Below are 56,223 nucleotides of genomic sequence, written 5' to 3'. Positions count from 1 at the left end.
TAGGCGCCGAACAGCGAAAACAGCACAAGATGCGTCCGTTTCGGCCGGTAGATGTAAAAGGTCGCCGACACCAGCACGAGGCCGATCAGTGCCGGTCCCCAGAACAGGCCCGAGAAGCGGCTGGTCGAGGCCGCCTCGCGGAGCTGGCGATACCGCGCGACGGCGATGATGCGATCCCGCATCCGGTTGCTGAGATAATGCTCGCGATCGGTCGCCGGCATCAGGCCGAGAAGCTGGTCGTAGACGCTTTCCCATATCTGCCAGGCCTTCGGCGAAAGACCTTGATGCTGGGCCAGACTATCCCATTCCTCGTCGACCACGACCTTCAGATAGGTCGCAAGCTGCCCCTGTACCGGCACGGTGATCGGCCCGCCATAACGGCGAGCGTCGTTATAGACATCGGATATCGCAATCGCCTCGTCTGTCAGCGTCGAGCGAACGCCTTTATAGTCGTCGAGCTCCTGCGCGTAGACGAGGCCGAGGATCAGGCCGTGCAAGGTCGCCACCCGCACCGCCACGTTTCCCGCGACATCCCATGTCCGATCACCTTCGACACCCGGATGGAGTAGTTTTCGCGCGATGAAATAACTGACGAGCACCAGCGCGACCGTCGCCAGCACGAAGCCGATGCCGGTCGCCAGGGAAGACAGGAAATCGCCGATATCGTCCATCAGCGCAACATCGGCCACAGGCTCGCGACAAGCAAGAGCGCCATGGTGATGTTGAACCATTTCAGCCGCGCCGGCACCGACAGCCATTCGCGCAGCGCCGAACCGAATCCGGCCCAGGTCGAAACGCTCGGCAAGTTGACGGCAGCGAACGCCAGGCCCACCATCATCACGGTCGGCAGGTAATAATCCGGATTCGTGTAGGTCGCCATGGCGGTGACCGCCATCACCCAGGCCTTCGGATTGACCCATTGGAAGGCCGCCGCGCCGATGAATGTCATCGGCCGAGCACCGGTCTCGCCGTCCGACAGGCTCCGCGACATGCCGATCTTCCAGGCGACCCAGAGCAGATATGCGCCGCCGGCGAATTTCAAAGCTGTGTAGACGACCGGCACCGAATGCAGAAGCGCGCCGAGGCCAAGGCCGACCGCAATCAGCAGCGACAGAAAACCGGCACCGATGCCGAGCATATGGGGAATGGTCCGCGTAAAGCCGAAGTTCACACCCGACGCAAAGAGCATCATATTGTTCGGTCCCGGCGTGATCGAAGTGGTGAAGGCGAACAGGACGAGGGCCAGAAAGGTTTCCAGCGACATATTTTCTCCTAGCGCCAATCCGCCCCGGTTTCCTTGACCATCTCGTTTCGCGGACGGCCTGTTGTTCCGGTGATAAGGTCGTTGGGCATGATCTTCAAGCGGAACTTGGCAGCTTCAATCGACGCCATATGTGAGTAGGATGGAGTTTTCCAGAAGCGACAGATCGAGGCACGCCATGTTCGATATCCCGACAGTCACCCTGCCCTCCGGCATTTCCGTCCCGGCCCTCGGCCTCGGCACCTGGATGATGGGCGAGGATACCCGCAAGGCCGGCATCGAGATCGAAAGCCTGAAGCGCGGCCTCGATCTTGGCCTGACGCTGATCGACACGGCGGAAATGTATGGCGAGGGCGGCGCCGAAAAGATCACGGCGCAAGCGATTGCCGGCCGCCGGGACGAGGTGTTCCTGGTCAGCAAGGTCTATCCCTGGAATGCCAGCCGCAAGGGTGTCATCGAAGCCTGCGAACGCAGCCTGAACCGGCTGAAAACCGACCGCCTCGACCTCTATCTTCTCCATTGGCGCGGCGAACATCCGCTGACCGAAACCGTCGCCGGCTTCGAGGAACTGCGCCGCGCCGGCAAGATCGGCGCCTGGGGCGTCTCCAATTTCGATCTCGACGACATGCTGGAACTGATGGACGTGCCGGACGGAGAGAACTGTGCCGCCAACCAGGTGCTCTACAATCTCTCCCGCCGCGGCATCGAATACGATCTCCTGCCCTGGTGCCAGGAGCGCGGCATCCCGGTCATGGCCTATTCGCCGATCGAACAGGGCCGGCTTTCCAGAAGCGGCGAACTGATCCGCATCGCCAAGGCCTATCAGGCGACGCCGGCACAGGTGGCGCTCGCCTTCCTGCTGGAACGCGACGGCGTCATCGCCATCCCGAAATCCGCCAATCCGGACCGGATTGCGGAAAACGCCGAGGCAGTCGAGTTGGAACTGAGCGAGGAGGACTGGACGGCGCTCGACGCCGCCTTCCCGCCGCCGTCCCGCAAGCAGCCGCTGGAAATGATCTAGCGGAGATCGAGCGTCCGACGCGGCGTGTCGAACGCCCGCGAGACATCGACCTTCGCCCGACCCGTCACATCCCCTGCGGGCCGCGGTTCATCGCCGCGATCCCGGTGCGGCATACTTCCACCAGGCCAAGCGGCTTCATGATCGCCACGAACTGGTCGATCTTGGAGGATTTTCCGGTGATCTCCAGGATGAAATGCTCGACCGTCGCATCGACGACCTTGGCATGGAATGCATCCGCGAGCCGCAGCGTCTCGGCGCGGCGGTCGCCCTGGCCGACCACCTTGACCAGCGCCACTTCGCGCTCGATCGGCCGCTCCTGGCCGAGTGCGTGGGCGCGCACCGTCAGATCGACGACCCTGTGCACCGGTACGATGCGTTCGAGCTGCGCCTTGATCTGTTCGAGCACCGTCGGCGTGCCGCGCGTGACGATCGTGATGCGGGATAGGTGAGCTTCGTGTTCCGTTTCCGAGACCGTCAGGCTCTCGATATTGTAGCCGCGGCCGGAAAACAGCCCGATCACCCGAGCGAGCACGCCCGGTTCGTTGGAGACGAGAACCGAAAGCGTATGGCTTTCGGCTTTCGCCGTCTCAGGGGCGATGAAGTAAGCGGAACCGGTCGGTTGCTGATGCGCATTCATGGTCTTAGGTCCATTTCCTCAGAATTTCGTTGAAGGATGTGCAGCTCGTCTCAGACGAGCTGGCGACCCTTGGCATCGATGGCATTGGCAACCGCTTCGTCGGTGGCTTCGTCCGGCAGCAGCATCTCGTTATGCGCCTTGCCCGAGGGGATCATCGGGAAGCAGTTGGCGAGATTGGCGACGCGGCAATCGAAGATCACCGGCTTCTTGACCGCGATCATCTCCTCGATCTTTCCGTCGAGTTCCTTCGGGTCGTCGCAATACATGCCGACGGCGCCATAGGCTTCCGCGAGCTTCACGAAATCCGGCATCGCTTCCGTATAGGAATTCGACAGGCGGTTGCCGTGCAGCAGCTGCTGCCACTGGCGGACCATGCCCATATACTGGTTGTTCAGGATGAAGATCTTGACCGGCAGGTTATGCTGGATGGCGCAGGACATTTCCTGGATGCACATCTGGATCGAGGCGTCGCCGGCGACGTCGATGACGAGGGCGTCCGGATGGGCCACCTGGACGCCGATCGCCGCCGGCAGGCCATAGCCCATCGTGCCGAGACCACCCGAGGTCATCCAGCGGTTCGGCTCTTCGAATTCGATGAACTGTGCCGCCCACATCTGGTGCTGGCCCACTTCCGTCGTGATGTAGGTGTCGTGCCCCCTGGTCGCCTCGAACAGACGCTGCAGCGCATATTGCGGCATGATGACGTCGTTGGAGTGCTTGTAGGAAAAACTCTTGCGAGCACGCCAGCGGTTGATCTGGCTCCACCATTCCTCGGTCTGCGCCTTTGCCGGCTTTTTCGGCAGAGCCCGCCACAGGCGGACCATGTCTTCGAGAACGCTGCCGACATCGCCCAGGATCGGGATATCGACATGCACGTTCTTGTTGATCGAGGACGGATCGATATCGATATGGACCTTGCGCGAATTCGGTGAGAACGCGTTGAGGCGGCCGGTAATGCGGTCGTCGAAACGGGCGCCGATGCAAACCATGACGTCGCAGTCGTGCATCGCCATGTTCGCCTCGTAGGAACCGTGCATGCCGAGCATGCCGAGCCAGTTCTTGCCGGACGCCGGATACGCGCCGAGGCCCATCAGCGTCGAGGTGATCGGGAAATCGCTGAGCTCGACCAACTCGCGCAGCAGCCGCGAGGCGCCCGGGCCGGAATTGACGACGCCGCCGCCGGTATAGAGGATCGGCCGGCGCGCCGAGGCCATCAGCTCAATGGCCGCCTGAATGGCGTTGATGTCGCCCTGGATGCGCGGCTGATAGCTGGTGTTCTGGGCGATCTCCGGCTTCGGCGTATAGGTGCCGGTCGCAAACTGGATGTCCTTCGGAATATCGACGACGACCGGACCCGGCCTGCCGGTCTGGGCGATGCGGAAGGCCTCGTGGATGATTCCGGCCAGTTCGTTGACGTCCTTGACCAGCCAGTTGTGCTTGGTGCAGGGCCGGGTGATGCCGACGGTATCGCATTCCTGGAAGGCGTCCGAGCCGATCAGCGTCGTCGGGACCTGGCCCGACAGGCAGACCAGCGGCACCGAATCCATCAGCGCATCCTGGAGCGGGGTGACGGCATTGGTGGCACCTGGACCGGAGGTCACCAGCATGACCCCGACCTTGCCGGTGGAGCGGGCATAACCTTCGGCAGCATGGCCGGCGCCCTGCTCGTGGCGCACCAGAATGTGCTTGATGTCGTCCTGCTGGAAGATCTCGTCATAGATCGGCAGGACGGCGCCGCCCGGATATCCGAAGATATGCTCGACGCCATTGTCCTTCAGAGCCTTCAGGACGATTTCCGCACCGGTCATCCGGTTATCTGGCGTCTGGTTATCTGGCCCCTGGTTGTTCGTATCCGTCATTGTCTTGGTCCATTCGCTGCTGGATTTTTACCGGCGGCTCCTCCGAGCCGGATTGAAGGCATAAAAAAAGGCCCCTTGGAGGAGCCTGTCTTTCCGCGCATGGGTGGCTGTCGCCGGACGGTTACACCGTCCTGCCCATGCGCGTTCCCACCACAATAAGAGCGATCGAGATCTTCATGGCGCGAAGTGTTAGCCAGATAAATGTCGCTCGTCAACGTGGGCATGCACCAAAAATCCTCATTGGACTGATTTTGCTGCTCCGTTTCCATGCATTCAGCCGCGCGCCTTCCTACACGAGTTGTTAAGGCCGGCACAATATAGTCCTCCTGTTTGGAGAGGAGCGACCCGACGGACGAGCCGCAACCTGATCCGCCACCCCCAATGATAGGGGCCCGAGTTTGTTGAACAACGATCTGCACCGTTCCGCGTCTGCAGGAGAGCAGGATCGTCGCGACGTCCAGAAGCCCGGCAACCGCATGCTTGGGCGCGTCGTCGCATGCAACGGCTCGCACGCTACCATTTCCGCCGTTGCCGAACACGGAGAGACCGATCTTACCGAGCTCTGGTCCGTCGGCCGTCTGATCTCCATCAGCGTCGGCGAAAACCGTGTCGTGGCGCTTGCCTATGCGATGCAGACCGGCGGCAGGGAATGGAGTGAAAACGGCAATACCGGTTTCCACATCGAGGCCGAACTGCTCGGCGAGGTGCGCAAGGGACCCGATGGTCGCGACGAGTTCACAGGCGGCATCTCCTGTTATCCCTATCTCGGCGCCGTGGCGCACCGCATTCGTGCCGCCGACCTTTCCCGCATTTATGATACCGGCAAGAACGAGACCTGCGTAATCGGCAAGCTGACCCAGGACGACACAATCGACGCGACGATCCATATCCCGTCGATGCTGTCGAAACACTTCGCCATCGTCGGCTCGACAGGCGTCGGCAAGTCGACCGCCGTCTCCCTGCTCCTCCACAAGGCGATCGAGACCGACCCGAAGCTGCGTGTCCTCATTCTCGATCCGCACAACGAATTTGCCGCAGCCTTTCCCGATCACGCGGTCGTCATCGATACCGAAACGCTCGACCTGCCCTTCTGGCTGATGCGGCTCGAAGAGTTTTCCGAAGTCGTTTTCCGCGGCCGCCCGGCCGTGGCGGAAGAACTCGACATCCTGCGCGACCTGATCCCGGAGGCGAAACGCGCCTTCCGCGGCAACGAAACGTCGCTGATGCGCCGCTCGACGGAAAAAAGCTCGGTCACCGCCGATACGCCGGTACCCTACCGCATGGCGGACCTCCTGGCGCTGATAGACGAACGGATCGGCCGCCTGGAAGGCCGCGGCGAAAAACCGTTCCTGCGGTCGCTCAAGATGCGCATCCTGTCGGCGATCAACGACCCGCGCTACCATTTCATGTTCTCCAACAATACGATCAACGACACGATCATGGAGACGATCGCCTATATCTTCCGCATTCCGGGCGGAGACCGGCCGATCTCCACCTTCCAGCTCGCCGGCATTCCGTCGGAGGTCGTCAATTCCGTCGCCTCGATCCTCTGCCGCATGGCGTTTGAACTGGCGCTCTGGAGCAATGGCGCCATCCACATGCTCGTCGTCTGCGAAGAAGCGCACCGTTATGTGCCCGCCGACCGGGAACTCGGTTTCTTCCCGACAAGGCAGGCCATCTCGCGGATCGCCAAGGAGGGCCGCAAATACGGCGTCTCGCTCGGCGTCATCACCCAGCGCCCCGGCGAACTCGACCAGACGATCCTCTCGCAGTGCTCGACCGTGTTCGCCATGCGGCTGTCCAACGACCGCGACCAGGAAATCATCAAATCGGCGATCCCGAATTCGTCGATCTCGACGACCAGCTTTCTGTCGTCGATCGGCAACGGCGAGGCGATCGCCTTCGGCGAGGCGATTTCCGTGCCGATGCGCATGCGGTTTGCCCGCGTCGAGGAAAAATACCTGCCCAAGGCCAATGGCGTCGCCGACAAAGGCACGGAGGATACGCCGGATACGGTCGATCTGCGCACGGTGATCGCACGCATGCGCGCCGTCAGCGGCCCGGATATTTCCGCCTTCCAGCAAAGCTACGCCACGGCGACTCCGTCTTTCGCTGAAGGCACTTCCGGTGCCCCGGAGGATACGGACGACGATTTCCCGCCGGCAGGTGATGCCGAACTCGATCGCTGGAACCGGGAGATCCGTGCCACGGGCCATGTGACGATCAATCCGACACCACCCATGGCAGGCAGCCCGCAGCTTGAACCCTACCGGCCGGAAATGCTGCCGCGCGCCACTGCACCCGAACAATCCGCAGTGCCTCGCCCCGACCGTTTCGCGGAACTGCGCCGCGAACGTCCGCCTGAGCCGCCGCCCTACCAGCCCGCGCCTCCGACGTTCCAGCGCCCCCCGGCGCCCGAAGGCGCACCGCGCCCGAACCCGCTGCTCCGGCGCGAAGGATCGCTGCGCGAAAGCCTGCTGAAGAAACCGCTGAGCAGTCTCTACGACAAGGATTGAGCCGGCCTTAGGCCAGCCGCTCCCAGCTTTCGTCCATCTGGTTGCGAAACCAGGTCATCTGCCGCTTGGCATATTGGCGCGTCAATGCCGAGCCGCGTTCGATCACGTCTTCCCGGCTCATGCGGCCCTCCAGCATCTCGGCGATCTGGGTGACGCCGATCGCCTTCATGACGGGCAGGTCGGGTGCAGGATCGAGCGCCAGCAGCGCCCTCACCTCATCCACGGCACCGGTCTCCAGCATCGTCTCGAAGCGGCGGTCGATCCGTTCGTGGAGGAGCTTTCTGTCCGGCAGCACGACGAGCTTCTTCGCCCGCGAAGGATCGATTACCATCGGCCCCTGCCTGCCCTGGAATTCGGCGATGGAGCGACCGGTCTCCGCCAGAACTTCGAGCGCTCTCACGATCCGCTGCCCGTCCTTCGGCTCGAGGCCCGCCGCTACTGGCGCGTCGCGTGCCGAAAGCTCCGCATGCAGCGCCTCCGGCCCTTCCTGTTTCAGGCGCAGGCGCACCTCGCAGCGGATATCCTGCGAGATTTCCGGCATGTCGGAAAGGCCACCCGTCAGCGCCTTGAAATAAAGCCCCGTGCCGCCGACGAAGACCGGAAGCCGGCCCTCGCGCGCAAGTTCCGGCAGAAGCGCCGTCACGTCGCGCAGCCATTCGCCGGTCGAATAGGCGCGCGTCGCCGGCACATGCCCGTAGAGCAGGTGCGGCACGCAGTCCATCTCGTCCTCGGCCGGTCGCGCCGTCAGGACCCGCAGCGTGTCGTAGACCTGCATGCTGTCGGCATTGATGACAACGCCGTTTTTCTCGCGGGCCAGGCGCAATGCAAGCGCCGACTTGCCGCTGGCCGTCGGCCCGGTTATCAGGATCGCATCAAAATTGTCGATAAGGTCGCTCATATGGCTTTCGTTGCCACGCTCATTGCCCATCCGTCAAACCCCGTTCTCAGTTCCAGGCTCGGAGAACAAGCGGCAGAGGCGATGAAAGCCTCGGGTCTCTACTGGCTGGCAGATGGTATCGCCTGCGATATCGCGCTGCGCGACGGTTCCGATATCGAAGCGGCAGAGGCCGCGCTGAGGGCCATCATCGGCAACGCGCCGATCGATCTCGTCATCCAAGACGCGGATACCCGCCGCAAGAAATTCCTGATCGCCGACATGGATTCGACCATGATCGGCCAGGAATGCATCGACGAGCTTGCCGATGTCGTCGGGCTGAAGGACAAGGTCGCGACGATCACTGCCCGCGCCATGAACGGCGAGATCGCCTTCGAACCCGCGCTTCGCGAACGCGTGGCACTCTTGAAAGGCCTGCCGATCAGCGTCGTTGATGATGTGATCGCCCAGCGCATCACACTGACCTCGGGCGGACCGGAACTGATCGCCACCATGAAGGCCAGGGGGCATTACGCCGCCCTCGTATCCGGCGGCTTCACCGTCTTCACCAGCCGCATCGCCGCGACGCTTGGCTTCGACGAGAACCGCGCCAACATCCTCCTCGAAAAGGACGGCATCCTCACCGGCGAAGTCGCCGAACCCATCCTCGGCAAACAGGCCAAGGTGGACGCGCTCCTTGCCATCGCGGAAAAGCTCGGCATCTCCCCGCAAGACACGATCGCCGTCGGTGACGGCGCCAACGATCTCGGCATGCTCGACATCGCCGGTTCCGGCGTCGCGCTGCACGCCAAGCCTACCGTCGCCGCCCAGGCCAAGATGCGCATCGACCACGGCGACCTGACAGCCCTTCTCTATATCCAGGGTTATCGCAAGACGGATTTCGTTGCGGCCTGATTGCAACCCTTGCGATTGACGGATTGAAATATACATCGCATCATTTGCATTGAAAATCATTGCAAAAATGGTATATTTCATGTCTTGGAAGATGGAGTTTCTAAACGATCGCGTCAGAATCGAACTTGAGGCGTTTCCCACCGATATTGTCGCCAGCTTTCTCCGCATCGTAAGGCTGATCGAGCTGGAAGGACCCGCCAAGGTACACGAACCCTATGTGAAGCACCTTGAGGGGCCGATCTGGGAAATGCGAATGCGCGGACGCGACGGTATAGCCCGAGCGGCCTATGTAACGGCTTCCGGACATCGGATCGTGGTTCTGCATGTCTTTCGGAAGAAGACGCAAAAGACGCCCAGACGCGAAATTGAGATTGCGCTCAGACGGGCAAAGGATGTGAGATGACCAAGAAGAGTCTTCTTGTAAGCGAAGCAGCGAAGGAATGGTTCAAGGACCTCGAATTCGTTGCGGCCTACGATGCCCTCGAAGAGGAGTTCGCCCTCGCGGAGGCCCTGATCAAGGCACGTGCTCAGGCTTCCATGACGCAGGAGGACGTCGCCAAGGCCATGGGTACGACGCAGGCGGCCATCGCGCGGCTGGAGAGCGGCCGGTCCATGCCCTCCACCCGCACCCTGCAACGTTTCGCCGATGCGACCGGCACCAAACTGCGCATCAGCTTTCAAAAACCGAAATCCTCTTCGTCGGCGTCGTAGGGCGATGCTCGAGACCATGCCCCCACGGATCATCCTCGAAACCGAACGCCTGCGCCTCAGAAGCTGGATCGACAGCGACCGCGATCTTTTTCGCGAGATCAACTCCGATCCGAAGGTGATGGAATTTTTCCCGTTCCGCCGCACTTACGAAGAGGCCGATGCCTTTCTGGGAAAACTCAACGACGCGATCACCGAAACCGGTCTCGGCTTTTACGCGCTGGAACTGAAGGAAACGCAGGAGCCCATGGGTTTCTGCGGCCTGTCGCTCGCCAACATGCCGGATATCTTTCCGGTCGAAACGGTAGAGATCGGCTGGCGGCTGGCGACCCGGTTCTGGGGCAACGGGTATGTCACGGAAGCAGCCCGCGCCCTGCTGGACTTCGCCTTCGGCGAAAAGCACCTCGATGCGGTCGTCTCCTTCGCGGTCGGCGAAAACCGGCGATCGACCGCCGTCATGAAGCGCCTTGGCCTGCATCGCATCACCGGCATGGATTTCGAACACCCGCGGGTGCCGGATACGCACCCGCATCTGAAACCGCATGTGGTCTATGCGATCACGCGCGATGAGTGGCAGCGCCAGAGAGCGGCCGCGGGACGCATCCGCTGACCGTTCGCTAAGCCTACTCCAGCGGCAACGCTACGAAGCGCAGGTTTCCGGAAGGATCGGAGACCATCACATGCGCGTTGCGACGGCCTTCGGACTTCAGGACGGCAATTCGCTTGACGACGTCGGCCGGGCTTTCGACGAAATCCTGAGCCACCTCGACCACGACCTCACCGACCTTCAACCCCTTCTGGGCCGCAGGCGAGTTCGGCGCGACGGCGGTGATCAGTACACCTTCGACGCTTTCGACGATGCTGAAACTCTTGCGGCGGTCCTCGTCGAGAACGGCGAGAGTCATGCCGAAGGCTGCGGCCGGATCCTGGCTGAGTTCGCCCTTCTGGTCTCCGGGCGCATTGTTGTTCGGCGTCTTGTTTTCGCCCTGGCCTTCCGGCAGGGCCGGCTGGTCGTCTTCCTCCTCCGGATCGGCGCTATCCTCCAGGCGACCGAGCGTCACCTTGACGGTCTGCTGCTTGCCGTCGCGCAGGATCACCACGTCGACTTCCTTGCTGACCGGGCTCTCCGCAACGATGCGCGGCAGGTCGCGCATCTCGTTGACGGACTGGCCGTCGAAGGTGAGAATCACGTCACCGGCCTTGATCTCGCCGTTCTTGATCGGCCCGCCGTTGACCACGCCGGATACCAGCGCGCCGCGCGCCTTGTCGAGGCCGAGGCTTGCCGCCACGTCGTCGGTGACCGGCTGGATGCGCACGCCGAGCCAGCCGCGGCGCGTCTCACCGAATTCGGTCAGCTGGTGCACGACATTTTCGGCGAGTTCCGTCGGCACGGCGAAACCGATGCCGATCGAACCGCCGGACGGTGAAATGATCGCGGTATTGATGCCGATCACCTCGCCGCGCATGTTGAACAGCGGGCCGCCGGAATTGCCCTTGTTGATGGCCGCATCCGTCTGGATGAAGTTGTCATAGGGACCGGCATTGATGTTGCGGCCGCGGGCCGAGATGATGCCCAACGTCACGGATCCGCCGAGGCCGAACGGGTTGCCGATCGCCATCACCCAGTCGCCGATCCGCATGCGGCGGGAATCGCCGAAACGCACGGCCTTGAGCGGCGCCTTGGGTTCGACCTTCAGGACCGACAGGTCGGTCTTGGTGTCGGTGCCGACCAGCCTGGCCTTGAGCTTCGAGCCGTTCGGGAAAATCACCTCGATGTCGTCGGCGCCCTCGATGACGTGGTTGTTGGTGACCACGTAGCCGGAGGGATCGATCACGAAGCCGGAGCCGAGCGAAGAAACCTTCTGGTTGCCGTTCTGACCGCCCTGGCCATCGAAGAAATCCTCGAAAAACTCCTGGAATGGTGAACCTTCCTGGATCTGAGGCTGCGGGCCGGCTCCCTGGTCCTTGACACTCTGAGAGGTGGAGATGTTGACGACGGCATCGAGCAGGCCCTCGACGAGGTCGGCGATCGAACCCGGGCCGGCGCCCGCGATGGGTCCGGGAGCCGGGGGCGGATTGATGGTCGGAGACGGCGTCGGCGGAGCGGGCAGCATGGCGCCCGGAGAGCCGGCAGCCGGCGGATTGGCATTCTGCCCCGGAGCGGCAGGGACCGGGGTCTGGGCAACCGCCTGCAAGGGTGCCGCCAGCAGGGCAAAAGTTGCCGCAAGCGTGACGCTGCGCTTGAAGGTCGATCGAACCGAATGGGCCATCTGGCGTCCTCGCTGTTGGATTGTCCGCGTCACCCCGGAAGAGCGGTCTCCATCCGGGCAGGCTATAGGAACCTTTGAATCGGGCGGAGTTTCGGCAGAGCATAAGGCGGAATGACGACTGTGGAAATTACCTTTTCGTGAGGATCGCGCCCTCTACCGTTACGCCTGTGGATGGTCTTGTCACGAAAGGGGCGGCTTTGCGCCGCCCCAAGCTTGTCGGATCAGTTCGCCGGCGCTGCGGGCGCGGCAGGCGGCGCCGGCCGGCCCGGAGGCTGGATCGGCGCAAGTGCCTGACCTGCGGACGAGTTGAAGAACCGGAAGAATTCCGAATCCGGCGACAGCACCAGCGTCGTGCCGTTGTCGGCAAGTGCAGCCACGTAGGCACGCATGGTACGGTAGAACTCGAAGAAGGCCGGATCACGCTGGAAGGCCTCGCCGAAGATCTTGTTGCGCTCGGCGTCGCCCTGACCGCGCATGATTTCCGCATCCCGCTGCGCTTCCGAGACGAACTCGACGACCTGGCGGTCGGCGATGGCGCGCGGCGGCGCTGGCCCTGCTCGTTACCACGAGCGCGGATCAGTTCAGCTTCTGCAAGACGTTCCGCCTTCATGCGCTGGAAGGTCTGCTGCGACACTTCCTGGGTGAGGTCGGTCCGGCGGATACGAACGTCGCGGATCGCGAGCCCGAGGGTTTCCGCCGCAGCACTCAGGTCGGCACGGACCTCCTGCATCATCGAAGAGCGCTCGTTGGAAAGCGCCGCGTCGAAATTGCGCAGACCGTAGACCCGGCGCAAAGCCGCGTCGAGTCGGGTGCGAAGGCGCGATTCGGCCGATTCGCGGTCGCCCGACACCGTTTCCCGGAAAAGGCGCGGATCGGTGATCGAGTAGACGACGAAAGCGTCAACTTCATAGAAAGCACCGCCGCGGACCTGGACGCGGATATTGTCGAGATCGAAGCGCAATGCCCGGTCCTCGACATACTGGACGCGGTCGGCATCCATGAATGCGAAGGGCAGCTTGAAATAGATGCCCGGCTCGCGCTTGACGTCCTGGATTTCGCCGAAGCGCACGACGATCGCCTGTTCGCGCTCGTTGACCACGAAGACCGACGAATAGATGAGCATGAGCAGGACGGCGAGGCCGATCAGGAATGCGGGGAGTCGATTGGAGTTCATCGGGTGCCTCCCTGTGTCGGCTGCTTCATCATCTCGTTGAGCGGCAGATAGGGAACGACGCCGTCCTTGCTGTCCAGAATGATCTTGTTGGAGTTCTTCAGGACCGCTTCCATGGTTTCGAGGAAGATTCGCCGGCGCGTGACTTCAGGCGCATTGGCATATTCGTTGTAGATCGAGACGAAGCGCTGCGCCTCGCCCTGCGCTTCGTTGACGACCCTGTCCTTGTAGGCGGATGCCTCTTCGCGGACCTGGGCTGACTGACCGCGAGCCTGGCCGAGCTTCTGGTTGGCGTACTGGTTCGCCTCTTCGACGAAACGGTCCTCGTCCTGTTCGGCGCGCTGCACTTCTTCGAAGGCGTCGGCCACTTCACGCGGCGGCGCTGCATCCTCGATCGGCACGGCATTGATGGAAAGGCCCGAGCCATAGGTGTCCATCGTGCCCTGGATGATGTTGCGCACCTCGGTCGAGATGCCCTCGCGGTTGTCGCGGAAAATGTCCTGCGCCGGCCGGCGGCCGACGACTTCGCGCATGGCGCTCTCGGAAACCTGCTGCAGCGTCGAAGCCGGGCCCTCCAGGTTGAAGAGATAGGCCTTCGGATCGGTCACGGTGAACAGAACCGAGAACTGGACGTTGACGATGTTCTGGTCGCCGGTCAGCATCCAGCCCGCATTGGAACTGGAGCCCCGAGCCGCGCCGATATTCTGCTGCTGTTCGGTAACCTTGACGATCTCGACGGATTCGAAGGGCCAGAAATGGAAATGCAGGCCCGGCATGGAGATTTCGTCCTTCGGGCGGCCGAAACGCAGTTCGACCCCGCGCTCGTCCGGCTGAACCGTATAGACGGATTGGAAGGCGAGGAAGGCAATGATCACGACGAGCACGATCGCGAAGGCGCCGCCGTTGAAGCCGCCGGGCATCACGCTGCGAAGCCGGTCCTGACTGCGCCTTATGATGTCTTCGAGGTCGGGCGGACCGCCGCTGCCCCCGCCGCCGCGTGGGCGGTTCGGTCCCTGTCCCCAGGGCCCTTGATTATTACCGCCACCGCCGCCCCAAGGGCCGCCGCCGCCACCATTCTGATTGCTCCAGGGCATCAAAACCTCTTTGTTCGTATTCGCTCCCAAACCGCGACCCTGCCGTGCGGCAGCCGTCTGGCTATAGCCCGTTATAGGGATGCACCGACCTGCTTTCAACGCAGGTTCAATAACTTCCCGTTCAACGGTAACGAAATGTTTCAGTTTGTCGCGGTTCGGCGGGCATAAGTGGTAAAACGGGTCGGATAACTGTCCTTCTCGCCCACCGGAACGGCAATCTCCTCGACCTTCTCGAACACCGCCGGATCGATGGCAGGAAAGAACGTATCGCCATCCGAAATATCGGTTTCGACATGGGTAACGCGCAGCATGTCTGCGATCTGGATCGCCTGGGCATAGATCTCGCCGCCGCCGAGCACATAAATCTCGTCGGCTCCCGCCTCCTCGGCCCTGCGGCCGGCAATCTTCAGTGCCTCGTCCACCGACGCCGCCACATCGACGCCCTCGTAGTGGAAATCCGGATTACGCGTGACGACCACATGCGGCCGACCAGGGAGAGGCCTGCCGCCGAAACTGTCGAAGGTCTTGCGCCCGACGATAACCGGCTTGCCCAAGGTCAGTGCCTTGAACCGCTTGAGATCGGTCGAAAGCCTCCAGGGCATGTCGCCATCCCGGCCGATGACGCCGTTCTGCGAGACCGCGGCAATGACGACGAGGCGAGGCCTGCTCACACCGCCACCGCCGCCTTGATATGCGGATCGGCCTCATATCCTTCGAGCTCGAAATCCTCGAATCGGAAGGAGAAGATATCCCTGACCGCAGGATTGATGCGCATGGTGGGCAGTGCCTTCGGGGTGCGGGTCAGCTGCAGCTTGGCCTGTTCGAAATGATCCGAATAGATATGCGTGTCGCCGAGCGTATGGACGAAGTCGCCCGGTTTCAGCCCCGTCACCTGGGCGACCATCATCGTCAGCAGCGCGTAGGAGGCGATGTTGAACGGCACGCCGAGAAAGACGTCGGCGGAACGCTGGTAGAGTTGGCAGGAGAGCTTGCCGTCGGCGACGTAGAACTGGAACAGGCAATGGCAGGCGGGCAGCGCCATGTCGTCGAGCTGGCCGACATTCCAGGCCGACACGATGTGCCGGCGCGAGTTGGGGTTGACCTTGAGGCCCTCGATCAGTTGCGAGATCTGGTCGATATGGCGGCCGTCGGGGGCAGGCCAGGAGCGCCACTGATAACCGTAGACGGGGCCGAGCTCGCCCTTTTCGTCCGCCCATTCATCCCAGATCGAAACGCCGTTTTCCTTGAGGTAGGCGATATTGGTGTCGCCCTTCAGGAACCACAGCAGTTCGTGGATGATCGATCTCAGGTGCAGCTTCTTGGTCGTGAGGACCGGAAAACCTTCTGCGAGGTCGAAGCGCATCTGGTGGCCGAACACCGAGCGTGTCCCCTTGCCGGTGCGGTCGCCCCGGTCGGTTCCGGTTTCCATCACATGCCGAAGAAGATCGAGATATTGTTTCATGGGTCAGGCCGCCGATTCCATCGTCATGGAATCATATAGTAGCACAGGACGGCCCGACCAATCTCGTTTGACGGCTTTCCCCCGTTTTAGCGGTGCGGATCAGTCGGAGACGTATTTCCGCCAGTTGTGGTTTTCGGAAAAGCCCAGCACGTCGCGGATCTTGCGGTTGCTGATCGGAGCCTCGAATTCGCCGATCTCGCCGACGATGGGCGTGCCGGGCGCCCAGCGTTCCAGGAACGGCCGGGTCGGCTCGCGAGACGTGATCGTGTCGTTGACCGCGTTGAAGACCTGGAACCCAAGCCCATCCTTTTCGATGCAGAGATGCACGATCTGGCCGAGATCGCGCGCATCGATATAGCTCCAGGCATTGCGTTTGCGCGACGGCGGGTCCGCGAGAAAGGCGGGGAAGCGGCTGTAGTCTTCCGGCGATATCACGTTGCCGATCCGAAGCGCGTAGATATCCGCGCCGAAACGCATGGAAAAGGCACGCGCCGTCTTCTCGTTGACCACTTTCGACAGGCCGTAGCTGTCCATCGGATCGACATCGTAGTCTTCGGTGAGCGGAAACGAATGATAGTCCTTGTCGCCCTCGGCAAAGCAGACCCCGTAGGTCGTCTCGCTGGATGCGATGACCACCTTGGAGATGCCGAGCTTCATCGCCGCCTCGATGACATTGTAGGTGGAGATCGTGTTGGCCGAGAATGTCGCGTTGTCGGGGCGCATCAGGATGCGCGGCACGGCGGCGAAATGCACCACCGCATCGACCGGTGCCGGTCCCTTGCCGCTGTCCAGTCCCTTGAAGCCGAAATGCATCGAGAGCGCGTTAAAGGTCTCGCCGCCGTCCCTCAGATCGGTGATCAGCGTGTTGACGCCGGGGCAATCGAGCGGCACCAGGTCGAGGTTGAAGACCTCATGCCCCTGCCCCAGAAGATACGGCACCACATGCCGTCCTGCCTTGCCGCTGCCGCCGGTGAATACGATCCGCTTGCCCATGACGCCGTCTCAATCCCATCCGGGCCCTGCCCTGCCTTTTCGAGACCGGCATCGCCGGCCGAAAATGACACTCCCGATCGATGATGAAGCACGGCACCGCCTGCCCGTCAACGTCGATCCACGCAAAAGCAGAATGCCTGAAACGCGGCTTTAAGCGCTTGACCTTCCAAGGCCGAAAACTTGTAGCGTCCGCCCCACCTCGTGACTTCGCGTGGAGATGGAGAATAGGCGGTTGCGAAGTTCGAATTGTCGCCGCACCGCAAAAAATCGCTTGACCTTCCCAGTATGGGAAGCTGCAAGCCATCGCCAAGCGGGCGATTGCCTCAATGTTCCGATTGCGGCGGGTTCATCCTTGCTGCCGCCGCGGCGTTGTTGCGATGCCACACAAACGACGTGAAGCGGTGGTTTGAGAAGGCGTCGATTGACAAGCTCGAAGGCACTGGCAATCCTCATAGGCATGAGCGGGATGTATCGAATCACATCTAAGGCAACGGCACTGATGTTCAGACTGGTGATGATCTTGTCACTGGCTGGCTACAGCTTTTCTGCCGTCAGCGCTGCGATGCATCCCGAGAGCGCCGCCCAGGTTTCCCAGATCGAAGATGGTCACGCCTCTCACCATGGCGACGACCGAGTCGCGATGGCCGACGCCGATCATCACGGCAACCAGCATGACCACGGCAGCCCGGAAAAATCCAAGAACTCCTGCTGCACGGATTATTGCGGTGTTACGGCCATCACCTGCCCAGGCTCTTCGTTGAGCCATCCGCGCGTGGTCTCCATTCGCGAATTCATCGACGACACCGATACTGCCGGTCAAAAGCCGAGCCTCCATCGTCCACCTAATATCTGAGAAATAGCACCCGCAGGGCGGGTCTTGCTGTGCCTGTGCGCGAGCGAGCGCCATGGCGCAATTGCGATCATATTCTCGGATTTTCACCATGAAACATTTGTTCCTGGTGGTTGCTCTTCCGCTTTTTGCCAGCGGATGTGCATCCACATTGCCTGAAGTCGTGGCTTCGACAGACCACCCTGACACCGTGCCCGACGTCAGCCCCCCTCGGTACCGGAGCCCGATTGACGGCTACACCCATCGCATGCCCGTCGACCCGAAGCCCTGGCGCAGTCTCAACGACGCCCAGGCTCCGAAAAAAGGATGAGCGGGATGATTGCACGTCACATCAAGCTCGTGTCCGTCATCGTGCTTCCCCTCGTCGCCGGCGGCTGCGTTGCGACGGATTACGCCGCCAAAGATGCCGGTTTCATGAATGCCTCGTCGAAAAGCAGCGAGGCCATCGGCAAGCAAACCGTGTGGGTCCAGAACCGACAGCAGGCCCAGGCAGTCCGGGACCGCGGAAAGGCGCTGATGGCCAGGAAGACCGTCGACGTCGAGACCGCGGTCCAGGTCGCCCTCCTGAACAACAAGGGCCTGCAGGCCTCCTATGCCGATCTCGGAGATAGTGCCGCGGACGCATGGCAGACCCAGCTTTCGGTTTTTCCGACCTTCTCCGTCGGCCTGACCGGGATAGCTACTCCCGGACTTGAGGCCTATCGTGTTCTCGAAGGGGCCGTCGCTGCCAATATTCTGGCGCTGGCGACATACGACAAGAACATCAAGCTGGCCGATACACGCTTCCGGCAGGCTCAGCTCAACGCGGCCATCGCCACGATCTCTCTCGCCGCCGAAACGCGACGAGCCTGGATCAACGCCGTGGCGGCCTGGGAAAACGTCGCCTACCTCAATCAGGCCAAGGTAGCCGCCGACGCTGCGTCCGAACTCGCCAAGAAGATCGGCGAAGCCGGATCGATGCCGAAGGCCGACCAGGCACGTGAACACGTCTTCTATGCGGAGCTGACCGGCGAGACTGCCAAGGCAAGGCTCGAAGCAAAGCTTGCCAAGGAAGAGCTGGTCAGGCTGATGGGCCTTTCCGGCTCCGACATCGACTTCCAGATTCCGAACCGCCTCCCCTCATTGCCGAAGACCCTGATCGGGCGCAGCGACATCGAGGCCGAGTCGATTCACAAGCGCATGGATCTGCAGGTCGCCCGCCTGGAGCTTCAGGCGACCGCCCAGTCCTACAAGCTCGAGGATGTCACCCGCATCGTCACCGACATCGAACTGGTCGGCAATTACGAAAAGGAACGCGAGCGCGAGGACGGCAAGATCCTCTCGGACGTGTCGAAGACCGCGTCGCTGGAGTTCAAGATCCCGATCTTCGATTCCGGACAGGCGCGTCTGCGCAAGGGTGAACTCGCCTACATGCGGGCAGCCAACCAGCTGGCGGAACTTGCGGTCAACGCCCGTTCGCAGGCGCGCTCTGCCTATCTGGCCTACAAGTCGAACTACGATATCGCACGCCATTACCGAAACAGCGTCCTGCCGTTGCGCAATGCCATCGAGGAGCAGTCCCTCCTCTCCTACAACGGCATGATCACCAGCACCTTCGAACTGATCGCCGACACCCGCGAAAAGATCGACTCCACCATCCTCGCCGTCAACGCCAAACGCGACTTCTGGCTCGCCGAAGCGAACCTTGCCCCCGTCATTTATGGCGGCAGCACCGGTTCCGCCTCGGCAGAGACCGAGGTCGCTTCGGCTGAAGAAGCCGAAAATGGCGGACATTGAGAAAGGAAAACGAAAATGTTCAGTAGAAGACAATTGCTGGGAGCTGGTGCCGCCGGAGCCGCCCTCGTCTCCTCCCAGTCGTGGAGTCAGACCTCCAACATGGGTCTGCCGGAAGCTGCCGTCATGGATTCCGCAGCAACCCAGACGCCAGTCCGGCCGTCTGTCGGCCCCGACTACAACCCGGTCGTGACGCTCAACGGATGGACGCTGCCCTTCCGGATGAACAACGGCGTCAAGGAGTTCCATCTCGTCGCCGAGCCTGTCGAGCGCGAGATGGCGGAAGGCATGACCGCCTATCTCTGGGGCTACAACGGCCAGTCGCCGGGCCCGACGATCGAGGCGGTCGAAGGCGACCGCGTCCGTATCTTCGTGACCAACAAGCTGCCCGAGCACACCACCGTCCACTGGCACGGCATGATCCTGCCGTCAGGCATGGACGGCGTCGGCGGGCTGTCGCAGCCGCACATTCCGGTCGGCAAGACCTTCGTCTACGAGTTCGACCTCGTGAAGTCCGGCACCTTCATGTACCACCCGCATTCGGACGAGATGGTCCAGATGGCGATGGGCATGATGGGGTTCTTCGTCGTCCATCCCAAGGATCCGAAGTTCATGCCGGTGGACCGCGACTTCGTTTTCCTGCTCAGCGCCTATGACATCGATCCCGGCACCTATGTGCCGCGCGTCATGGAGATGACTGACTTCAATCTCTGGACCTGGAACAGCCGCATCTTCCCGGGCATCGATCCGCTGGTGGTCTCGAAGAACGACAAGGTCCGCGTCCGCGTCGGTAACCTGACGATGACCAACCACCCGATCCACATGCACGGCTACGATTTCGAAGTGACCTGCACCGACGGCGGCTGGGTCAGGCCAGAGGCACGCTGGCCGGAGGTCAGCATCGACATTCCCGTCGGCGCGATGCGGGCCTACGAGTTCGACGCAAAGCATGTCGGCGACTGGGCGATCCATTGCCACAAGTCGCATCACACGATGAACGCGATGGGCCACGACATCCCGACCTTCATCGGCGTCGACAAGAAGGAGGTCACCAAAAAGATCAGGCAGATCCGCCCCGAATACATGCCGATGGGTACCGCCGGCATGGCCGACATGGGCGAAATGTCGATGGAAATCCCGGAGAACACCGTCCCCATGATGACTGGCTGGGGTCCGCACGGCCCCATCGAGATGGGCGGCATGTTCTCCGTGGTGAAAGTCCGCGAGGGCATCTCGGCGGGCGATTACACCGATCCGGGCTGGTACGAGAACCCGCCCGGCACGCAGGCCTGGGAGTGGACGGGAAGCCTCCCCGACGCCCCCAAGGCCAAAGACGCAAAGACGCAGCCACCCTCGAAACATTCGAACCACGGCTGATCGAGCACTCCAAAAACAATCAAAGGACATGACTATGAAAACTGCAATCCTCGGCCTCCTCCTCGCCACCCTCGCAACGCCGGTTCTGGCATCGGGCAGTCACGCGGGCGGCCACGGTGAAGCCATGGCCGTCGGCGAACCCGGCGACAAGTCGAAGGTCAGCCAGACCATCCGCGTCAGCATGAAGGAAACCCCCGACGGCAAGATGATCTTCACCCCGAACGACTTCAAAGTCCGCAAGGGCCAGACCATCCGCTTCACCATCAAGAACGAAGGCGAACTCGACCACGAGTTCGTCCTCGACCAGGAGGCGAAGGTGATGGAGCACAAGGCGGTCATGGAGAAGTTTCCGGACATGGAGCATGACGATCCGAACGCGATCCGCCTGAAGCCGGGCAAGTCCGGCGATATCGTCTGGAAATTCACCAATGACGGCATCTTCAAGATCGCCTGCCTCGTTCCCGGCCACTACGACGCCGGAATGCACGGCGACGTCACCGTCGCCAACAAGTAAGGTCAGAAGGAGACCGGAAATGCGAACCATCATCAAACTCGCGGTAGTAGCAACGCTCACCCTTACCTCTGCAGCTGGTGCATTCGCCCAGGAATTCACCAAGGCCACCGTCAAGAAGGTCGATGCCAAGGCCAAGAAGGTCACGCTCATCCACGAGGAGCTGAAGGGTCTCGAAATGCCCGCCATGACCATGGTCTTTCAGGTCGGCGACGACGCGTTGCTGGCCAAGCTGAAGGAGGGGGCGAACGTGCAGTTCGTCGCAGAACGGGTCAACGGCAAGCTGACGGTCACGCAGGTAAAGTGACCCTGCTAAAGTGACCCTGCGGCCGCGCTTCGTCAGGAGCGCGGCCTGCTCCCTGGAAGACCGGCTCGACGGCGCGATGTACGCCGTAATGCCGCTAGGGAGTGCGGGCTGCCCCGCCTGAACGGCCAGGAACAGCCGACCGGAGCCCCATTCTTCCGAGCCGAGGTAAAATTCATCGTGACGGAGAGGTAATCGGGGCCTTTCACGCTTGCCACCCCTTTTCACCAGGGGAGGAAGCGCCTATATCACGGTTGCCGGACTTCGGTCCGGCTATGGCAATAAACGGTCGGTGTAATAAACCTATTGGACCCGGGGGCGGTACCCGGCGCCTCCACCAAAAACCGGTCGGTCGCATGCAAACCTTGCAGACCGGCTTTTGATGGGGGCGAAATAGGATCGACAAGGGCTTAAAGATCGAACTTTTGCTCGGCATGATACCACCGTTATCGGGTCAAAAAGTGTAGTTGCAAACGACAACAACGCTAAGGGTTATGCTCTCGCTGCCTAATGGCGGTGCGGGAAATCCGAACTAAGTCCTTGGAGGTAGCACTTTAAGGCGGGGTCCGAAGGCACCTGGCAACAGAAGCCTTCACCTTCGCTCCCCAGTCGAATACTATGGAACTGACTCGGATGCTCGTCGGGGCTTCCCCGCAACCGGTCGGCATGGCATAACGCGTCTGACTAAAAGACGAGAGAATGGAAAGACAGGACCGTATGGGGCAGGACCACATCCGTTACGATATTCTGGCGCAGGACGCTTTGCGCGGCGTCATCCGTAAGGTTTTGACCGAGGTTGCGGCCACGGGCCGTCTGCCGGGCGACCATCATTTCTTCATCACCTTCCTGACCGGCGCCCCCGGCGTGCGCATCTCGCAGCACCTCAAGGCGAAGTACGCGGAACAGATGACCATCGTCGTCCAGCACCAGTTCTGGGATCTCAAGGTCTCCGATACCCAGTTCGAGGTCGGCCTTTCCTTCTCCGATACCCCGGAACGCCTGGTCGTTCCCTTCAACGCCATTCGCGGCTTCTACGACCCTTCGGTGAATTTCGAGCTTGAATTCGAAGTGCCGCTCGCCGACGAGGACGAGAACACCACCGCCGAAATCACCGCCATCCCCGTAGAAGCCGTTTCCAAGTCTGCCGACACCGAAGCCAAGCCGGGCGAAGAGAAGAAGCCCGGCTCGGTCATTTCGCTCGATTCCTTCCGCAAGAAGCAGTAAGCGCCGGGAGGCGCGTCAGCCATGAGCGCCGAAATCGTCAACCTTCGCCAGTTCCGCAAAGCCAGGGAACGGCTCGAAAAGGAAAAGGAGGCGGAACAGAACCGCCTCACCTTCGGCCGTACCAAGGTCGAAAAATCCCTGACCAAGGCACGCAACGACAAGGCGGAGAAGGGGCTCGACCAGAGCCGCCTGGAAAAACCCGGCAAGGACGACTGACTTTCCGTCCGGTGCATATTAACGGTCCGCTAACCAGGCTCGTGCCGGTCGGCTTGACGCCGGAAGTACCACAGTCTGAATAAGCGAGCTTGTTCCGAAGGTCCGGAGAGTCTCGTGATCCGCAAACATTCGGCGACCCTTCACGGTCATCGCACCAGTTTTTCCCTCGAGGACGAGTTCTGGCTCGAATTGAAGGCGATCGCTGCAAAACGCGATATCAGCCTGGCAACCCTGATCGCCGAGATCGACGATCAAAGGGATGCCGCCAGCAATCTCTCGTCGGCGTTGCGCGTCCATGTCCTGACATGGCTCAAGTCTTCATAGAACGGAAACTGGCACCACCGTGAGCAGCTACTGCTGCACCCCTGGCAGGCTTGGCATGTTGGAAATGCCGGGGGACGGAAGGTTTGGAAAGTTCTGGCGGATCGCGCCGTCGGTCGGCGGTACGATGAGCTGCGGCGGCTGGTTGATCTGGCGCTGACGCACCTCTTCCGCCGCACGCGCCGCCGCCTCCACCGCCTGCCGCTGGCGCTCCGCCTCGGATGCCTGCTGGCGGGCGCGCTCTTCGGCCGCGGCCTTGTCGCGGGCCGCCTGTCGCTCGATCGCCTGGAAATTATAAAGCGCCACCTCGCGGCGAAGGCGCTGTTTTTCGAGTACGCTGGCCTGCAGTGTCTCGACACGCCGCCGCTGCTGCTCGAAGGCACGCTGCGACAGGAAATTCGTCATCGCCGCGATATCGATCCGTTTGGCGGGTGCGGCAATATTCCCCGAATATTCGAGCCGGACAGTCGGATCGCCGCCGGCAAGCGCTTCCTCGCCGGCATCGTAGGTGACCGCCAGATTTGCACTCAGGCTGTCGTCCAGCAGATCGAAGCGTCCCTCGCCCGACAGCTTCGTCGTGCCGACGCCTGCCGCGACATTCTGCGCCCGCGCTTCGCCAGCCGTGATCGTCACCGGGATGGTCACGTTGCCGATCGCCGCATTTCCCTGATGCAGCAGGCCGGTTGCGATCGGCCGGACCTTCGCCTCCGTCACCTCGCCGGCAAGCTTGTCGATCGCGGCCATCAAGGGCTTCATCGCGTCCGGATTGATGCCGGCGACCGTCAGGCCCTTCAGCCGCAACTCGGCCGAACCGCCGGTCGCACCGAGGAGTTCGGCCAAGGTCTTGCCGGTCGATTCGGCGGACATGTTGAAATCCAGCTTACCGCTGGCGACCGGCTTGCCGCCAGCCTTCCAGACCAGCGGCGCGAGGTCGGCGTTCTCAGCCGAAATCCGGGCCTGCAGAAGTCCCGTTCCCTCACCGTTCGACATCAGCAGCCGGCCGGCGACCCGGCCGCCCTGCCAGTCGCCCGCACCGTTCTCGATGGTGATGCCGCCGCTGCGATGGGTGACCTTGGCCGTGAAATTATCGATATTGCCGAAAAGTCCGGCATCGAACCTTCGCGCCCTGACGTCGAGAGAGACGTCCGCGCCGGAAAAGATCGGGCGGGCAAAGGGTTTGGAGGAAAACGCCCCGCTCTGCGGATCGCTGACCGGCCCGTAGATGGCCTCCCCGAGCCAGGCAAGATCGAGGCTGTCGATGCTGAGCGAGCCAGTGGCCGGCATGCCCGGCGCCTTGCGGTCGACGGCGAAGTCGCCGCTGATCGCATTGCCGCCGGCGGCACCCTTAATGGCTGCGATCTTCACCGCATCCGGCGTCATGCTGAAATCCGCGTCGAGCGCAACAGACATTCCGGTGCCGAACTGCGGCAGGCCGATGCCGTTCATCAGCAGATAGGGTTCCAGATCCGCACTTCTGAGCGTGACGTGACCGCTGCCCTCGCCAAACCCCTCGCTGTCGACCCGGATGTCGCCGTTGATGTCCAGCGTGGTCTTTTCGGTGGTGAAGGTCAGCGCGGCCTTTGCCGCAGCATCCGAGCCCTGGTGGAGCTTGAGCAGCAGTTCGCCCGCGCCATCCCCCTCGAAAGGCAGGGGATCGAGACCTGCCTGCCCCAGGAGAACCATCGGATCGGGATTGTCGAGCGACGCAACAAGCGTCATGTCGGGGCCGCCCGTCAGGTCGAAGAGACCTGGAAGCTTGAGGTCGGCATTGACCGCGCTGCCGTTGGTCCTGCCCTTGAGGACGACCTCCGCCCCGTTCAGACTTCCGCCGACGGTCAGATTGGCGCTGAGATCGGTGTTGGCGAACCAGCCGCCGTTGGCGGCAAGCCGGGCGAGAGCCGGATGCGGTGGCAGCCGGTCGCGCAGCATGGTCAGGAAGGCGCTCGGATCGGCAGAGCGGAAGACGAGGCTGCCATTGCCTGAATAGGCAAGCAACGAACCCTCGATCCGGCCCCGCGCCGAGATCGTCGCGCCTTCGACATTGCCGATCGTCAGGCGCTCCAGCGACAGCGTGCCACCGGCCAGGGTGAAGGCGGTATCGACGTTGTTGGCGGCGACCCCGAAGGCGGTGAACCGGTCGGCCTTCAGCGTCGCGGCAACCCGATGGTCGAGCACGTCCTGCCCTGCATCGTCGCCGGTCATCAGCGAGGCAAGCGCCCGCATGGCATCGATATCGATCTCGTTGCCGGCAAGGCTCATCGAAAGATTGGGCACCTGCCCCTGGGCGGACTGGCGTTCGACACGGCCCTTGAGCGTCGCCGGACCGATCGCCAGCTCGAGGTTGTCGAACCGCTGCAGGTCCGGCGTCAGGTTGACCTTTGCCGAAAAGCCGGCGGAGCGGAGCTGGCGCAGCTCCGGCGCCACCCGGCCCGAAAGCCAGTCGGAAAGTCCCGACGGCTGGCTGGAGGCAACCAGCATGTCACCGACGAAGGACGTCCGGTCGCGAAGCACGAGGCTGCCCTTGGCCTCCAGCTGCGTGCGGCCCGGCAGGGTGGCAACCACGTTATCCACCGTCCAGCCGCGCCCTGCAGGCCGTATGTCGAGCCTGATATCGCGGATGGTCGTGTCGTTGGCGACGATCGCCGGCAGCCTGAGGCTGGCGCGGCCGGGCACCTGCGGAATGGGGATCGAGGCCGCCAGCCGGATGAAATTGTTGATGCGGCGCTGCGCCGAAGCGGCGGCATCGCGGCCGGTCTTGGCCCGTGCGCCCTCGCCCAGCCGGTTGACGTCGATCTGCTGGCCGTCGGCTGTCAGCAGGAATTCAGGCTTGTCACCGGTATCGAGCGTCGCTTCGCCGGTCACCACGTAAGGGTTGTCGGTCGCCCCGACTTCCAGCCGGTATTGCGGGATGCGGATACGCTCGTTGGTGACCTCGAACCCGCCCTTGAGGCGCGGCCCGGGCGGCGGCGGCGTCACCGGCTCGGTCTCGTCTTCCTCCTCGAGGAAGTCGAGGGTGAAGTTGCCGTTATAGGCAGGCTTGTTGTCGGCGACGGTAAGCTCGCCGTCGAGATTGACCTCGACGGGCTGTGCATCCGGCCAGAGCCTGAGGCGCAGCGGCATGCGCCTGCCCTCGGCATCCGCCGTGCCGCTCGCCAGGTTGAACCGCGTTTCATGACCGTCGAGCGCCGCATTGCCTTCGCCGCGCCAGGGACCGCGCAGCGAGCCGGCGGAAAAATCGCCCGCAAGGCCAGTGATCTGCCGCGACTGCCCGGATTGCTCGTCGATCAGGTTGATCTCGCCACCGGTGATATGCACATCCTCGATGACCACCGTGCGGGCCGGGATCGCGGCGCGGCTGCCGCGCATCCAGTCGAGAGAGCCGTCCTTCAACAGCCGGATCCGAGCCTTCGGCTCCTCGATACGCATGTCGAAGATACGCGCCTCGCCCGAGAGGAAGGGCGCCAGTTCCATATCCATGGAAAACCGTGCCACCTGCACCAGCGGCTGACCATCCGTATCGGCGCCCACCCGGACGTCATGCAGGGTGACTGAGGGAAACGGCAGAATACGCGCATCGACATTGCCGTGGACGGTGACCTTCTTGCCGAGGATGCGGCTGGCCTGCTCCTCGAAGCCGACGCGCAGGCTCGACCAATCGACGAAGAAAGGCGCGAGCAGCGCTGTGAACAGCGCCACCACCACCAATCCGCCGAATGCCAACAGGATGCGTCCGAGCACGGTATCCCTCTCCCTGATCTCGCCTAAGAGACTAGTTCCATTGGCTTCACGGGCAAGTCAAGCTTGCGGGAGCATCTCATTCAGCAATCCTGAAGATCTTGCCCGGATTGAAGATATTATCAGGATCGAGGCCCCGCTTGATGGTCCGCATCAGGCCGACGGCGCCGCCGAGTTCCTCCTCCAGGAACGACATCTTGCCTTGGCCGATGCCATGCTCGCCGGTGCAGGTGCCGTCCATCGAAAGTGCCCGGCGGTTGAGACGGGCGATGAACGCCTCGACCTTGTCGACCGAGGCCGGGTCCTTGCCGTCGAAAAGCACCAGGACGTGGAAATTGCCGTCGCCCGCATGACCGACGATCGGCGCCAGCAACCCCTGTTCCGCAATATCGGCCTGGGTTTCGGCGACGCATTCGGCAAGCCGCGAGATCGGCACGCAGACGTCGGTCGACAGGCCGTCGAGTTCCGGCGCCAGCGCCCGGCTCGCCCAGTAGGCGTTGTGCCGCGCATGCCACAGCTTTGCCCGTTCTTCGGCATTGGCCGTCCAGAGGAATTCGTCGCCGCCGCATTCCGTGGCGATCTCGGCAAACTGCGCCGACTGCAGCGCCACCGTTTCCTCCGTGCCGTGGAATTCCAGGAAGAGCGTCGGCTTTTCCGGATAGGAGAGTTTCGAATAGGCATTGCAGGCCCGCATCTGCACGTCGTCCAGCAATTCGATGCGGGCGACCGGGATGCCCATCTGGATGGTCATGATCACGGCGTCGCAGGCGGCCTTGACGCTCGGGAAGGCGCAGACGCCGCCGCCGATCTTTTCCGGAATGCCCTGCAGCCTCAACGTCACGGAGGTGATGACGCCGAGCGTGCCTTCCGAGCCGACGAAGAGGCGGGTGAGATCGTAGCCGGCCGAGGATTTCCGGGCCCGCTGCGCGGTGCGGATTTCCTCGCCGTCGGCGGTGACCACGGTCAGCGACAGGACATTGTCCTTCATCGTGCCGTAGCGCACGGCATTGGTGCCGGATGCGCGGGTGGCTGTCATCCCGCCGACCGAGGCGTTGGCACCGGGATCGATCGGGAAAAACAGGCCGGTGTCGCGAAGCTCGCGGTTCAGTTCCTCGCGGGTGATGCCAGGCTCGACGGTTACGTCGAGATCGGCCGGGCTGACCCGAAGCACCTTGTTCATGCGGCTGAAATCGATCGAGATGCCGCCGGACGGGGCATTCACCTGGCCTTCGAGCGAGGAGCCGACGCCGAAGGGCACGACCGGCACGCGATGTTCGGCGCAGGCCCTGACCACGGCTTTGACGTCCTCGGCGCTCTCGACGAAGACGACGCCGTCCGGCAATTGCGCCGGCAGATAGGTCGTCGTGTGCGCATGCTGCTCGCGAAACGACTGGCCGGTCTGAAAACGCTCGCCGAAGGATTGCTTGAGGATGCCGAGGACCGTCGAGATGCCCTCTTTGTTGCGGAGACCCGCCTTCACATCCTTGACTGCCATGTCCACTCTCCTCGTGTCTTTTCAAGGGATTGGTTAGGCGACAGGTCGGGTTTTGTCCAGACGGAACCGCGGCGGACCGATCGGGCAAAGTCCGGCCTTGGTGATCCTCGGTTTCTTTTCGTCATCCTCGAGCGAGCAAGGCGAGACCCCATCACCCTGTGTGCCTCACAGGCACGCCCGGCGCTCGATGATGGAAAACGAAACGAGAAGTCGGTCCGACAGCTTCTCACCCGTCCCACGTCGCCGGAGGGAGACCATTTTCCGCGAACCCCGGATGGAAGGACTTACGTCGTTTCCTCACACCCGGCGCCGGTCCCGCCTCGCCGGCACGCCTGCCGGTGTATCCGTGACGGAACGGGAGGATTTCAGGCACGGGCCGGGAGGGCGGGGATGAGAGGGGTGAAAAATTAAATTAAGTCGTTGAGCCGACAGGCGGGTAAAGCTTGGGACATCCCCGCAACGGCACTTCCCGACGAACCTGAAATGAGGATGCCGGACGCGAAACCTGGGGCCGAACCTAGCCCGCCAGGGCCATGCTCAGCCTCTGCTGCACCTGATCGACATTGCCGCGAACATAGACAGCCGTGGGCTTGCCGCCGGTGCTCGCGAGCGCAAGCGCGACGATCGTGACTTCCTCTTCGAAAGTCGTGACGTAAAGCACCTGCGCGGGATTGATGTATACGGACTGGTTATGGGTATTCTTGAAGCCGATCAGTGCCATACGTCTCTCCTTCTGCTGCGTGGCAGGATATGCCATGCCATGCACAAGGTTGCAGCAAGTTTAACAGGCCCGGGTCATGACCGTTATGACCACAAGAAGCCTCGAAACCGACCACCGCAGCGGGATGTCGGCGACGAACCTCCCGTGCTGGTAAGTCCTTGCTCGCCCCGGCAGGCGAGTTTCCAGGAGCCGGACGCGAATCGCCGGCAAGGCCTTCGCACCACGGACAGGTTTTTTGTCCCGGCGCAAAATAGTTCACCTGCACGTCACCGATCGATGCTCTAGATCAGGTTCTGCCTTTTCAAGCTTCAGGAGATCAGCGATGGCGACAATTGCAATCATCGGCGCGGGTGCAATGGGGAGCGGGATCGGCCGGCAGCTCGCGGACGGCGGCGCCAAGGTGTTGACCTACCTGGACGGCCGCTCACCAGAGAGCCACGACCGGGCCAGAGCCGCCGGGATGGAGCCAGCCCCGATTGAAGACATTATCGGGGCGGAGATCGTTCTGTCGATCGTCCCGCCCGGCGAGGCGATCGGCGTCGCGGAGCGCCTGTCAGCGGCGATCGGAGACCGCCCGACCCCGGTGACATTCGTCGATTGCAACGCGATCTCGCCCGACACGATGCGCCAGGTTGCCGCCGTTTTCCGGCCCGGCCAGGCGGATGTGCTGGACGGCTCGATCATCGGCCTGCCGCCGCAGCCGGGAAAAGCAGGGCCGAAGCTCTATATCAGCGGGGACGGGGCGGACAGAAGCGCCGTTCTCGCCGCGCACGGGCTTCACGTCCGCCGGATCGAAGGCGCCATCGGCGCAGCCTCGGCGCTGAAGATGTGCTATGCGGGCATCAACAAGGGCGTTACCGGCCTCGGTACCGCCATGCTTCTCGCGGCCATCGGATCGGGCGCCGACCAGAGCCTCAGGCGGGAGATGGCCGAAAGCAATCCCGACCTCGACAAGAAACTCTCAAGCGCCATTCCGGACATGTATGCGAAAGCCTATCGCTGGGTGGCGGAGATGGAGGAGATCGCCGCATTCCTCGGCAAGGACGATCCGGCCTCGCTGATCTTCAAGGGAATGGCGGGATTGTTTCAGAAAATGGCCGACGACCGGGCCGGCGGCGGCGAGCTTGCCGGCCAGCTCAACGACCTGCTCGGCCGGTAGGTCGTCGAAAATCCCGACATCATCTGCCTGTCCCGGATCGGATCCGAGGATAGCGACTATGGAAGGAACGGATCTGCTCCCGCCCGTCACTCGGCGGCGAGCAGCTGTTCCTCTTTTTCCTTCTCGTTGTCCTGCTTGTCTTCCTTGCGGCGCGAGGCATCCGCCAGTTCCTGATGGAACCGCTCTTCCTCGTGCATATGCGGCTTGGCGAAGCCGGCGATCAGAAGATAGGCGACCGGGGTGATGAACAGCGTCACGATGACCGCAAAGCCGAGGCCGCCGACGATGACCCAGCCGAGCGCGATACGGGCTTCCGCCCCCGCGCCCTGGGCCAGCAGCAGCGGCACGCCGCCGATGACGGTGGCGATCATCGTCATCATCACCGGGCGCAGCCGGATCGCACAGGCGGTTTCGATCGCCTCGCGCACGCTCGTCCCGCGGTCCCGGAGCTGATTGGCGAATTCGACGATCAGGATGCCGTTCTTCGCCATGACCCCGACGAGCAGCACGAGGCCGATCTGGCTGTAGACGTTGAGGCTCGATCCGGTCAGCACCAGCGCGATTGCGGCGCAGGCAAGACCGAGCGGCACGGTCGACATGATGATGATCGACGACAGCACGCTTTCGAACTGCGCCGCCAGCACGAGGAAGATGATCGCGATCGCAAAACCGAAGGTCATCAGCATGGCGTTGGAGTTTTCACCGAGCGTCTTCGCCTCCGCCATCGGGACCAGGCGGACGCCTGCCGGCAGGAACGGCTGGGCGATCGCGGAGACTTCCCTGACCGCATCGCCGAGCGCCACGCCCTCGCGCAGGTTCGACGAGATGGACACCGAGGCAAGCTGTTCCTCGCGGTTGAGCTGCGGCGCCACCGCGCCTTCCTTCAAGGTCGCGATCGTCGACATCGGCACGATCTTGCCGTCGCCGGTCTTGAGGAAGATGTTCTCGAGATCGGTCGGGTCGTCGATCGGCCTCGTGGTCGAGGTGAGCTTGACCGGCAGCGCATCGCCGTTGACGAAGACGTCGACGACCGAGCGGCCCTCGAGCAGCGACTGCATGGCCGTGGACAGGCCGGTAATGTCGATGCCGAGGTCGGAGGCCCGCTCGCGGTCGATCGCGACCGAAAGCTGCGCCTGGGTCGGCTCGTTGGTGAGACGCGGCGTATCGAAGAACCGCGCGCCTTCGCTTTCCATATGCGAGACCAGCTTCAGTGCGGCCGAGGTCAGGACGTCGTAGTCGTTGCCGACCAGGGCCATCTGCAGGCCGTTGCCGGCGCCGCGGATCTTCAGGCTGTTGGCCTGCATGGTGAAGCCCCGCAGGGCCGGAACCCTCAGCGCCGCGGCGTTGACGTCGGCGGCGATCTGGTCCTGCGTGCGGCTGCGCTCGCCCCAGGGCGCCAGCGTCAGGACCATGAAGCCGCTATTGGTGTTGCTGCCGAAACCCGAGATCGAGAAGACATTGGTGATCTCGCCGGAATCGCGCAGCGACTTCAGGTTCTCTTCGACGCGCTGCATCTGGTCGCGGGTATAATCGAGGCTGACGCCCTGCGGCGTCGTCAGGCGCAACATGATCGTCGCGCGGTCTTCGCGCGGCGTCAGCTCGCTCTTGACCAGGCCGAAGACATTGTAGGCGGCGATCGAGAAGACCACCGAGACGACGATGACGACCAGCGGCGCGTTGAGGCAGAACCGCAGCGCCGACGCATAGGCCTTGGCGAACCCGTTGCCGAAGGCGCCGAGGAGGCCGTGGTCCTCCTTCATCGGCTTGGTCAGCATGCGCGACGCGAGCATCGGGCAGAGCGTCAGGGCGGTGACCGAGGATAGGGCCACCGAGAAGGCCAGCACGAAGCCGAATTCCTTGAACAGGCCGCCGATCTGGCCGGGCAGGAAGGACAGCGGAATGAAGACGGCGGCAAGCGTTGCCGTGGTCGCGATGACGGCGAAGAACACTTCCTGGGTACCGAGCACGGCTGCGGCGCGCGGCCCCATGCCTTCCGCTCGTCGCCGGACGATGTTTTCGAGCACGACGATCGCGTCATCGACCACGAGACCGGTCGCGAGCACGATGGCGAGCAGCGTCAGGATGTTGATCGAGAAACCGACGAGGTAGATCGCCACCAGCGTGCCGATCAGCGCCACCGGCATGGTGATCGCCGGGATCAGCGTGGCCCGCCAGTCGCGCAGGAAGAGGTAGATGACCACGACGACGACCGCGGCCGAAAGCACCAACGCGATCTCGACCTCGTGCAGCGCGCCCTGGATGAAGATCGCATCGTCGCCGGTAATGGCAATGCGGGTGCCTTCCGGCAGGGCCTTCTGCATCTCCGCGACGGCGGCCTTGACGCCTTCGGAAATGTTGAGCGTGTTCGACTGCGCCTGGCGGATGATGCCGAGGCCGACGCCCTGCACGCCGTTGGCGCGCAGCACCGTCGTGCCGTCATCCGGACCGAGTGCCACGGTCGCCACATCGCGGACGCGGACATTCGGGCCGATCAGGACGTTCTCGAAATCCTGCGGCGTGGTGAGGTTGGCGGTGGCGCGAACGACGATGTCCTGGGTCGTGCTCTTCAGCGAACCGGCCGGAACGTCGAGTGCGGCGCTCGACAGCGCCTTGGAGACGTCGGCGACGGTCAGGCCGCGCCCGGCCAGGGCGGACTGGTTGACATCGACGCGGAACACCTTGTCCTGGTCGCCGTAAAGTTCGACGTCGGCGACACCTTCGACGGCTGCGAGCCGGTCGACGACTTCGTTGTTGACGAGTTGAGTGAGGTCTTCCATCGACATGTTCGACGAGGTGACCGCAAGGCGCATGATGGCGTCGGAATCGGCGTCCGCCTTGACGATGCGCGGTTCGTCGGCATCGTCCGGCAGCTGGTTGACGACACGGCCAACCGCATCGCGCACGTCGTTTGCGGCCTCCGACAGATCGACGCTGTCGGAAAATTCCATCGTCACTCGGCTGGAGCCGAACTGCGACTGCGAAGACAGGGCCTTGAGGCCGGAGACGCGCGCGACGGCGCCTTCGATGACCTGGGTGACTTCCTGGTCCATCGTCTGCGGCGAGGCGCCGTCGTAATTGGTGCGCACCGTGATGACCGGCTGATCGACGTCGGGAAGTTCGCGCACCTCGACGCCGGCGAGAGCCGCAAGGCCCGCAACGACCAGCAGCGTGTTCAGAACCGCGGCAAGGATCGGCCGGCGGACGAAGAGGGCGGTAAAGCTCTGCGCGGATTTCTCCGCCTCGGCCTTCCCCTCCTCGTCATGGCCAGCGCCTGGGAGTTCCATCTTCATTGGCGCGCCACCTCAGCCGTTTCCGGCGCGCCGGAAATCCGCACCGGCGCCCCTTCCCTCACACGCTGCAGACCTTCGGTCACTATTCTGTCGCCATCCTTGAGTTCGGCGCCCACGAGGACCGCATCGGGGTTGCGCTGGACGACGCGCACCCGGGTCTTGACGGACTTGTTGTCCCGGACCTGCCAGACATACGAACCCTCGCCGTCCCACTGGACGGCCAGCGGGTCGACCGCCGGATATCTTTCGCCTGCAAAGCGCATGCCGACGTTGAAGGCCATGCCGGCGCGCAGCACGTCGCCAGGATTTTCCACGCGAGCGCGGATGCGCATCGTGCGGCTTGCAGGATCGATGCGGTTGTCGATCGCCTCGACCTTGCCGGAAAAGACCTGGCCCGGACGGGCGATCGAACTCGCCTCCACCGGCTGGCCCGGCTCGATCGCCACCGCGAAACGCTCCGGCGCCCAGAAGTCGACCAGAATGGCCGTGCGGTCGTCGAGCGTCACGACATTGGTCTGGGTGGTGACGTTGTCGCCGATATTGACCGCGACGATGCCGGCAATGCCGTCGATCGGGGCGACGATATCGCGGCGCCTGAGATTGAGTTCGGCGGTGGAGAGGGCGAGCTTTGCGGCCTGTTCGGCGATCTGCGCATCGAAAACGTCAAGCCGCGAGAACGACTGCAGGTTCTTGTAGGAAGCGGATTTTTCCTGGGCACTGGCCAGCGCCACGCGCGCCTTGTCGCGTTCGATCGTCTGCTCCTCGTCATCGAGGCGGGCGAGAACCTGGCCCTTGGTGACCTTCTGGCCCGACGTCACCATGATCTCGTTGACGGTACCGGAAGCCTGGGGCATGACGACGACCGACTGGATGGCCTGACCGCTGCCGATCGCCGACAGGCGGTCGTTGACGGTGCCGATTGCGACCGGCTGGGTCACGACGAGCGTCGCCCGGTTGCCGCCCTGGCCGCCTGCCCCGCGCTGCCCGTTCTGCGCTCCGCCCTCGCCCTGCGGACGCGCCGCAGCATTGCCGCTGGCACCACCCGCTGGAGCAGGTGCAGGCTGGGCTGAGGTTCTGGGAATGACGGCGGCGATCACTTCACCGGGAACGCCCATCTTTGTCAGGGTTCCGCCGGCGCTCGGCACCAAGTAGACCCACAGAGCGAGAGCTCCGGCCAGGACTACGAGACAGAGCAGAAGCTGTTTCCAAATCCGCATTCAATTCTCCGATGGCGGCACCAACAGGCCATATTGCCCGGGAGTATCCTTTTTTGCGGCTGCTCACGCAATGGGTGTTCGGCAACCTTACAAAAATGTAACCTCACGAAATTTCACGCATATGTTAGATCGGAGGCATACATATACTCCTAAAATCGCCGCTTTCGCAGTGGGCAACCGGCGGCCTCTTCACAATTTGGCCTTGCCTTGTGTGAACAGTCGGAATGAAAGCAGAACATTTTCTGGTCTTTCAGGTCCGAATCACTACATTGGCCGCATGACGAACAGTTTCGACGACATTCCGTTCTTCGACGAAGAACCCCAGCAGGCGCAGCGTAAGGCCCCCGCCCTGGCGCAGCCGGCCGGAAACGGCAGCCTCGGCATCGCGGCGCGCGCCATGGCGGCCCGCGACCAGAACCGGGCGCCGGACTATCTCGCAGGCCTCAACCCGGAACAGCGCGAAGCGGTCGAGACGCTCGACGGCCCTGTCCTCGTGCTCGCGGGCGCGGGCACGGGCAAGACGCGGGTGCTGACCACCCGCATCGCCCACATCCTTGCGAGCGGCCGGGCCTTCCCTTCGCAGATCCTTGCCGTCACCTTCACCAACAAGGCGGCGCGCGAGATGAAGGAACGCGTTGGCGTTCTGGTCGGCGGCGCGGTCGAGGGCATGCCCTGGATGGGCACCTTCCACTCGATCGGCGTGAAACTGCTGCGCCGCCATGCGGAAATGGCGGGCCTTCGCTCCGACTTCACCATTCTCGACACCGACGACGTGGTGCGGCTGATCAAGCAGCTCATCCAGGCCGAGGGGCTGGACGACAAACGCTGGCCGGCAAAACAGTTCGCCGGCATGATCGACACCTGGAAGAACAAGGGCCTGACCCCGCCGGACATTGCCGAGGGCGACGCGCGCGCGTTTGCCAACGGCAAGGGCCGCGAACTCTACGCCGCCTATCAAAACCGCCTGCGCACGCTGAACGCCTGCGATTTCGGCGACCTTCTGCTGCATCCGATCGCGATCTTCCGCAAGAACCCGGACCTCTTGAAGGAATATCACGGCAAGTTCCGCTATATCCTGGTCGACGAGTACCAGGATACCAACACGGCGCAGTACATGTGGCTGCGGCTGCTCGCCCAGCGGCCGAAAGACATTCCCCAGAACGTCTGCTGCGTCGGCGACGACGACCAGTCGATCTATGGCTGGCGCGGCGCGGAAGTCGACAACATCCTTCGCTTCGAGAAGGATTTTCCGGGCGCCAAGGTGATCAAACTGGAGCGCAACTATCGCTCCACCGAGCACATCCTCGGCGCCGCCGGCCACCTGATCGCCCATAACGAGGGCCGGCTCGGCAAGACGCTGTTCACCGACCGCTCCGATCCCGACGACGAGAAGGTGGTGGTGCATGCCGCCTGGGATTCGGAAGAGGAAGCGCGCGCCGTCGGCGAGGAGATCGAGAACCTCCAACGGGGCAAGCACAAGCTCAACGACATGGCGATCCTGGTGCGCGCCTCCTTCCAGATGCGCGAATTCGAAGACCGGTTCGTGACATTGGGCCTCAACTACCGCGTCATCGGCGGCCCGCGCTTCTACGAGCGGCTCGAGATCCGCGACGCCATGGCCTATTTCCGCATAGTCTGCCAGCCATCCGACGACCTTGCCTTCGAGCGGATCATCAACACCCCGAAACGCGGCTTGGGCGACACGACCGTGCGCTACCTGCACGACTATGCCCGCGCCCGCGACATCCCCATGCTGCAGGCCGCCGCCGACATCATCGAGACCGACGAACTGAAGCCCAAGGCGCGCAAGGCGCTGTTCGACGTGGTGACCGATTTCCGCCGCTGGCAGGGCCTGCTCGAAAACACGTTGCACACCACGCTCGCCGAGCAGATCCTCGACGAGAGCGGCTATACCGCCATGTGGCAGAACGACAAATCCGCGGAAGCGCCCGGAAGGCTCGAAAACCTCAAGGAACTCGTGCGTTCCATGGAGGCCTTCGAGAGCATGCGCGGCTTCCTCGAGCACGTGTCGCTGGTCATGGATGCCGAGACCAACGAAAACCTCGACGCCGTCTCGATCATGACGCTGCATTCGGCCAAGGGCCTGGAATTCGACACCGTTTTCCTGCCCGGCTGGGAGGAAGGCCTGTTTCCGCACCAGCGGGCGCTCGACGAGGGCGGCCGCTCAGGCCTGGAGGAGGAACGCCGCCTCGCCTATGTCGGCCTGACGCGCGCAAAACACCGCTGCCATATCTGGTTCGTCTCGAACCGCCGCATCCACGGCCTGTGGCAATCGACCATGCCGTCGCGTTTCCTCGACGAACTGCCGGCCGCCCATGTGGATGTCGCGGCCTCCGACAGCAATTACGGCGGTTATGGCGGGCGCGGCGGCTACGGCCAGTCGCGTTTCGACAAGGCCGATCCCTTCACCAACAATTATTCCACACCCGGCTGGAAACGCGCCCAGGCCAACAAGACCGACGCCACCCGCGACAACTGGGGCACCCGCTCCGGCCATGCCGTGGAACGCATCGGCTACGGCGAAAGCGGCCCTCGCACCCGCACCATCGACGGCGAACTAGTGGCCAAATCGGTGGCCGACACCCCTTCGCAGTTCTCGGTCGGGGATAGGGTGTTTCACGTCAAGTTCGGCAACGGCAATATTTCGGCGATCGAGGGCAACAAGCTGACGATCGAGTTCGACCGGGCCGGGCAGAAGCGGGTGCTGGACGGGTTTGTGGAGCGGGTTTGATGTGTTCAGGCCGCCGCTCTGAACGTCTCTATGCGACTGGAAATATCGATTATCTTTGCAGTCCTGCCCAAGAGAGCAAGATGTGGTGTATTATGCTTTTCTAGTGCGACAGCGATACGAGTAGGAGCGTCATGTCCGAGGTCTTTTACGTCAAGAAATTTGGCCACTGCAGCGTTAACGGATGCCGCATGCGGCGACACAATGTCGAAAACCGAATGTCCGTTCTCGTTCTTTAATACCGCATCAAATTGCCATTGCGAACTCGCGCCCATGAACGCAGCCTCTCTGGCAACATAAGCTCCTGGAAACGCTGCTTCGAGCCGCTCCCAGAGTTTAGTCCGCTGATCGGAAGCATGCTCCTCCGAAAGCTTTTCAGCGGTTCGATCGACTGCGAGCTTCGAGGCATTTGCGACAGCGATTGAGGCGGCAACCAATGCTTCGCGCGGCACCTCGATATCGAAAATCATGTCGCTATCGAAACGAACAGCATATCTTTCCGCGGCAGCACGGGCGATCCGAGTAAATATAGCGCGTCCGCCCATAAGCTCCGCTTCACGACGGCCAGCGCCATGATCCGATATGAAGTAGCCCGTTGGACTCTCCTGGAAACGCAATGCTACGCGCGCGCCTCCGGGATAAACAAGCGGCGTAACAATCAGCGCACCGTCGTTGCCAACTTTCGAATAGGACAAAGCGCGCGCAACTTCTTCCGCAATTTGATTGACTGAAAGCCCGTTGATCATAGCAGACTCCCGTTCCATTCTGGCATCGGTAGGTTGTCGCATTCTTTGATGTTAAAACTGCGACCCACAACCTGACAAATCTCTCGAAAAGATCCCGGCTCTTCATCCAAAGGCGATGCATTAGGCAGATTGCCTAGAGCCGTAAAGGCGTCAGTCCCGAGTCTAACATTATCGTCATACGAATGAATGTGTGAACCGTTAACGTCGGCGGCAAGACCAAACTTCCGCCAATACCTGTTTGAATGTGGCCCATAAGGATGAAAGTCAATACGGCTTATGCAGGTCCACCTTTCCGCATGCAACACTTCAAACGTAACAGTAATATCTTCCATTGGCCGGTCTGCCCAGGCGCAAAAACGAACGCGCACGCCCTCCAATGCAATATCGTGCTTGTCGGCGAGTTGCACCAGCAGTTGAATCCGCTGCGCCGATTTAGACTTTAATGAGGGTATGCCTTTGTCGCGATTGTCGTAAACCACCTGCAGGAACTCCCAGGTCGGCCAGTCGAAGACCGATTTGGGATCGCCGAGTAAGCTCCGCCATTCCTGGAACAGAACGTTCTCATCAAGTGGCACGGCTCCCCCTTTTGGTCGAAACTATACTCTTCACGACATTCACACTTTTTAAGTGTGATCCGTCAAGTTGACAGTTGTTGCCTCTCCTTGGCCCCTGTGCCAACTAGGATCGATCATTGGAAATTTTCACCTGGCAAGCCTCTGCGCGGCCGTGAGATTTTTGAATTTTAAGGGAGGACACCATGAAAGCCATCATCACGGCCCCAGGCGGGCTCGATGCCCTGAAACTCGTCGATCTCCCAGACCCCGGCAAACCGGGTCGCGGCGAAATCCGGGTGGCGCTGCATGCGAGTTCGATCAATTTCCATGACCTCAGCGTCGCAAGCGGCAGGACGCCGACCGACGGGCGGGTGCTGATGGCGGATGGGGCCGGCGTGGTCGAGGCGGTCGGCGAAGGGGTGAGCGAGTTCAGGCCGGGGGACCACGTCGTCTCCTGCTTCTTTCCGGACTGGCAGGACGGTCCGCCTTTACCCGGCGGTTTTTCGCGTACGCCGGGCGACGGCATCGATGGGTTTGCGACCGAATATGCGGTGCGGCCGGCGGCGGCCTTCACGCTGGCGCCAAAAGGGTTCAGCCATGTGGAAGCGGCGACGATCACCACGGCGGGGCTGACCGCCTGGCGGGCGCTTGTCGAACTCGGCAGGCTGAAGGCCGGTGAGACGGTGCTGGCGCTCGGCACGGGCGGCGTGTCGATCTATGCGCTGCAGATCGCCAGAGCCATGGGCGCACGGGTGGCGATCACCTCCTCCTCCAACGACAAGCTGGAGCGCGCCAAAAAACTCGGCGCCGAGTTTACGGTGAACTACAAGGACAATGCCGACTGGGGCAAACAGGTCTTCGACTGGACCGGCGGCCGCGGCGTCGACCATGTGGTGGAGGTCGGGGGGCCGGCAACGCTCGGCCAATCCATCCAGGCGGTGAAGATGGGCGGCCACATCGCCATGATTGGCGTCTTGACCGGCCCGCGCGGCGAGGTGCCGACCGCGGCGCTGATGGGCAAGCAGGCGGTTCTGTCCGGCATTCTGGTCGGCAGCCGCCGACAGCAGCAGGATTTCGTCCGGGCGCTCGATACGGGCCTGGTGAAGCCGGTGATCGACAAGGTGTTTCCGCTCGAACAACTCGCCGACGCGTTTCGCTACGAGATGAGCGGCAGCCATTTCGGCAAGATCGGCATCGAGTGGTGATCGGTCGGGCGGAGGTTTTCCTTGCGGAGAACCCCTGCCCCGGCTACCTCGGGACCAGACCAGGCGATCAGGGAGCGGCCCCATGTTTCTCACCAATCAGGACGTCATCGAGCTCACCGCCTGGCGGCGCAAGCTGCATTCCATGCCGGAGGTATCAGGCGAGGAGATTGCCACCGCCGCCGAGGTGCAAGGGTTCCTCGCCGATACGGCGCCCGACCGGGTCGTGACCGGCCTTGGGGGAACCGGCGTCGCGGTCGTCTACGACAGCGGGCTTCCCGGCCCGACCATCCTGTTCCGCGCCGAGCTGGACGCGCTGCCGATCGAGGAAATCGGCTTGCCGGACCATCGCTCGAAAATCCCCGGCAAGGGCCACATGTGCGGGCACGACGGCCATATGGCCATGCTCGCGGCACTTGGGCGGCAGTTCGGCCGCGAAAGGCCGAAGTGCGGCCGCGCCATCCTGCTTTTTCAGCCGGCGGAAGAGACCGGCGCCGGCGCCGCGGCGGTCGTCGCCGACGAGACGTTCAAGGAACTGGTGCCGGACTACAGTTTTTCCCTGCACAACATGCCGGGCCTGCCGCTCGGCCACGCCTGGCTGAAGGACGGGATCGTCAACTGCGCCTCGCGCGGCCTGCGGATCGCGCTGACCGGGCGCACGGCGCATGCCTCCATGCCGGAGACGGGCATCTCGCCGGTACCGGCGGTCGCAACGCTGATGCCGGCGCTGACCGCCCTCAGCCAGGGCTCGATCGCAACGGGCGACATGGTGCTGGCAACGGTGACACATGCCTCGATCGGCGAACCTGCGTTCGGCATCGCCCCCGGCCATGCCGAGGTGTGGGTGACACTGCGCACGATGACCGACAGCCAGATGGAAGCGCTGACCGCCAGAGCCGAGGGCCTGGTTCGCGAGATCGCGGCAGCTGGCAATCTGAAATGCGAGATGGATTATCACGACATCTTCGGCCATTGCGAAAACCATTCCGAAGCCGCCGAGATGCTGCGGGCGGCGATGGATGCTGAGGGCGTTCCCCACGATATCGGTGAGACGATGCGCGGCTCGGAGGATTTCGGACGGTTCGCGACAGTCTCGAAATCGGCAATGTTCTTCCTCGGCGCCGGCGAAAACATGCCGAACCTGCACAATCCGAACTACGATTTCCCCGATGACCTGATCCCGATCGGCACGAAAATCTTCATGCGCGTGGCGCGGGATATTCTCGGCTGATGTCTTGAACGGGTGACGCTTCATGCAGCGTCACCACCATCCAGTCCCGGTCAAGCGTCGCTGTTACCGAACAGCTTGGCGATGAACCCGCCATCGGTGCCCCGTCCGGGGCGCTTGCCGTCCCACTTGGGAACGATCACCATGTGGGTTATGTCGCCGCGCTGGAAAGCCTTCAGGAACTTGTCGTAATCGGCGAAGGCGACGCAGCCGTGCGAGTCGCCGCGCACCCGCAGCAGGAAGCTGTGGGCAAGCAGGCCGGTGCGGCCCTGCGGCGCCCTGCCGTCGACCGGCGTCAGGCGGATCGCCGCGACGCCGTGGAACAGCTTTTCGCGCATCGACAGCTTGTAGGTGCCGGGCGGCGTCGGGCCACGCATCTTCACATGCGTATATTTCGGGTTGTCGCGCATGCTGCCGATGCCGGAATGCGCCTCGAGCTTGGAGCCGTTCGGCATGTAGACCATGCCGCCGGAGATATCGTAGACGGCCACTTTCGTGCCGATCCCTGGCCAGGCCGGCGCGGATTGCGACGGGCGGGTGGGCTCCTCGCGCATCGGATTGTCGGGCTTGGCAAAGGCGAGCGCGGTCGGCTTGTCGTCGCCGTCATCCGTCTTGGCAGGCTTTTGCGGCGCGACAGCGGCGATGGCCGCCAGGGCTGCCGGCTTGTTTGGCTTGTCGGCGGCGGAGCCCGGACGGATCACCGGGAGCGGACCGGCCTTCGGCAGGGCATGAGAAGGCGCCGCGGGAACGGCCTCCTCGACCACCGCGACCTCGTTCTCGTCGGCACCGTCTTCTTCCAACGCAGTTTCTTCAAGCGCGGCCATTTCGACCGGCTTCATGTCCTTGAGCCCGTCAACGGTGGCAACCGTCTCGGCATCCTGGATCATATCCGGCAAGGTGCCGGTCGCCGAGCGGGGCGCCACGACCACGAGGCTTTCCATCGCAGGACCGAGCACCGCGCGGATCGCATTGGCGTCCGGACGGGCTTTTTCGAGTGCGGCAAACCGCTGCTCGTGCTCCTGATGCCGGGCGGCCTTCGCCATTGCCACGGTCAGCACCCGGCTGACGTTGGAAAGATCCGGCTTGCGGGCTTCAAGGGCAGCCACATCGGCGCCAGCAAGACGATTGCCCTTGGAATCGGCAGGCGCGCTGCCCGGAAGGCGGGAGAATTTCGAAACGTCGATCTCGCGTTCACGCGTCGCAACAGCAGGAACGGCAAGAGCGATCGGTTTTGCCAACGCCGTCTCAAATTTCACATCGGAAGCCGACTTGACGGCGGTCGCCATGGTAACCATCGACGCACCCATCAGGGCGGCGACCGTCAGGCCAAAACCGACCGTGACATTGACCAGGAGAGAGCGGGATTTCTTGCGGCGCTGCGGAGCTTTGCCTGCCTGCCTGCCATTTACCGACGTCTGGACCGAACGCGCCATCACTCGTTACCCGAACCGTTACTCACACAGGCGGGGATCGCTTCCGCGAGACCGCCAACACAACCCTGGCGAGCGCTGAGCAAACGAAGATTTTGCTCACTGCCGCCTATCGACTGCATGTGAGGATGAACGATTATGGTAACCAATGTCTTTACGTCGCCCCGATTTGGTTTCGGTGGTGCACATAAAAGCGCATGCCGTCGGAAGTTTAACCGAATTGCGGCAACAGGGTGTCCGCCCCGTGCACAATTGAGGCTAGTCAAGCCAACGACCGTTGCTGTTTAGCCACAAAATCCAAGTCTTTCAAGGCTTATCACAATTTTTATACCATTTCCCTCTCCGCCCGCCGCCGACCCTCGGCCACATATTCCGACAGCAGTGCCTTGGCGACGTCCATGACGGCCCGAACCCGAGGTGTATACCGAAGCCGCTCATGGGTGATCAGCCAGATCTCCGCGGCAGGCGGTATCCCGGGCCGGAAGCAGTGAATCAGGTCCTCGTCACCGGCCGCCAGGAACTCCGAAAACAGCCCTATGCCCAGCCCGCTGCGAATGCTCGACAGCGTTGCAGAGACAGAGCTCTGCCGCACCACGATCGCCCTCTCGGGGTAGTTTTCCCGCACCCACAGAACGGCGGGATGATCCTTGATATGCGGGTCCAGGGCGATCAGCGAATGCCGGTGAAGCTCTCCGACATCACGGGGCACGCCGTGGCTGTCGGCATAGTCACGGCTGCAATAGAGGCTCCAGATGTCGTCGGCGATCCGTACGCCGACGAGGCCGGCGTCGGTCGGACGGGCGGCGGCGCGCAGCGCGATATCGGCTTCCCCTCGTGCAAGATCGAGCCGGCTGTCGGTCGTCACCACATGCAGGCTGATATTGGGATGCGTCGCCTTGAGGCGGCTGATCAGCATAGGCAGGAAGCGCGCCGCAAACACATCGTTGGTGGTGAAACGGACGCTTCCGGCAATCTCGCGGGAGACCGCGTCGATCGCGTTGGAAAACGCCTCCATCGCGTTGCGCACATCTGCCGCGGGGCCGATCAGCGTCCGACCGATATCGGTGAGATCGTAGCCGGTGCGCCTTTTGTCGAACAGTTCGACGCCGAGGCCCTGTTCCAGCCCGGCGATGCGCCGCGATACCGTGCTCTGGCTCACCTTCAGGTTCCGCGCAGCGGAGAGCGTCGAGCCGGTCTCGGCTACGGCGAGCAGAAAGCGCAGGTCGTCGTAGTTCAGCTGGCCCATGGGTCGGTTATGCAAAAACGGTGAACGATGAAGCAGAAACGGTGTTTGCGGTTGTTCCGCCGCCAATCTACACGCCTTTCATCGCCGGCGGAACTGGCCTTGCCGCCCGTTTCCCCGGCACTTTCCCGTTCGACAGATCGGCCCCGTCAACAGCTTGCGAGAGACAGACCCCATGCCGAAAGCGCTCGTGCCTGCCCATACCAGGATCGTCAACCGTTTCAACAAGGAGACCTTCGTCTTCACCGACCCGGTGGAAAGCGAGGCTCTGTCCAAATTCGATGTCATCCTCGAAAAGGGTGGCTCGGGCGGCGGCAATGCGATTGCCCATATCCATCCGAAGGCGGACGAATATTTCCACATCCACAAAGGCCGCCTGATGATCATGATCGAAGGCGTCGAACATTTTGCCGATGCCGGCGAGACCGTCATGGTGCCGCGCGGAAAAGCGCATTTCTTCCGCAATGCCGGCGATGGCGAGGCCCATGCCACGGTGTCGTTCACGCCCGGCCAGAAGCATCTGCGTTTTTTCGTCAACCTTGCCGCGTCGACCGTGCTCACGCCGGAGAATTTTTCGCCGCAGGGGGACCCGAAGCTGCTGGCCATCGCGCTGAAGCTTCACGCCTATCGCGACCATCTCTATCTCGCCGGCCCGCCGATCTGGGTGCAGAAGCTGATGTTCGCCGCCCTCGCCCCCATTTCCAGGCTGATGGGGTATCGGCTGATCGTGGGTCCGAACGACGATCTGCTCGGCAGGGACGCGATGCTCGATCTGGCGACGGAACCGCGCTGACTGCTGCGCTGCAAAACACATCGGCCTTGATCCCGCCTCCCACCCTTGGCATCCTCCAGCGATCCAGGATTCGGAGGACGACCGATGAAAGCGCTGCTCCTGATCGACATTCAGAACGGCTTTTGCCCGGGCGGCAACCTGCCCGTGGCGCACGGCGACGAGATCGTCCCGGTCGCAAACCAGCTGATCGAAGGCGGCGGTTACGACGTCATCGTCGCCTCGCAGGACTGGCACCCCGAAAACCACGGCAGTTTTGCCTCCCGGCATCCGGGCAAGAAACCGTTCGACATGGGCGAACTGTCCGGCCAGCCGCAGGTCATGTGGCCGGACCATTGCGTGCAGGGCACGCCGGATGCGGAGTTCCACCCGGACCTCAACGTCGAGGCGGTGGACTATATCCAGCAGAAGGGCGAGAACCCTGCGGTCGACAGCTATTCCGCCTTCCGCGACAACGACCAGGCCGCAATAACCGGCCTTGCTGGCTATCTGAGAGCCCAGCAGGTGACAGAACTCGATCTCTGCGGGCTCGCGACCGACTATTGCGTTAAATTTTCCGCTCTCGACGCTGTGGAAATGCTGCCGGACGTAAAAGTGCGCTTCATCGAGGATGCAAGCCGTGGCATCTACCCGGAAGGCGTCAGGAGCGCCATCGCCGAGATGAGGGCAAAAGGCATCGGCATCGTGACGAGCAAGGATATCCTTGCCGACTGATCGCCACGGGCAGACGAGCCCGTCAGTTCAGCGGAATCGATCATTGCATCAACCCAATTGAATTGCGCCGCCTGTCGCTGGGCTCTAAAGCCGTGCGAAAAGGATTTCTTCGATGAATCGCAGCGAATTCAACCAGGGTATGAAAGGCGGCCTTCTCATCGCCCTCTCCTCGGCGCCCTTTGCGGTGCTGTTCGGCGCCGTGGCGAGCGATAACGGCCTGTCGGTCATGGAAGCCGGCCTGATGAGCGCCACCGTCTATGCCGGCGCCAGCCAGCTCGTCGGCATCGAACTTTTCGGCCACCAGGTGGCGCCGTGGCTGATCGTGCTCTCCGTCTTTGCCGTGAATTTCCGCCATATCCTCTATTCGGCGGCGCTCACTCGCTATATTTCCCATTTCTCGCCGGTCCAGAAGTTCTTCACCTTCTTCGTCCTGACCGATCCGCAATTCGCGGAAGCCGTGCAACGTGGCGAAAGCGGCCGGGGCGTCAGCTTCCCCTGGTATATCGGCTTTGGCGCCGCGATCTATTTTCCCTGGCTGTTCTTCAGCGTCGTCGGCGCTTTTTTCGGGCGGATGATGGGGGATCCGCGAGCGCTTGCAATCGACGTGCTGCTGCCGGTCTATTTCCTCGGGCTGGTCATCGGTTTTCGTCGCAAGCCGGGCTTTTATCCGGTAGTGGCGGCAAGCGCGCTCGGCTCGGTGCTCGGCTATCATTTCGTCGGCTCGCCCTGGCATGTCAGCATCGGTGCCGCGGTCGGCGTGGTCGCCGCCGCCCTCCTGCCATTGTCCACGGAACCCGCGCCGGTGACGGCTGTCGCCGAGACGGAGATCTGACATGGCAGACCAGCTCTCGATGGACATGGTCGTCCTGATCCTCGCCGCAGCGGTCGCAACCTTCCTCACCCGCATCGGCGGTTATGTGCTGATCACCCGGATGAAGACGATCCCGCCGCGCATGGAACAGGCCCTCAACGCCGTGCCGGCAGCGGTTCTGACCACGCTCGTCGCCCCCGCCTTCTTCAACGGCGGCTGGGACGTGAAGATCGCCATGCTGGCGGCACTTGTGGTTGGGGTCCGGTATCCGGGCCTCTTGCTGCTCGGCGCCGGCTGGGCGGCAGCGATGATCTGCCGCCACCTCCTGGGCTTCTGAACTAAAGACGCCCGGCTTCAGAAAAGCGGCTCTGTCGCTTTCACCAGCCAGGTCTTGACCGCGTCGTCCTCGATCAGCGGCAGCAGCTTTTCGCGCACGGCGGCGTGGTAGCCGTTCAGCCAGGCGAGCTCCTCGGCGGTCATCAGGTCAGGCAGCACCAGGCGACGGTCGATCGGGCACCAGGTCAGCGTCTCGAAGGCGAGCATCGGCTGGTCGCCGCCGTCGATCTCTTGCGGACCCTTCACATAGATCAGGTTCTCGATACGGATCCCAAAAGAGCCGGGACGGTAATAACCGGGCTCGTTCGAAAGGATCATGCCGGGCAGCAGTTCCTGGGTCGCCAGCCGCGAGATCCGCTGCGGTCCTTCATGCACCGAGAGATACGAACCGACGCCGTGGCCCGTGCCATGCGCATAATCGCCGCCGGCCTTCCACAGCGCGATGCGGGCGAGCGGATCGAGATCGCAGCCGCGCGTGCCCTTGGGAAACCGCGCCGTGCTGATGCCGATCATGCCCTTCAGCACCAGCGTGAAGAAACGCTTGTGCTCCTCCGGAACAGAGCCGACCGCGATCGTGCGGGTGATGTCGGTCGTGCCGTTGACATATTGCGCGCCCGAATCGACCAGGAAAAGCTCGCCCGCTTCGAGCTTGCGGTTGGTCTCGGTCGTCACCCTATAGTGGATGACCGCGCCATGTTCGCCGGCGCCGGAGATCGTGTCGAAGGAAATGTCCTTCAGCGGGTTCTGCATGTTCTGGCCGACGCGGGCACGGGTCGCCTCCAGCGCCTTGACCGCGTCGATCTCGGTGATCGTGCCGGGCGCCTGGGCGTCGAGCCAGCAGAGATATTCGACCATTGCGGCGCCATCCTGCAGATGCGCCTTGGCCGAACCTTCGAGCTCCTCGCGGTTCTTGCAGGCACGCGGCAGTTTTGCCGGATCGGAAGCCTCGACCACCTCCCCGCCGGCCGCCGTGATCGCCCTGGTGAGCGCCAGCGGCGTCAGCTCGGGGTCGATGAGGATCTTTGCGCCGTCCGCCGAGAAGGCCGCAAGCCGCGCGAGAAACTCCGAAGGCGGACGCTGGACGGCGATCTGGGCGAGATAGGCGGCCTGTTCGATACCGGTCTTCATCTGGTCGAGAAAAATCTCGGCCTTGCCGTCGGCCGGAATGATGGCCCGCGACAATGGGTAGGGCGTGTGCGGCACGTCATCGCCGCGGATGTTGAAAATCCAGGCAACCGAGGTCGGATCGGCCACAACGACCGCAACAGCCCCCTTCTCCTTCACCTGTTCGGCGATCGCCGCGATCTTTTCGCTTGCTAGCGTGCCGGCATGTTCCTGCTTCTGAATGGAGACGGCGCCGAGCGGTTCGGCCGGCCGATCGGTCCAGATCGCATCGAGCGGATTGGCATCGAGCAGCACCAGCGAACCGCCGATCTCGGCCAGCGCCTTTTCAAGCCGGCGCACTTCCGCCCCCGCATGCAGCCATGGATCGATGCCGAGCCGGAAACCTTTTGCACCGTGGCGCGGCAGCCAGACATGCGGCGGTTCGTTGACGAGATCGCCCGCGGTGAAGACCGAGCCATCCACCTGTTCGGCAAGCTGGGTGACGTAACGTCCGTCGACGAAAACGATAGCCTCACGCTGCGTGACCAGCGCCATGCCGGCCGATCCGGTGAAGCCAGTGAGCCAGGACAAGCGTTCGGCCGAGGCCGGTACGTATTCACCCTGGTATTCGTCGGCACGGGGGACGAGAAAACCGTCAATGCCGAGATCGGCGAATCTCGCCCTGAGCGCGCTGACGCGATCGCGGCCGAACTGCGGGGCGGACTTCACTTCGAAGGACTGGAACATGAGGTTGTTTTCCGGGCTGCCTGATTCCGAGAGATTGAAACCATGTTAGCCGATCTTCGACAGACATTGCCAGACGGGCCGGATGAGCGGCGATTGTGCATCTGCTCAACAGGTCTGGCGCAGATCTGGCCGTCCTATGCAACAAACGCATACCACCAATGAGAGAAGCCCTCTCACTGTGCAGTGCAGCAATCGCTATATTCACATCATCGAACGGGCGCCGAACAAGGCCCGTATCAAAAGGATCGCTTCCATGGCCAACTCTTTCTTCCGCAATGCCTTCAACCGCGTGGTCGAAGCGCGCGAGCGTCAGGTTGCCCGCTACGTCAACGGCGCCCTGCTGAACCTCGACGATGAAACGCTGAAGGGCCTCGGCACCAGCCGCGAAGAACTCCGCCGCAAGGGTGCCCAGAGCTACGTATTCTAAGCTGCGTAATCCTGATCATACGGCCGGCGCGGGCTCTCCTCCCTCACCCGCCCCGGCTTTCAGGATACGAGGCCCGCTTGAGCAGATCCTCCCTCACGCTCGCGGGTAGATCAGTCCCGGAACTGATCGCAAGGCGGCACCACTGGTGTCGCCTTTTTGCTGTCTGCAGCAGAAGCCATGCAGATAGCTCAATGCTGCATTGCGAAATGGATCACCGGCTGCGCAGATGGATCGTCACCCAGCCATTGCGCCATATGGTGCGGACATGGGCGAGATGGACGCCGCTATAGGCGGCCAGCACCTTCCAGCGCTGTCCCGCCAGGATGCCGGACAGGATCACCGACCCGCCAGGCGCCAGATGTGCCGCCAGCTGCGGCGCCATCTTCATCAGCGGCCGCGCGAGAATGTTGGCGATGATCAGGTCGAACGGCCCTTCCCGACCGAAGGCCGGCGAATGAAATCCCGGCGCGGTCTCCAGGCGGATGCCGCCGGATATGCCGTTGCGTCGGACATTCTCCCGCGCCACCCGCACGGCGACAGGATCAATGTCGGTCGCGAGCACGGGAATATTGCGCAGCTTGCGCACGGCAATCGCCAGCACGCCGCTGCCCGTTCCAAGATCGAGAGCGTTGCGAACGGGTCTTGCGCGCATCACGTCCTCGATCACTTCGAGGCAGCCGGCGGTGGTGCCGTGATGGCCGGTGCCGAAGGCCTGGCCCGCATCGATCTCGATGGCGATGTCATTGACCTTCACCTTGTCGCGGTCATGCGACCCGTGGACGATGAACCGCCCGGCCCTTACCGGCTTCAGCCCCTCCAGCGACTTGGCGATCCAGTCGATATCCGGAATGACCTCCCTCTGGATTTCCAGAGCGGGAAAGGCCTGGGCGAGACCTTCGGCGATGCGCTCACGCACGATCTCCTCGTCGTCCGCCATCATGTAGACGGAGGCTTCCCAGATATCCTTCTTCTCATCGACCTCGGTGGTGGCGATGGCGAAATCCTCCTCGCCGAAGACCTCCGACAGGATATCGAGGATCTCGGTCGCACCTTTTTCGGTGGACGTGACGTAAAGGCGGATTTCGCTCAAGGAAACGGTCTCTCAGCTATTGATCGGTGGCGGAGAGGATTGCCACAGAAGCCCTGTCGGCTTCAACGTCAAACGTATCAGCCCTTGATCAGATTTTCGAGCTTCTTGATCGCGACGTCCGGGTTTTCGCCATAGGCAATCGTGCCAGCAAAGCGCCCGCCATCGTCGAGTAGGAATACCGACGCCGTGTGATCCATGGTGTAGTCGCCGTTCGGATCCTTTTCGTCGACCGGAACCTTCTTGAAATAGACCTTGAAGCCCTTGGCCATCTCCTGGACCTTGGCTGGCGGGCCGGAAATGCCCTTCACCCGGTCGGTGACATTGGAAACGTACTGGCCGAGCAGTTCAGGACTGTCGCGCTCCGGATCGATGCTGACGAAATATCCGTTGAGCTTCGTGCCGTCCGGATCGACCTTGTGCAGCCAACCATTGAGCTCGAACAGCGTCGTGGGGCAGACTTCCGGACAATGGGTGAAGCCGAAGAACAGCGCCGTCGGCTTGTCCTGAAACGCCTTCTCGGTGATCGGCTGGCCGTTCTGGGCGACGAGCTGGAACGGTACGCCAAAGGGACCTTCGGCAAGCTGCTGTTTCGAACGCGTCAATGTCAGCGTCAGCGCCACCAGCACGCCCGCCAACACAACGACGGCGATCCACAGAACGATTCGGAAGCTCTTCATCAGTATCTCTTCAGCTCAGGCCAAGTTGAGGGAGCGATAGACCCGAGCCGGCGGGCGCGCAATTCAAGAAGTCGTTTTCGAAAGACATCGCGCTGATTTGTCTCAACGGCAAGGCAGCGGTCAGAAACACCAGGAAAGACCGGTTTCATCGAGCGTCAGCAGGATGGAAGAGCCGAACCGGAGCCAGCCGTAAAAGGCGATGCCGCCGAGCCCGAGCAAGAGCAGGCTCAGGGCGGTGATCAGCGGCAGTCGGTAACCGTCGAGTGTGCTATCCATGGTGTTCAATCTACAACCTTTTCCGGCTTCTTGGAAGGTGGCACAACCTCCAAACAAGCTTAGCGTAAGATTAATATCTGTCTGAGATCTTACGACGGCGAAGGTGGTTCACGAATCGTTGCGGCACATGGGGGTGAGATGCAGAACGCATCGCACCGAGTGCCGCGATATCGCGAGAACCCCAAAGACATGACGTCGCCGATATCGGCTCGCTCCCTGTTCCCATCTCTATCCGAAAGCTTGCCGGACCTGTCCGGCGCCGGGAGAATTTCTGCAGCATGACGGCAAAACCCATTCGCAAGACGCTATCGGTCAATCACCGGCTATGGACGCTGGCAGGATCCGCCTTTGCCGGCATCGGCGCCATGCTGCTTGTCGGCTGGTACGAGGGCCACCAGGTCAACGAAGCGCTGCAGCGCGCCACCGAGATCCGGGAACACGTGGATACCGTCAACGGCATGCGCATCGCCAACCTGGAACTCGTCCTGGCAGCGATGGACACGATCGTCGACCGCGACGACAAACGCGTCGATCCCGCCCGGCTGAAGGCGATGGCGGACTCCATCGACAAGTTGAAAAGTTCTTCGGGCGATCTGAAGAAACTCGCGGCCGACATCGGCAATCCAGGCCTCGTTGCAAGTTTCGAAACGGATCTCGCGGCCGTTTCCACCGCGATCCAGGTCGATCTCAGAAAAATGGTCGAAACCGGCGCATCCGACGAAGCCTATGACAAGATCGACGACGTTATCGACGGTGCCGGCGAACGGGTCGGCACAACGCTCGAGACAGCAGCCGTCGCAGGCGAAAAGCTTGTCAGCAATCGCGTCCAGGAGGCGAACACGCTTTCCTCGAACGCTCTTTATGTGCAGCTTGCCTGCGGTCTGATCGCACTGGTCGCCATGGCAATCCTGCAAAGCGTTCATGGCGGCGCCATCCGGCGCGGCATCGACGGGGTCCGCGCCAGCATGCAGCGGATCATCGGTGGCGACTACAGCACCGCCGTGCCCGGCATCGACCGCGGCGACGAGATCGGCGAGATGGCGCGCGCCACCGATATCTTCCGGCTTGCGGCCGTCGAGCGCCAGACCCTGGAGAACAGCCTGGACGACGAACGCCGCCGGAACGAAACCCAGCGGCAGGCGAGCGAATCGGAACAGAAGGCCGAAGCCCAGGCGCTGCATTTCGCCGTCGATTCGCTTGCAACCGCGCTCAACCGTCTTTCCGAAGGCGACCTCGCAGCCGCCCTCGACCGTCCCTTCCGCGGAGATCTTGAGCGCCTGCGCACCGACTTCAACCGGGTCGTCGAGCGCCTGCGCCACATCATGACAGAGGTCGCCAACAGCTCCAGCTCCATCGGCGCCAACGCCAACCAGATGCGCTCCGCTGCCGACGACCTGGCGAAGCGGACCGAGAAGCAGGCGGCCTCGCTCGAGGAAACATCGGCAGCCCTCGAAGAAATCACCGCGACCGTACGCAACGCCACCAGCCGCGCCGAGGAAGCGACGCAGATGGTAAGCGATGCCAAGGACTATACCGAAAAGTCCTCCGGCGTGGTTCGCGATGCCACGGCCGCCATGGGGCGGATCGAGGGCGCGACCGCCGAAATCGGCAAGATCATCAACGTCATCGACGAAATCGCCTTCCAGACCAACCTGCTGGCTCTCAATGCCGGGGTCGAGGCGGCCCGTGCGGGCGAGGCCGGCAAGGGTTTTGCCGTCGTCGCCCAGGAAGTGCGCGAACTCGCCGGGCGCGCCGCTGGCGCGGCCAAGGACATCAAGGCACTGGTCACCCGTTCGAACCACGAGGTCAAGACCGGCGTGGACCTGGTGAAGGCGACGGGCGACGCCCTGACCCGGATCGGCGACGACGTGCTGAAAATCAACGATCACGTTCACGCGATTTTCACTTCTGCGCGCGAACAATCGACCGGACTAACCGAGATCAATATGGCGATCGGCCAGATGGACCAAGCAACGCAACAGAATGCCGCAATGGTGGAGCAGAGCACTGCCGCCAGCCATTCGCTGGCCAGCGATGCCGAAAACCTGAACAAGCTGATCGGCCATTTCCAGATCCGTGGAGGCAATGGCCCTCGCGCCGTCGAGGCTGCGAGCGCTTCCACGCCACCCAAACCATCGCCCGCACTCAACTTGATGAACAAGCTCGCGGGAGCCTTCAGCAACAGCCCCACCTCCGCCAAGCCGAAGGCCGTGGGATCCTCAGACAAATGGGAAGAGTTCTGACATGACCAACGCCATCAAGCAGTCCGGCGCCTACCTCGAAATCGTCTCCTTTCATCTCGGAGACCAGGAATTCTGCATCGACATCATGGCGATCCGCGAAATCCGCGGCTGGGCGCCGGTGACCCCGATGCCGCACACCCCGCCTTACGTGCTCGGCCTCATCAACCTGCGCGGCGCGGTGATCCCGGTCATCGACATGGCCTGCCGCCTCGGCATGAAGATGACCGAACCGTCGGAACGCTCCGCGATCATCGTCACGGACATCGCCGGCAAGCTGGTCGGCCTGCTGGTCGAACAGGTATCGGACATGATGACCATCCGTGGGGAAGACCTGCAGCCGGCCCCGGAAATCATTCCGGAAGCCCAGCGCGCCTTCTGCCGCGGCATCGTGGCGCTCGAAAAGACCATGGTCTGCTTCCTGAACCTCGACACCGTCATCGCCGACGAACTCGCGCGCGAAGCCGCGTAATCTGCGGCGCAAAAAAGTTCGAAACTATGTCCGGATCTCCCGTTACACGCAGATGTGACGGGAGATTAACTTATTGTAATCATTGCTTATTTGTAACAATTTTAAACGGAACCGAGGAAGCGGCTCCACGTTCTCCTGCCGCAAACGCCCAACCGGACCGCTTCAAAAGCTCTTCGGCTGGTTTACCCAAGATAGGAGAACGACCATGAACAAGGCTTTTGCTCTCGCAGTCCTGATGTCCGCCGCCACGGTGGGAACGGCCTATGCCCGCGATATGGGCATGACGGCAAAACCCGCCGGCGACGTCGCCATCGTCTACACCGACCCGGAAATCGATAACAGCGCAAAGCGGCTGGACGTTCCGGACGCCTTCATCCATCCGGATCAGGCCACCATCCAGAAGGCGCAGAACGAAGTGAAGACCGACCGCGCGCTGCGCGCCGATCTTCTGAGCCACAACGTCGAACTGAACAACGTCGTGGCGATCGACACCGCCGCCGATGGCAGCCGGATCGTCTACGTCCGCTGATTAGCCCACCATTCCCCACGGATTTCAAAACCGGGTTCGCTTGCCGAGCCCGGTTTTGTCGTTTTGCCGGCCATCCTGTTGACCTCAGCCACACCGCATGACTGTATTCGTCGACGGGATGCAACATGGCTTGCGTCCCATGCTTTGGGAGGAGCGCGCTTGAGCGACAGAGTTGACGCCATCGTGGTGGGCGCGGGCCTTTCGGGTCTCGTCGCCGCGACCGAACTTGCAGATGCCGGCCGCTCCGTCGTCATCCTCGACCAGGAACCGGAACAGAACCTCGGCGGCCAGGCCTTCTGGTCGCTCGGCGGGCTGTTTCTCGTCGATTCTCCCGAGCAGCGGCGGATGGGCATCCGCGATTCGCTCGACCTCGCCTGGCAGGACTGGCTCGGCACCGCCGGTTTCGACCGCGAGGAGGACCACTGGCCGCGCCTCTGGGCAGAAGCCTATGTGGCCTTCGCCGCCGGCGAAAAACGCTCCTGGCTCAGGCAGATGGGACATCGCATCTTCCCCATCGTCGGCTGGGCCGAGCGTGGCGGCGGCTCGGCGACCTCGCACGGCAATTCCGTGCCTCGGTTCCACACCACCTGGGGCACCGGCCCCGGTGTCGTCGAACCGTTCGAGCGACGGGCGCGCGAGGCGGAAAAAAGCGGCAGGATCCGCTTTCTCTGGCGGCACCGCGTCGACAACCTGGTCAAGACCGGCAGCGCCATAACAGGGGTTGCAGGCACGGTCCTTGCGGCGAGCACGGCGCTGCGTGGCGAGGAAACCTCCAGGACACCGGCCGGTGACTTCGAGATCGGCGCGCCGATCGTCATCGTCGCTTCGGGAGGCATCGGCGGCAACCAGGACCTCGTACGGCAGATGTGGCCGGCAAGGCTGGGGCGACCACCGGCCTTCATGGTCTCGGGCGTGCCGAAACACGTGGACGGGCGGATGCTCGGCATCACCCGGGCAGCCGGCGGGCAGGTGATCAACCGCGACCGCATGTGGCACTACACGGAAGGCCTGAGAAACTGGAACCCGATCTGGCAAAACCATGGCATCCGGATCCTACCGGGCCCCTCCTCGCTCTGGTTCGACGCGACGGGCAAGCGCCTGCCCGCCCCTTTTTATCCCGGCTACGATACGCAGGGCACGCTGCAGCACCTCATGGCGACCGGCTACGACCATAGCTGGTTCGTGCTGAACCAGAGCATCATCCGCAAGGAATTCGCGCTCTCCGGCTCGGAGCAGAACCCGGATCTCACCGGTCGCGACTGGAAGCTGACGGCCAAACGGGCGATCGGCAGGAAGGCGACCGGGCCTGTGGAGGCCTTCAAGGAACATGGCGAGGATTTCGTGATCGCCGAGAACCTTGGCGAGCTGGTGGCCGGCATGAACCGGCTTGTCGGCAGCAATCTTCTGGACCTCGCCCAAATCGAGCGCGAGATATCGGCCCGCGACGGCCAGGTGGCCAATCCCTTTGCCAAGGATGCGCAGATCATGGGCATCCACAATGCCCGCCGCTCGCTCGGCGAAAAGCTGGTGCGGACTGCAAAACCGCACCGCATTCTCGATCCGGCGCACGGACCGCTGATCGCGGTGAGACTGAACATCCTGACGCGCAAGACGCTCGGGGGGATCGAGACGGATCTCTCGGCCCGCGTGCTCGGTGAGAACGGAGAAGCGATCCCGGGGCTTTATGCCGTCGGCGAGGCCGCCGGTTTCGGCGGTGGCGGCATGCACGGCTATCGGGCGCTCGAAGGCACCTTTCTCGGCGGATGTCTGTTTTCCGGCCGCAATGCCGGCCGGGCAGCGGCGGCCGCCCTTGGCTGAGCCTTGTGGTTACGGCTTGGGCTTGCCGTTCTTCCAGGCGACGTTCTGGTTGTAAAGCGGGATTGT

General features: G+C 62.7%; 52 protein-coding genes, 1 other RNA gene and 1 pseudogene (2 of these 54 cut by a window edge). 29 read left to right on the top strand and 25 right to left on the bottom strand.

From position 1 onward, the window contains the following. Together ACZ9EJ_RS06880 and ACZ9EJ_RS06875 are read right to left on the bottom strand one after the other, a co-directional pair. Window positions 1–671: the 5' portion of a bestrophin-like domain gene (locus tag ACZ9EJ_RS06880; protein ID WP_046639346.1), read on the bottom strand. The gene continues 127 nt to the left of window position 1, outside the view; 671 of the gene's 798 nt are visible here — the first part of the coding sequence; the start codon lies at window positions 669–671; its stop codon lies beyond the left edge, outside the window. Then, the gene (locus ACZ9EJ_RS06875; RefSeq protein WP_046639243.1) at window positions 671–1,264 is read right to left on the bottom strand and encodes a LysE family translocator; all 594 of its coding nucleotides are present in this window, start codon (window positions 1,262–1,264) and stop codon (window positions 671–673) included. The genes ACZ9EJ_RS06880 and ACZ9EJ_RS06875 overlap by 1 nt, the downstream gene beginning before the upstream one ends. A gap of 175 nt (window positions 1,265–1,439) precedes the next feature. Between ACZ9EJ_RS06875 and ACZ9EJ_RS06870 the strand changes: the two genes are divergently transcribed. Beyond that, entirely contained in the window at window positions 1,440–2,282 is an 843-nt protein-coding gene (locus tag ACZ9EJ_RS06870) for an aldo/keto reductase (RefSeq protein WP_046639242.1), read from the top strand. A 64-nt stretch (window positions 2,283–2,346) separates the two neighbouring features. On the opposite strand, the gene ilvN is transcribed toward ACZ9EJ_RS06870, so the two are convergent. Further along, on the bottom strand, window positions 2,347–2,919 hold the full coding sequence (ilvN, locus tag ACZ9EJ_RS06865; protein WP_046626094.1) for an acetolactate synthase small subunit: 573 nt from the start codon (window positions 2,917–2,919) through the stop codon (window positions 2,347–2,349). A 50-nt stretch (window positions 2,920–2,969) separates the two neighbouring features. Beyond that, window positions 2,970–4,778, bottom strand: a complete 1,809-nt coding sequence (locus ACZ9EJ_RS06860; RefSeq protein ID WP_080955662.1) for an acetolactate synthase 3 large subunit — start codon at window positions 4,776–4,778, stop codon at window positions 2,970–2,972. A gap of 398 nt (window positions 4,779–5,176) precedes the next feature. Between ACZ9EJ_RS06860 and ACZ9EJ_RS06855 the strand changes: the two genes are divergently transcribed. Further along, the gene (locus ACZ9EJ_RS06855) at window positions 5,177–7,294 is read left to right on the top strand and encodes an ATP-binding protein (protein ID WP_046639240.1); all 2,118 of its coding nucleotides are present in this window, start codon (window positions 5,177–5,179) and stop codon (window positions 7,292–7,294) included. Between the two features lie 7 nt (window positions 7,295–7,301). On the opposite strand, the gene miaA is transcribed toward ACZ9EJ_RS06855, so the two are convergent. Then, complete coding sequence (miaA, locus tag ACZ9EJ_RS06850; RefSeq protein WP_046639345.1) at window positions 7,302–8,192, bottom strand: tRNA (adenosine(37)-N6)-dimethylallyltransferase MiaA; 891 nt, start codon at window positions 8,190–8,192, stop codon at window positions 7,302–7,304. On the opposite strand from miaA, the gene serB reads away from it, so the two are divergent. Genes serB through ACZ9EJ_RS06830 form a run of 4 tightly spaced genes read left to right on the top strand, consistent with a single transcriptional unit; the run spans window position 8,193 to window position 10,401 of the window. Then, on the top strand, window positions 8,193–9,083 hold the full coding sequence (serB, locus tag ACZ9EJ_RS06845; protein ID WP_046639239.1) for a phosphoserine phosphatase SerB: 891 nt from the start codon (window positions 8,193–8,195) through the stop codon (window positions 9,081–9,083). Between the two features lie 49 nt (window positions 9,084–9,132). Further along, the gene (locus tag ACZ9EJ_RS06840) at window positions 9,133–9,486 is read left to right on the top strand and encodes a type II toxin-antitoxin system RelE/ParE family toxin (protein ID WP_251089871.1); all 354 of its coding nucleotides are present in this window, start codon (window positions 9,133–9,135) and stop codon (window positions 9,484–9,486) included. Next, a complete protein-coding gene (locus tag ACZ9EJ_RS06835) occupies window positions 9,483–9,794 on the top strand; it encodes a helix-turn-helix domain-containing protein (RefSeq protein ID WP_046639238.1) in 312 nt (103 codons plus the stop codon). Before ACZ9EJ_RS06840 ends, ACZ9EJ_RS06835 begins: the two co-directional genes overlap by 4 nt. Before the next feature lie 4 nt (window positions 9,795–9,798). Further along, window positions 9,799–10,401 (top strand): GNAT family N-acetyltransferase, encoded by a 603-nt coding sequence (locus tag ACZ9EJ_RS06830; RefSeq protein WP_251089870.1) that lies wholly within the window; start codon window positions 9,799–9,801, stop codon window positions 10,399–10,401. A 13-nt stretch (window positions 10,402–10,414) separates the two neighbouring features. On the opposite strand, the gene ACZ9EJ_RS06825 is transcribed toward ACZ9EJ_RS06830, so the two are convergent. The 6 genes and pseudogenes from ACZ9EJ_RS06825 to ACZ9EJ_RS06800 all read right to left on the bottom strand — a co-directional run bounded on the left by ACZ9EJ_RS06825 (window position 10,415) and on the right by ACZ9EJ_RS06800 (window position 16,781). Further along, a complete protein-coding gene (locus ACZ9EJ_RS06825; RefSeq protein WP_046639237.1) occupies window positions 10,415–12,061 on the bottom strand; it encodes a Do family serine endopeptidase in 1,647 nt (548 codons plus the stop codon). A 221-nt stretch (window positions 12,062–12,282) separates the two neighbouring features. Beyond that, window positions 12,283–13,235: pseudogene (hflC, locus tag ACZ9EJ_RS06820) on the bottom strand (protease modulator HflC). Further along, entirely contained in the window at window positions 13,232–14,326 is a 1,095-nt protein-coding gene (gene hflK / locus ACZ9EJ_RS06815) for an FtsH protease activity modulator HflK (RefSeq protein ID WP_046626753.1), read from the bottom strand. The pseudogene hflC and the gene hflK overlap by 4 nt, the downstream one beginning before the upstream one ends. Window positions 14,327–14,466: 140 nt before the next feature. Next, complete coding sequence (locus ACZ9EJ_RS06810; RefSeq protein WP_046639235.1) at window positions 14,467–14,997, bottom strand: dihydrofolate reductase; 531 nt, start codon at window positions 14,995–14,997, stop codon at window positions 14,467–14,469. Beyond that, window positions 14,994–15,788, bottom strand: coding sequence for a thymidylate synthase (locus ACZ9EJ_RS06805; RefSeq protein WP_046639234.1), 795 nt, complete (start codon window positions 15,786–15,788; stop codon window positions 14,994–14,996). Before ACZ9EJ_RS06805 ends, ACZ9EJ_RS06810 begins: the two co-directional genes overlap by 4 nt. A 99-nt stretch (window positions 15,789–15,887) precedes the next feature. Next, a complete protein-coding gene (locus ACZ9EJ_RS06800) occupies window positions 15,888–16,781 on the bottom strand; it encodes an NAD-dependent epimerase/dehydratase family protein (protein WP_046639233.1) in 894 nt (297 codons plus the stop codon). Between the two features lie 499 nt (window positions 16,782–17,280). On the opposite strand from ACZ9EJ_RS06800, the gene ACZ9EJ_RS06795 reads away from it, so the two are divergent. The 10 genes from ACZ9EJ_RS06795 to ACZ9EJ_RS06750 all read left to right on the top strand — a co-directional run bounded on the left by ACZ9EJ_RS06795 (window position 17,281) and on the right by ACZ9EJ_RS06750 (window position 23,360). Continuing rightward, window positions 17,281–17,634 (top strand): hypothetical protein, encoded by a 354-nt coding sequence (locus ACZ9EJ_RS06795; RefSeq protein ID WP_251089868.1) that lies wholly within the window; start codon window positions 17,281–17,283, stop codon window positions 17,632–17,634. 88 nt (window positions 17,635–17,722) lie between these two features. Continuing rightward, window positions 17,723–17,941, top strand: a complete 219-nt coding sequence (locus ACZ9EJ_RS06790; protein WP_080955669.1) for a hypothetical protein — start codon at window positions 17,723–17,725, stop codon at window positions 17,939–17,941. A 5-nt stretch (window positions 17,942–17,946) separates the two neighbouring features. Further along, entirely contained in the window at window positions 17,947–19,407 is a 1,461-nt protein-coding gene (locus ACZ9EJ_RS06785; RefSeq protein ID WP_046639342.1) for a TolC family protein, read from the top strand. A 15-nt stretch (window positions 19,408–19,422) separates the two neighbouring features. Then, on the top strand, window positions 19,423–20,781 hold the full coding sequence (locus tag ACZ9EJ_RS06780) for a multicopper oxidase family protein (RefSeq protein WP_046639231.1): 1,359 nt from the start codon (window positions 19,423–19,425) through the stop codon (window positions 20,779–20,781). A gap of 34 nt (window positions 20,782–20,815) precedes the next feature. Continuing rightward, entirely contained in the window at window positions 20,816–21,295 is a 480-nt protein-coding gene (locus ACZ9EJ_RS06775; protein ID WP_046626059.1) for a cupredoxin domain-containing protein, read from the top strand. A 19-nt stretch (window positions 21,296–21,314) separates the two neighbouring features. Then, a complete protein-coding gene (locus ACZ9EJ_RS06770) occupies window positions 21,315–21,599 on the top strand; it encodes a copper-binding protein (RefSeq protein ID WP_046639230.1) in 285 nt (94 codons plus the stop codon). A 214-nt stretch (window positions 21,600–21,813) separates the two neighbouring features. Next, window positions 21,814–22,193, top strand: a transfer-messenger RNA (tmRNA) gene (gene ssrA, locus ACZ9EJ_RS06765). 120 nt (window positions 22,194–22,313) lie between these two features. Next, window positions 22,314–22,820 (top strand): SspB family protein, encoded by a 507-nt coding sequence (locus ACZ9EJ_RS06760; protein ID WP_046639229.1) that lies wholly within the window; start codon window positions 22,314–22,316, stop codon window positions 22,818–22,820. Between the two features lie 21 nt (window positions 22,821–22,841). After that, complete coding sequence (locus tag ACZ9EJ_RS06755; protein ID WP_046626053.1) at window positions 22,842–23,036, top strand: DUF4169 family protein; 195 nt, start codon at window positions 22,842–22,844, stop codon at window positions 23,034–23,036. A gap of 114 nt (window positions 23,037–23,150) precedes the next feature. Beyond that, window positions 23,151–23,360, top strand: coding sequence for a ribbon-helix-helix domain-containing protein (locus ACZ9EJ_RS06750; protein ID WP_046626051.1), 210 nt, complete (start codon window positions 23,151–23,153; stop codon window positions 23,358–23,360). A gap of 27 nt (window positions 23,361–23,387) precedes the next feature. On the opposite strand, the gene ACZ9EJ_RS06745 is transcribed toward ACZ9EJ_RS06750, so the two are convergent. The 3 genes from ACZ9EJ_RS06745 to ACZ9EJ_RS06735 form a co-directional block, all read right to left on the bottom strand. After that, complete coding sequence (locus ACZ9EJ_RS06745; RefSeq protein ID WP_080955661.1) at window positions 23,388–27,095, bottom strand: AsmA family protein; 3,708 nt, start codon at window positions 27,093–27,095, stop codon at window positions 23,388–23,390. A 76-nt stretch (window positions 27,096–27,171) separates the two neighbouring features. Beyond that, window positions 27,172–28,587, bottom strand: coding sequence for an FAD-binding oxidoreductase (locus ACZ9EJ_RS06740; RefSeq protein ID WP_046639228.1), 1,416 nt, complete (start codon window positions 28,585–28,587; stop codon window positions 27,172–27,174). Window positions 28,588–29,104: 517 nt separating this feature from the next. Beyond that, window positions 29,105–29,308 carry a hypothetical protein gene (locus ACZ9EJ_RS06735; RefSeq protein WP_037087366.1) on the bottom strand — a complete coding sequence of 68 codons (204 nt, stop codon included), beginning with the start codon at window positions 29,306–29,308 and terminating at the stop codon, window positions 29,105–29,107. 322 nt (window positions 29,309–29,630) lie between these two features. On the opposite strand from ACZ9EJ_RS06735, the gene ACZ9EJ_RS06730 reads away from it, so the two are divergent. Further along, a complete protein-coding gene (locus tag ACZ9EJ_RS06730) occupies window positions 29,631–30,467 on the top strand; it encodes an NAD(P)-dependent oxidoreductase (protein ID WP_046639227.1) in 837 nt (278 codons plus the stop codon). A gap of 86 nt (window positions 30,468–30,553) precedes the next feature. Here the strand turns inward: ACZ9EJ_RS06730 and ACZ9EJ_RS06725 are convergent, their stop codons facing one another. Then, a complete protein-coding gene (locus tag ACZ9EJ_RS06725) occupies window positions 30,554–33,751 on the bottom strand; it encodes an efflux RND transporter permease subunit (protein WP_046639340.1) in 3,198 nt (1,065 codons plus the stop codon). Between the two features lie 2 nt (window positions 33,752–33,753). Next, on the bottom strand, window positions 33,754–34,974 hold the full coding sequence (locus tag ACZ9EJ_RS06720) for an efflux RND transporter periplasmic adaptor subunit (RefSeq protein WP_046639226.1): 1,221 nt from the start codon (window positions 34,972–34,974) through the stop codon (window positions 33,754–33,756). Window positions 34,975–35,251: 277 nt separating this feature from the next. On the opposite strand from ACZ9EJ_RS06720, the gene ACZ9EJ_RS06715 reads away from it, so the two are divergent. Next, complete coding sequence (locus tag ACZ9EJ_RS06715; RefSeq protein ID WP_046639225.1) at window positions 35,252–37,726, top strand: ATP-dependent helicase; 2,475 nt, start codon at window positions 35,252–35,254, stop codon at window positions 37,724–37,726. Between the two features lie 5 nt (window positions 37,727–37,731). Here ACZ9EJ_RS06715 and ACZ9EJ_RS06710 read toward each other — a convergent pair whose 3' ends face one another. Then, on the bottom strand, window positions 37,732–38,469 hold the full coding sequence (locus ACZ9EJ_RS06710) for a hypothetical protein (protein WP_046639224.1): 738 nt from the start codon (window positions 38,467–38,469) through the stop codon (window positions 37,732–37,734). After that, on the bottom strand, window positions 38,466–39,044 hold the full coding sequence (locus ACZ9EJ_RS06705) for a hypothetical protein (protein ID WP_046639223.1): 579 nt from the start codon (window positions 39,042–39,044) through the stop codon (window positions 38,466–38,468). The genes ACZ9EJ_RS06710 and ACZ9EJ_RS06705 overlap by 4 nt, the downstream gene beginning before the upstream one ends. A 182-nt stretch (window positions 39,045–39,226) precedes the next feature. Here ACZ9EJ_RS06705 and ACZ9EJ_RS06700 point away from each other — a divergent pair, with 182 nt between their 5' ends. Both ACZ9EJ_RS06700 and ACZ9EJ_RS06695 read left to right on the top strand, forming a co-directional pair. After that, complete coding sequence (locus ACZ9EJ_RS06700) at window positions 39,227–40,228, top strand: zinc-dependent alcohol dehydrogenase family protein (RefSeq protein ID WP_046639222.1); 1,002 nt, start codon at window positions 39,227–39,229, stop codon at window positions 40,226–40,228. A gap of 82 nt (window positions 40,229–40,310) precedes the next feature. Further along, a complete protein-coding gene (locus tag ACZ9EJ_RS06695; protein ID WP_046639221.1) occupies window positions 40,311–41,456 on the top strand; it encodes an amidohydrolase in 1,146 nt (381 codons plus the stop codon). Between the two features lie 50 nt (window positions 41,457–41,506). On the opposite strand, the gene ACZ9EJ_RS06690 is transcribed toward ACZ9EJ_RS06695, so the two are convergent. Further along, complete coding sequence (locus ACZ9EJ_RS06690; protein ID WP_052764535.1) at window positions 41,507–42,886, bottom strand: DUF2778 domain-containing protein; 1,380 nt, start codon at window positions 42,884–42,886, stop codon at window positions 41,507–41,509. Window positions 42,887–43,208: 322 nt separating this feature from the next. Continuing rightward, complete coding sequence (locus ACZ9EJ_RS06685) at window positions 43,209–44,129, bottom strand: LysR family transcriptional regulator (RefSeq protein ID WP_052764534.1); 921 nt, start codon at window positions 44,127–44,129, stop codon at window positions 43,209–43,211. Between the two features lie 172 nt (window positions 44,130–44,301). Here ACZ9EJ_RS06685 and ACZ9EJ_RS06680 point away from each other — a divergent pair, with 172 nt between their 5' ends. The 4 genes from ACZ9EJ_RS06680 (at window position 44,302) to ACZ9EJ_RS06665 (ending at window position 46,778) form a co-directional block, all read left to right on the top strand. Continuing rightward, a complete protein-coding gene (locus ACZ9EJ_RS06680; RefSeq protein ID WP_046639220.1) occupies window positions 44,302–44,919 on the top strand; it encodes a cupin domain-containing protein in 618 nt (205 codons plus the stop codon). A gap of 84 nt (window positions 44,920–45,003) precedes the next feature. Continuing rightward, the gene (gene pncA, locus ACZ9EJ_RS06675; protein WP_046639219.1) at window positions 45,004–45,630 is read left to right on the top strand and encodes a bifunctional nicotinamidase/pyrazinamidase; all 627 of its coding nucleotides are present in this window, start codon (window positions 45,004–45,006) and stop codon (window positions 45,628–45,630) included. A gap of 112 nt (window positions 45,631–45,742) precedes the next feature. Then, entirely contained in the window at window positions 45,743–46,462 is a 720-nt protein-coding gene (locus ACZ9EJ_RS06670) for an AzlC family ABC transporter permease (protein WP_046639218.1), read from the top strand. 1 nt (window position 46,463) lies between these two features. Beyond that, window positions 46,464–46,778 carry an AzlD family protein gene (locus ACZ9EJ_RS06665; protein WP_046626038.1) on the top strand — a complete coding sequence of 105 codons (315 nt, stop codon included), beginning with the start codon at window positions 46,464–46,466 and terminating at the stop codon, window positions 46,776–46,778. Window positions 46,779–46,795: 17 nt separating this feature from the next. Here the strand turns inward: ACZ9EJ_RS06665 and ACZ9EJ_RS06660 are convergent, their stop codons facing one another. Then, complete coding sequence (locus ACZ9EJ_RS06660) at window positions 46,796–48,628, bottom strand: aminopeptidase P family protein (protein ID WP_046639217.1); 1,833 nt, start codon at window positions 48,626–48,628, stop codon at window positions 46,796–46,798. 253 nt (window positions 48,629–48,881) lie between these two features. Between ACZ9EJ_RS06660 and ACZ9EJ_RS06655 the strand changes: the two genes are divergently transcribed. Then, window positions 48,882–49,055 carry a hypothetical protein gene (locus ACZ9EJ_RS06655; protein ID WP_037087476.1) on the top strand — a complete coding sequence of 58 codons (174 nt, stop codon included), beginning with the start codon at window positions 48,882–48,884 and terminating at the stop codon, window positions 49,053–49,055. Between the two features lie 211 nt (window positions 49,056–49,266). Here the strand turns inward: ACZ9EJ_RS06655 and ACZ9EJ_RS06650 are convergent, their stop codons facing one another. From ACZ9EJ_RS06650 to ACZ9EJ_RS06640, 3 genes are all read right to left on the bottom strand, one after another. Beyond that, window positions 49,267–50,145, bottom strand: coding sequence for a 50S ribosomal protein L11 methyltransferase (locus tag ACZ9EJ_RS06650; protein ID WP_046639216.1), 879 nt, complete (start codon window positions 50,143–50,145; stop codon window positions 49,267–49,269). 77 nt (window positions 50,146–50,222) lie between these two features. Further along, on the bottom strand, window positions 50,223–50,822 hold the full coding sequence (locus ACZ9EJ_RS06645) for an SCO family protein (RefSeq protein ID WP_046639215.1): 600 nt from the start codon (window positions 50,820–50,822) through the stop codon (window positions 50,223–50,225). 120 nt (window positions 50,823–50,942) lie between these two features. Next, entirely contained in the window at window positions 50,943–51,098 is a 156-nt protein-coding gene (locus tag ACZ9EJ_RS06640; protein WP_167336317.1) for a hypothetical protein, read from the bottom strand. A gap of 278 nt (window positions 51,099–51,376) precedes the next feature. Between ACZ9EJ_RS06640 and ACZ9EJ_RS06635 the strand changes: the two genes are divergently transcribed. From ACZ9EJ_RS06635 to ACZ9EJ_RS06620, 4 genes are all read left to right on the top strand, one after another. Then, complete coding sequence (locus ACZ9EJ_RS06635) at window positions 51,377–53,341, top strand: methyl-accepting chemotaxis protein (protein WP_046639214.1); 1,965 nt, start codon at window positions 51,377–51,379, stop codon at window positions 53,339–53,341. A 1-nt stretch (window position 53,342) separates the two neighbouring features. Beyond that, on the top strand, window positions 53,343–53,810 hold the full coding sequence (locus ACZ9EJ_RS06630) for a chemotaxis protein CheW (RefSeq protein ID WP_037087389.1): 468 nt from the start codon (window positions 53,343–53,345) through the stop codon (window positions 53,808–53,810). A 205-nt stretch (window positions 53,811–54,015) separates the two neighbouring features. Beyond that, on the top strand, window positions 54,016–54,339 hold the full coding sequence (locus ACZ9EJ_RS06625; RefSeq protein WP_046626022.1) for a hypothetical protein: 324 nt from the start codon (window positions 54,016–54,018) through the stop codon (window positions 54,337–54,339). Between the two features lie 159 nt (window positions 54,340–54,498). Beyond that, on the top strand, window positions 54,499–56,157 hold the full coding sequence (locus ACZ9EJ_RS06620; RefSeq protein ID WP_046639213.1) for an FAD-binding dehydrogenase: 1,659 nt from the start codon (window positions 54,499–54,501) through the stop codon (window positions 56,155–56,157). A gap of 9 nt (window positions 56,158–56,166) precedes the next feature. Here ACZ9EJ_RS06620 and ACZ9EJ_RS06615 read toward each other — a convergent pair whose 3' ends face one another. After that, window positions 56,167–56,223 carry the 3' portion of a CreA family protein gene (locus ACZ9EJ_RS06615; RefSeq protein WP_046626018.1) on the bottom strand. The gene runs 441 nt beyond the window's last position, so 57 of the gene's 498 nt are visible here — the last part of the coding sequence; its start codon lies beyond the right edge, outside the window; it ends in the stop codon at window positions 56,167–56,169.

It is taken from the genome of Neorhizobium sp. USDA 3394 (assembly GCF_056280385.1).
The sequence above is the reverse complement of the archived record's forward strand: the minus strand, read 5'-3'. Positions and strand labels throughout refer to the sequence as shown.

What these genes read in the sequence shown, in the direction of transcription:
- ACZ9EJ_RS06710 (WP_046639224.1), bottom strand. Translation starts at nt 38,469, where the DNA reads ATGATCAACGGGCTTTCAGTCAATCAAATTGCGGAAGAAGTTGCGCGC.
- ACZ9EJ_RS06875 (WP_046639243.1), bottom strand. Translation starts at nt 1,264, where the DNA reads ATGTCGCTGGAAACCTTTCTGGCCCTCGTCCTGTTCGCCTTCACCACT.
- ACZ9EJ_RS06700 (WP_046639222.1), top strand. Translation starts at nt 39,227, where the DNA reads ATGAAAGCCATCATCACGGCCCCAGGCGGGCTCGATGCCCTGAAACTC.
- hflK (WP_046626753.1), bottom strand. Translation starts at nt 14,326, where the DNA reads ATGCCCTGGAGCAATCAGAATGGTGGCGGCGGCGGCCCTTGGGGCGGC.
- ACZ9EJ_RS06640 (WP_167336317.1), bottom strand. Translation starts at nt 51,098, where the DNA reads ATGGATAGCACACTCGACGGTTACCGACTGCCGCTGATCACCGCCCTG.
- ACZ9EJ_RS06860 (WP_080955662.1), bottom strand. Translation starts at nt 4,778, where the DNA reads ATGACGGATACGAACAACCAGGGGCCAGATAACCAGACGCCAGATAAC.
- serB (WP_046639239.1), top strand. Translation starts at nt 8,193, where the DNA reads ATGGCTTTCGTTGCCACGCTCATTGCCCATCCGTCAAACCCCGTTCTC.
- ACZ9EJ_RS06665 (WP_046626038.1), top strand. Translation starts at nt 46,464, where the DNA reads ATGGCAGACCAGCTCTCGATGGACATGGTCGTCCTGATCCTCGCCGCA.
- ACZ9EJ_RS06755 (WP_046626053.1), top strand. Translation starts at nt 22,842, where the DNA reads ATGAGCGCCGAAATCGTCAACCTTCGCCAGTTCCGCAAAGCCAGGGAA.
- ACZ9EJ_RS06660 (WP_046639217.1), bottom strand. Translation starts at nt 48,628, where the DNA reads ATGTTCCAGTCCTTCGAAGTGAAGTCCGCCCCGCAGTTCGGCCGCGAT.
- ACZ9EJ_RS06680 (WP_046639220.1), top strand. Translation starts at nt 44,302, where the DNA reads ATGCCGAAAGCGCTCGTGCCTGCCCATACCAGGATCGTCAACCGTTTC.
- ACZ9EJ_RS06685 (WP_052764534.1), bottom strand. Translation starts at nt 44,129, where the DNA reads ATGGGCCAGCTGAACTACGACGACCTGCGCTTTCTGCTCGCCGTAGCC.
- ACZ9EJ_RS06715 (WP_046639225.1), top strand. Translation starts at nt 35,252, where the DNA reads ATGACGAACAGTTTCGACGACATTCCGTTCTTCGACGAAGAACCCCAG.
- miaA (WP_046639345.1), bottom strand. Translation starts at nt 8,192, where the DNA reads ATGAGCGACCTTATCGACAATTTTGATGCGATCCTGATAACCGGGCCG.
- ACZ9EJ_RS06730 (WP_046639227.1), top strand. Translation starts at nt 29,631, where the DNA reads ATGGCGACAATTGCAATCATCGGCGCGGGTGCAATGGGGAGCGGGATC.
- ACZ9EJ_RS06805 (WP_046639234.1), bottom strand. Translation starts at nt 15,788, where the DNA reads ATGAAACAATATCTCGATCTTCTTCGGCATGTGATGGAAACCGGAACC.
- ACZ9EJ_RS06670 (WP_046639218.1), top strand. Translation starts at nt 45,743, where the DNA reads ATGAATCGCAGCGAATTCAACCAGGGTATGAAAGGCGGCCTTCTCATC.
- ACZ9EJ_RS06785 (WP_046639342.1), top strand. Translation starts at nt 17,947, where the DNA reads ATGATTGCACGTCACATCAAGCTCGTGTCCGTCATCGTGCTTCCCCTC.
- ACZ9EJ_RS06725 (WP_046639340.1), bottom strand. Translation starts at nt 33,751, where the DNA reads ATGGAACTCCCAGGCGCTGGCCATGACGAGGAGGGGAAGGCCGAGGCG.
- pncA (WP_046639219.1), top strand. Translation starts at nt 45,004, where the DNA reads ATGAAAGCGCTGCTCCTGATCGACATTCAGAACGGCTTTTGCCCGGGC.
- ACZ9EJ_RS06795 (WP_251089868.1), top strand. Translation starts at nt 17,281, where the DNA reads ATGTTCAGACTGGTGATGATCTTGTCACTGGCTGGCTACAGCTTTTCT.
- ACZ9EJ_RS06695 (WP_046639221.1), top strand. Translation starts at nt 40,311, where the DNA reads ATGTTTCTCACCAATCAGGACGTCATCGAGCTCACCGCCTGGCGGCGC.
- ACZ9EJ_RS06835 (WP_046639238.1), top strand. Translation starts at nt 9,483, where the DNA reads ATGACCAAGAAGAGTCTTCTTGTAAGCGAAGCAGCGAAGGAATGGTTC.
- ACZ9EJ_RS06775 (WP_046626059.1), top strand. Translation starts at nt 20,816, where the DNA reads ATGAAAACTGCAATCCTCGGCCTCCTCCTCGCCACCCTCGCAACGCCG.
- ilvN (WP_046626094.1), bottom strand. Translation starts at nt 2,919, where the DNA reads ATGAATGCGCATCAGCAACCGACCGGTTCCGCTTACTTCATCGCCCCT.
- ACZ9EJ_RS06800 (WP_046639233.1), bottom strand. Translation starts at nt 16,781, where the DNA reads ATGGGCAAGCGGATCGTATTCACCGGCGGCAGCGGCAAGGCAGGACGG.
- ACZ9EJ_RS06635 (WP_046639214.1), top strand. Translation starts at nt 51,377, where the DNA reads ATGACGGCAAAACCCATTCGCAAGACGCTATCGGTCAATCACCGGCTA.
- ACZ9EJ_RS06790 (WP_080955669.1), top strand. Translation starts at nt 17,723, where the DNA reads ATGAAACATTTGTTCCTGGTGGTTGCTCTTCCGCTTTTTGCCAGCGGA.
- ACZ9EJ_RS06735 (WP_037087366.1), bottom strand. Translation starts at nt 29,308, where the DNA reads ATGGCACTGATCGGCTTCAAGAATACCCATAACCAGTCCGTATACATC.
- ACZ9EJ_RS06625 (WP_046626022.1), top strand. Translation starts at nt 54,016, where the DNA reads ATGAACAAGGCTTTTGCTCTCGCAGTCCTGATGTCCGCCGCCACGGTG.
- ACZ9EJ_RS06740 (WP_046639228.1), bottom strand. Translation starts at nt 28,587, where the DNA reads ATGGCAGTCAAGGATGTGAAGGCGGGTCTCCGCAACAAAGAGGGCATC.
- ACZ9EJ_RS06760 (WP_046639229.1), top strand. Translation starts at nt 22,314, where the DNA reads ATGGGGCAGGACCACATCCGTTACGATATTCTGGCGCAGGACGCTTTG.
- ACZ9EJ_RS06720 (WP_046639226.1), bottom strand. Translation starts at nt 34,974, where the DNA reads ATGCGGATTTGGAAACAGCTTCTGCTCTGTCTCGTAGTCCTGGCCGGA.
- ACZ9EJ_RS06780 (WP_046639231.1), top strand. Translation starts at nt 19,423, where the DNA reads ATGTTCAGTAGAAGACAATTGCTGGGAGCTGGTGCCGCCGGAGCCGCC.
- ACZ9EJ_RS06870 (WP_046639242.1), top strand. Translation starts at nt 1,440, where the DNA reads ATGTTCGATATCCCGACAGTCACCCTGCCCTCCGGCATTTCCGTCCCG.
- ACZ9EJ_RS06770 (WP_046639230.1), top strand. Translation starts at nt 21,315, where the DNA reads ATGCGAACCATCATCAAACTCGCGGTAGTAGCAACGCTCACCCTTACC.
- ACZ9EJ_RS06830 (WP_251089870.1), top strand. Translation starts at nt 9,799, where the DNA reads ATGCTCGAGACCATGCCCCCACGGATCATCCTCGAAACCGAACGCCTG.
- ACZ9EJ_RS06630 (WP_037087389.1), top strand. Translation starts at nt 53,343, where the DNA reads ATGACCAACGCCATCAAGCAGTCCGGCGCCTACCTCGAAATCGTCTCC.
- ACZ9EJ_RS06690 (WP_052764535.1), bottom strand. Translation starts at nt 42,886, where the DNA reads ATGGCGCGTTCGGTCCAGACGTCGGTAAATGGCAGGCAGGCAGGCAAA.
- ACZ9EJ_RS06825 (WP_046639237.1), bottom strand. Translation starts at nt 12,061, where the DNA reads ATGGCCCATTCGGTTCGATCGACCTTCAAGCGCAGCGTCACGCTTGCG.
- ACZ9EJ_RS06655 (WP_037087476.1), top strand. Translation starts at nt 48,882, where the DNA reads ATGGCCAACTCTTTCTTCCGCAATGCCTTCAACCGCGTGGTCGAAGCG.
- ACZ9EJ_RS06645 (WP_046639215.1), bottom strand. Translation starts at nt 50,822, where the DNA reads ATGAAGAGCTTCCGAATCGTTCTGTGGATCGCCGTCGTTGTGTTGGCG.